The 55,812-nt window shown below is 30.3% G+C and carries 75 protein-coding genes and 1 riboswitch (1 of these 76 only partly in view); of the genes, 67 read left to right on the top strand and 8 right to left on the bottom strand.

Going from position 1 to position 55,812, the window contains the following annotated elements:
- The first annotated feature begins 23 nt into the window (after positions 1 to 23).
- The 60 genes from tuf (at position 24) to BUB33_RS12700 (ending at position 44,066) form a co-directional block, all read left to right on the top strand.
- On the top strand, positions 24 to 1,217 hold the full coding sequence (gene tuf, locus BUB33_RS12405) for an elongation factor Tu (protein ID WP_072976718.1): 1,194 nt from the start codon (positions 24 to 26) through the stop codon (positions 1,215 to 1,217).
- A 334-nt stretch (positions 1,218 to 1,551) separates the two neighbouring features.
- Positions 1,552 to 1,869, top strand: coding sequence for a 30S ribosomal protein S10 (gene rpsJ, locus BUB33_RS12410; protein ID WP_072976851.1), 318 nt, complete (start codon positions 1,552 to 1,554; stop codon positions 1,867 to 1,869).
- Positions 1,870 to 1,925: 56 nt separating this feature from the next.
- On the top strand, positions 1,926 to 2,552 hold the full coding sequence (rplC, locus tag BUB33_RS12415) for a 50S ribosomal protein L3 (protein ID WP_072976853.1): 627 nt from the start codon (positions 1,926 to 1,928) through the stop codon (positions 2,550 to 2,552).
- Between the two features lie 27 nt (positions 2,553 to 2,579).
- Complete coding sequence (gene rplD, locus BUB33_RS12420) at positions 2,580 to 3,203, top strand: 50S ribosomal protein L4 (protein WP_072976856.1); 624 nt, start codon at positions 2,580 to 2,582, stop codon at positions 3,201 to 3,203.
- Complete coding sequence (gene rplW / locus BUB33_RS12425; protein ID WP_072976858.1) at positions 3,203 to 3,496, top strand: 50S ribosomal protein L23; 294 nt, start codon at positions 3,203 to 3,205, stop codon at positions 3,494 to 3,496. Before rplD ends, rplW begins: the two co-directional genes overlap by 1 nt.
- A 25-nt stretch (positions 3,497 to 3,521) precedes the next feature.
- The gene (gene rplB, locus BUB33_RS12430; protein WP_072976860.1) at positions 3,522 to 4,352 is read left to right on the top strand and encodes a 50S ribosomal protein L2; all 831 of its coding nucleotides are present in this window, start codon (positions 3,522 to 3,524) and stop codon (positions 4,350 to 4,352) included.
- A 26-nt stretch (positions 4,353 to 4,378) separates the two neighbouring features.
- Positions 4,379 to 4,663: a 30S ribosomal protein S19 gene (gene rpsS / locus BUB33_RS12435; protein ID WP_072976863.1), complete on the top strand. Its 285-nt coding sequence runs from the start codon at positions 4,379 to 4,381 to the stop codon at positions 4,661 to 4,663.
- Between the two features lie 20 nt (positions 4,664 to 4,683).
- Positions 4,684 to 5,019: a 50S ribosomal protein L22 gene (rplV, locus tag BUB33_RS12440; RefSeq protein WP_072976865.1), complete on the top strand. Its 336-nt coding sequence runs from the start codon at positions 4,684 to 4,686 to the stop codon at positions 5,017 to 5,019.
- Positions 5,020 to 5,036: 17 nt separating this feature from the next.
- Positions 5,037 to 5,705, top strand: a complete 669-nt coding sequence (gene rpsC, locus BUB33_RS12445) for a 30S ribosomal protein S3 (RefSeq protein WP_072976867.1) — start codon at positions 5,037 to 5,039, stop codon at positions 5,703 to 5,705.
- A 30-nt stretch (positions 5,706 to 5,735) separates the two neighbouring features.
- A complete protein-coding gene (rplP, locus tag BUB33_RS12450) occupies positions 5,736 to 6,179 on the top strand; it encodes a 50S ribosomal protein L16 (protein WP_072976869.1) in 444 nt (147 codons plus the stop codon).
- On the top strand, positions 6,169 to 6,375 hold the full coding sequence (gene rpmC / locus BUB33_RS12455; protein ID WP_072976872.1) for a 50S ribosomal protein L29: 207 nt from the start codon (positions 6,169 to 6,171) through the stop codon (positions 6,373 to 6,375). Before rplP ends, rpmC begins: the two co-directional genes overlap by 11 nt.
- A 6-nt stretch (positions 6,376 to 6,381) precedes the next feature.
- Positions 6,382 to 6,636, top strand: a complete 255-nt coding sequence (gene rpsQ / locus BUB33_RS12460; protein WP_072976875.1) for a 30S ribosomal protein S17 — start codon at positions 6,382 to 6,384, stop codon at positions 6,634 to 6,636.
- 29 nt (positions 6,637 to 6,665) lie between these two features.
- The gene (gene rplN, locus BUB33_RS12465; protein ID WP_072976877.1) at positions 6,666 to 7,034 is read left to right on the top strand and encodes a 50S ribosomal protein L14; all 369 of its coding nucleotides are present in this window, start codon (positions 6,666 to 6,668) and stop codon (positions 7,032 to 7,034) included.
- Positions 7,035 to 7,049: 15 nt separating this feature from the next.
- Complete coding sequence (gene rplX, locus BUB33_RS12470) at positions 7,050 to 7,364, top strand: 50S ribosomal protein L24 (protein WP_072976879.1); 315 nt, start codon at positions 7,050 to 7,052, stop codon at positions 7,362 to 7,364.
- 26 nt (positions 7,365 to 7,390) lie between these two features.
- Positions 7,391 to 7,933, top strand: a complete 543-nt coding sequence (gene rplE / locus BUB33_RS12475) for a 50S ribosomal protein L5 (protein WP_072976892.1) — start codon at positions 7,391 to 7,393, stop codon at positions 7,931 to 7,933.
- Between the two features lie 18 nt (positions 7,934 to 7,951).
- Entirely contained in the window at positions 7,952 to 8,137 is a 186-nt protein-coding gene (locus tag BUB33_RS12480; protein ID WP_072976894.1) for a type Z 30S ribosomal protein S14, read from the top strand.
- A 31-nt stretch (positions 8,138 to 8,168) separates the two neighbouring features.
- Complete coding sequence (rpsH, locus tag BUB33_RS12485; RefSeq protein WP_072976896.1) at positions 8,169 to 8,564, top strand: 30S ribosomal protein S8; 396 nt, start codon at positions 8,169 to 8,171, stop codon at positions 8,562 to 8,564.
- Between the two features lie 33 nt (positions 8,565 to 8,597).
- On the top strand, positions 8,598 to 9,137 hold the full coding sequence (gene rplF, locus BUB33_RS12490; RefSeq protein ID WP_072976898.1) for a 50S ribosomal protein L6: 540 nt from the start codon (positions 8,598 to 8,600) through the stop codon (positions 9,135 to 9,137).
- A 16-nt stretch (positions 9,138 to 9,153) separates the two neighbouring features.
- Complete coding sequence (rplR, locus tag BUB33_RS12495; RefSeq protein ID WP_072976901.1) at positions 9,154 to 9,516, top strand: 50S ribosomal protein L18; 363 nt, start codon at positions 9,154 to 9,156, stop codon at positions 9,514 to 9,516.
- 17 nt (positions 9,517 to 9,533) lie between these two features.
- Positions 9,534 to 10,040, top strand: a complete 507-nt coding sequence (gene rpsE / locus BUB33_RS12500) for a 30S ribosomal protein S5 (protein ID WP_072976903.1) — start codon at positions 9,534 to 9,536, stop codon at positions 10,038 to 10,040.
- A gap of 13 nt (positions 10,041 to 10,053) precedes the next feature.
- Positions 10,054 to 10,230, top strand: a complete 177-nt coding sequence (gene rpmD, locus BUB33_RS12505) for a 50S ribosomal protein L30 (RefSeq protein ID WP_072976906.1) — start codon at positions 10,054 to 10,056, stop codon at positions 10,228 to 10,230.
- 18 nt (positions 10,231 to 10,248) lie between these two features.
- Positions 10,249 to 10,698 (top strand): 50S ribosomal protein L15, encoded by a 450-nt coding sequence (gene rplO / locus BUB33_RS12510; RefSeq protein WP_072976908.1) that lies wholly within the window; start codon positions 10,249 to 10,251, stop codon positions 10,696 to 10,698.
- Positions 10,699 to 11,973: a preprotein translocase subunit SecY gene (gene secY / locus BUB33_RS12515; RefSeq protein ID WP_072976910.1), complete on the top strand. Its 1,275-nt coding sequence runs from the start codon at positions 10,699 to 10,701 to the stop codon at positions 11,971 to 11,973. It abuts the gene before it with no gap.
- Positions 11,974 to 11,992: 19 nt separating this feature from the next.
- The gene (locus BUB33_RS12520) at positions 11,993 to 12,640 is read left to right on the top strand and encodes an adenylate kinase (RefSeq protein WP_072976912.1); all 648 of its coding nucleotides are present in this window, start codon (positions 11,993 to 11,995) and stop codon (positions 12,638 to 12,640) included.
- Between the two features lie 70 nt (positions 12,641 to 12,710).
- Entirely contained in the window at positions 12,711 to 12,992 is a 282-nt protein-coding gene (locus tag BUB33_RS12525) for a KOW domain-containing RNA-binding protein (RefSeq protein ID WP_072976914.1), read from the top strand.
- 30 nt (positions 12,993 to 13,022) lie between these two features.
- Complete coding sequence (gene infA / locus BUB33_RS12530; protein WP_072976916.1) at positions 13,023 to 13,241, top strand: translation initiation factor IF-1; 219 nt, start codon at positions 13,023 to 13,025, stop codon at positions 13,239 to 13,241.
- Between the two features lie 16 nt (positions 13,242 to 13,257).
- Positions 13,258 to 13,371 carry a 50S ribosomal protein L36 gene (rpmJ, locus tag BUB33_RS12535; RefSeq protein WP_072976919.1) on the top strand — a complete coding sequence of 38 codons (114 nt, stop codon included), beginning with the start codon at positions 13,258 to 13,260 and terminating at the stop codon, positions 13,369 to 13,371.
- Between the two features lie 52 nt (positions 13,372 to 13,423).
- Positions 13,424 to 13,786, top strand: coding sequence for a 30S ribosomal protein S13 (rpsM, locus tag BUB33_RS12540; protein WP_072976922.1), 363 nt, complete (start codon positions 13,424 to 13,426; stop codon positions 13,784 to 13,786).
- A gap of 18 nt (positions 13,787 to 13,804) precedes the next feature.
- On the top strand, positions 13,805 to 14,203 hold the full coding sequence (gene rpsK / locus BUB33_RS12545) for a 30S ribosomal protein S11 (protein WP_072976924.1): 399 nt from the start codon (positions 13,805 to 13,807) through the stop codon (positions 14,201 to 14,203).
- 15 nt (positions 14,204 to 14,218) lie between these two features.
- The gene (rpsD, locus tag BUB33_RS12550) at positions 14,219 to 14,842 is read left to right on the top strand and encodes a 30S ribosomal protein S4 (protein ID WP_072976926.1); all 624 of its coding nucleotides are present in this window, start codon (positions 14,219 to 14,221) and stop codon (positions 14,840 to 14,842) included.
- 68 nt (positions 14,843 to 14,910) lie between these two features.
- Entirely contained in the window at positions 14,911 to 15,858 is a 948-nt protein-coding gene (locus BUB33_RS12555; RefSeq protein WP_072977047.1) for a DNA-directed RNA polymerase subunit alpha, read from the top strand.
- Positions 15,859 to 15,881: 23 nt separating this feature from the next.
- Positions 15,882 to 16,223, top strand: coding sequence for a 50S ribosomal protein L17 (gene rplQ, locus BUB33_RS12560; protein ID WP_072976928.1), 342 nt, complete (start codon positions 15,882 to 15,884; stop codon positions 16,221 to 16,223).
- Positions 16,224 to 16,492: 269 nt separating this feature from the next.
- Positions 16,493 to 17,314, top strand: a complete 822-nt coding sequence (locus BUB33_RS12565; protein ID WP_200778219.1) for an energy-coupling factor transporter ATPase — start codon at positions 16,493 to 16,495, stop codon at positions 17,312 to 17,314.
- Positions 17,311 to 18,174: an energy-coupling factor transporter ATPase gene (locus BUB33_RS12570; protein WP_072976933.1), complete on the top strand. Its 864-nt coding sequence runs from the start codon at positions 17,311 to 17,313 to the stop codon at positions 18,172 to 18,174. The genes BUB33_RS12565 and BUB33_RS12570 overlap by 4 nt, the downstream gene beginning before the upstream one ends.
- Entirely contained in the window at positions 18,167 to 18,964 is a 798-nt protein-coding gene (locus tag BUB33_RS12575) for an energy-coupling factor transporter transmembrane component T family protein (protein ID WP_072976935.1), read from the top strand. The genes BUB33_RS12570 and BUB33_RS12575 overlap by 8 nt, the downstream gene beginning before the upstream one ends.
- An 8-nt stretch (positions 18,965 to 18,972) precedes the next feature.
- A complete protein-coding gene (gene truA, locus BUB33_RS12580; RefSeq protein ID WP_072976937.1) occupies positions 18,973 to 19,710 on the top strand; it encodes a tRNA pseudouridine(38-40) synthase TruA in 738 nt (245 codons plus the stop codon).
- Positions 19,711 to 19,823: 113 nt separating this feature from the next.
- Positions 19,824 to 20,252 carry a 50S ribosomal protein L13 gene (rplM, locus tag BUB33_RS12585; RefSeq protein ID WP_072976939.1) on the top strand — a complete coding sequence of 143 codons (429 nt, stop codon included), beginning with the start codon at positions 19,824 to 19,826 and terminating at the stop codon, positions 20,250 to 20,252.
- Between the two features lie 25 nt (positions 20,253 to 20,277).
- Positions 20,278 to 20,670 carry a 30S ribosomal protein S9 gene (gene rpsI, locus BUB33_RS12590; RefSeq protein WP_072976942.1) on the top strand — a complete coding sequence of 131 codons (393 nt, stop codon included), beginning with the start codon at positions 20,278 to 20,280 and terminating at the stop codon, positions 20,668 to 20,670.
- 172 nt (positions 20,671 to 20,842) lie between these two features.
- Entirely contained in the window at positions 20,843 to 21,577 is a 735-nt protein-coding gene (gene cwlD, locus BUB33_RS12595) for an N-acetylmuramoyl-L-alanine amidase CwlD (RefSeq protein WP_072976944.1), read from the top strand.
- 401 nt (positions 21,578 to 21,978) lie between these two features.
- Positions 21,979 to 23,076, top strand: a complete 1,098-nt coding sequence (gcvT, locus tag BUB33_RS12600; RefSeq protein WP_072976947.1) for a glycine cleavage system aminomethyltransferase GcvT — start codon at positions 21,979 to 21,981, stop codon at positions 23,074 to 23,076.
- Between the two features lie 31 nt (positions 23,077 to 23,107).
- Positions 23,108 to 23,491: a glycine cleavage system protein GcvH gene (gene gcvH, locus BUB33_RS12605; RefSeq protein WP_072976949.1), complete on the top strand. Its 384-nt coding sequence runs from the start codon at positions 23,108 to 23,110 to the stop codon at positions 23,489 to 23,491.
- Between the two features lie 3 nt (positions 23,492 to 23,494).
- Positions 23,495 to 24,841, top strand: a complete 1,347-nt coding sequence (gene gcvPA, locus BUB33_RS12610; protein WP_072976951.1) for an aminomethyl-transferring glycine dehydrogenase subunit GcvPA — start codon at positions 23,495 to 23,497, stop codon at positions 24,839 to 24,841.
- A complete protein-coding gene (gene gcvPB, locus BUB33_RS12615; RefSeq protein ID WP_072976953.1) occupies positions 24,838 to 26,292 on the top strand; it encodes an aminomethyl-transferring glycine dehydrogenase subunit GcvPB in 1,455 nt (484 codons plus the stop codon). Before gcvPA ends, gcvPB begins: the two co-directional genes overlap by 4 nt.
- A gap of 9 nt (positions 26,293 to 26,301) precedes the next feature.
- Positions 26,302 to 27,711 (top strand): dihydrolipoyl dehydrogenase, encoded by a 1,410-nt coding sequence (gene lpdA / locus BUB33_RS12620; RefSeq protein ID WP_072976966.1) that lies wholly within the window; start codon positions 26,302 to 26,304, stop codon positions 27,709 to 27,711.
- 393 nt (positions 27,712 to 28,104) lie between these two features.
- A complete protein-coding gene (locus BUB33_RS12625; RefSeq protein ID WP_072976968.1) occupies positions 28,105 to 28,686 on the top strand; it encodes a sigma-70 family RNA polymerase sigma factor in 582 nt (193 codons plus the stop codon).
- Positions 28,661 to 29,638 (top strand): DUF4367 domain-containing protein, encoded by a 978-nt coding sequence (locus BUB33_RS12630; RefSeq protein WP_234950047.1) that lies wholly within the window; start codon positions 28,661 to 28,663, stop codon positions 29,636 to 29,638. The genes BUB33_RS12625 and BUB33_RS12630 overlap by 26 nt, the downstream gene beginning before the upstream one ends.
- A gap of 348 nt (positions 29,639 to 29,986) precedes the next feature.
- Positions 29,987 to 30,169, top strand: a riboswitch (cobalamin riboswitch).
- Between the two features lie 276 nt (positions 30,170 to 30,445).
- Positions 30,446 to 31,297: a YitT family protein gene (locus tag BUB33_RS12635; protein ID WP_234950048.1), complete on the top strand. Its 852-nt coding sequence runs from the start codon at positions 30,446 to 30,448 to the stop codon at positions 31,295 to 31,297.
- A gap of 111 nt (positions 31,298 to 31,408) precedes the next feature.
- Entirely contained in the window at positions 31,409 to 32,017 is a 609-nt protein-coding gene (locus BUB33_RS12640; RefSeq protein WP_072976976.1) for a phosphatase PAP2 family protein, read from the top strand.
- Positions 32,018 to 32,216: 199 nt separating this feature from the next.
- The gene (locus BUB33_RS12645; protein ID WP_084725441.1) at positions 32,217 to 33,245 is read left to right on the top strand and encodes a metal ABC transporter solute-binding protein, Zn/Mn family; all 1,029 of its coding nucleotides are present in this window, start codon (positions 32,217 to 32,219) and stop codon (positions 33,243 to 33,245) included.
- Positions 33,235 to 33,963, top strand: a complete 729-nt coding sequence (locus BUB33_RS12650; RefSeq protein WP_072976979.1) for a metal ABC transporter ATP-binding protein — start codon at positions 33,235 to 33,237, stop codon at positions 33,961 to 33,963. The genes BUB33_RS12645 and BUB33_RS12650 overlap by 11 nt, the downstream gene beginning before the upstream one ends.
- Positions 33,964 to 34,791 (top strand): metal ABC transporter permease, encoded by an 828-nt coding sequence (locus BUB33_RS12655; protein ID WP_084725443.1) that lies wholly within the window; start codon positions 33,964 to 33,966, stop codon positions 34,789 to 34,791. It begins immediately after the preceding gene.
- Between the two features lie 23 nt (positions 34,792 to 34,814).
- Entirely contained in the window at positions 34,815 to 35,264 is a 450-nt protein-coding gene (locus BUB33_RS12660) for a Fur family transcriptional regulator (protein ID WP_072976981.1), read from the top strand.
- Positions 35,261 to 36,211 carry a CobW family GTP-binding protein gene (locus tag BUB33_RS12665; protein WP_072976984.1) on the top strand — a complete coding sequence of 317 codons (951 nt, stop codon included), beginning with the start codon at positions 35,261 to 35,263 and terminating at the stop codon, positions 36,209 to 36,211. The genes BUB33_RS12660 and BUB33_RS12665 overlap by 4 nt, the downstream gene beginning before the upstream one ends.
- Before the next feature lie 13 nt (positions 36,212 to 36,224).
- Positions 36,225 to 37,823, top strand: a complete 1,599-nt coding sequence (locus tag BUB33_RS12670) for a permease (protein ID WP_072976986.1) — start codon at positions 36,225 to 36,227, stop codon at positions 37,821 to 37,823.
- A gap of 11 nt (positions 37,824 to 37,834) precedes the next feature.
- Entirely contained in the window at positions 37,835 to 38,644 is an 810-nt protein-coding gene (locus BUB33_RS12675; RefSeq protein ID WP_072976988.1) for a TIGR03943 family putative permease subunit, read from the top strand.
- A 94-nt stretch (positions 38,645 to 38,738) separates the two neighbouring features.
- Positions 38,739 to 39,734 carry a helix-turn-helix domain-containing protein gene (locus tag BUB33_RS12680; RefSeq protein WP_072976991.1) on the top strand — a complete coding sequence of 332 codons (996 nt, stop codon included), beginning with the start codon at positions 38,739 to 38,741 and terminating at the stop codon, positions 39,732 to 39,734.
- Between the two features lie 321 nt (positions 39,735 to 40,055).
- Positions 40,056 to 41,456 (top strand): hypothetical protein, encoded by a 1,401-nt coding sequence (locus tag BUB33_RS12685; protein WP_072976993.1) that lies wholly within the window; start codon positions 40,056 to 40,058, stop codon positions 41,454 to 41,456.
- A gap of 237 nt (positions 41,457 to 41,693) precedes the next feature.
- Positions 41,694 to 42,674: an ABC transporter substrate-binding protein gene (locus BUB33_RS12690; protein WP_072976996.1), complete on the top strand. Its 981-nt coding sequence runs from the start codon at positions 41,694 to 41,696 to the stop codon at positions 42,672 to 42,674.
- Positions 42,649 to 43,404, top strand: a complete 756-nt coding sequence (locus BUB33_RS12695; protein ID WP_072976999.1) for an ABC transporter permease — start codon at positions 42,649 to 42,651, stop codon at positions 43,402 to 43,404. Before BUB33_RS12690 ends, BUB33_RS12695 begins: the two co-directional genes overlap by 26 nt.
- Entirely contained in the window at positions 43,383 to 44,066 is a 684-nt protein-coding gene (locus tag BUB33_RS12700; RefSeq protein WP_072977001.1) for an ABC transporter ATP-binding protein, read from the top strand. Before BUB33_RS12695 ends, BUB33_RS12700 begins: the two co-directional genes overlap by 22 nt.
- Positions 44,067 to 44,130: 64 nt before the next feature.
- Here BUB33_RS12700 and BUB33_RS12705 read toward each other — a convergent pair whose 3' ends face one another.
- The 6 genes from BUB33_RS12705 to BUB33_RS12730 all read right to left on the bottom strand — a co-directional run bounded on the left by BUB33_RS12705 (position 44,131) and on the right by BUB33_RS12730 (position 50,455).
- Positions 44,131 to 45,948 (bottom strand): ABC transporter ATP-binding protein, encoded by a 1,818-nt coding sequence (locus BUB33_RS12705; protein WP_234950049.1) that lies wholly within the window; start codon positions 45,946 to 45,948, stop codon positions 44,131 to 44,133.
- 14 nt (positions 45,949 to 45,962) lie between these two features.
- Entirely contained in the window at positions 45,963 to 47,756 is a 1,794-nt protein-coding gene (locus BUB33_RS12710) for an ABC transporter ATP-binding protein (RefSeq protein ID WP_072977006.1), read from the bottom strand.
- 328 nt (positions 47,757 to 48,084) lie between these two features.
- The gene (locus BUB33_RS12715) at positions 48,085 to 48,354 is read right to left on the bottom strand and encodes a putative Se/S carrier protein (protein WP_072977008.1); all 270 of its coding nucleotides are present in this window, start codon (positions 48,352 to 48,354) and stop codon (positions 48,085 to 48,087) included.
- Positions 48,355 to 48,362: 8 nt separating this feature from the next.
- A complete protein-coding gene (locus tag BUB33_RS12720; RefSeq protein ID WP_072977011.1) occupies positions 48,363 to 48,575 on the bottom strand; it encodes a sulfurtransferase TusA family protein in 213 nt (70 codons plus the stop codon).
- Positions 48,568 to 49,662 (bottom strand): YedE family putative selenium transporter, encoded by a 1,095-nt coding sequence (gene yedE / locus BUB33_RS12725; RefSeq protein ID WP_072977013.1) that lies wholly within the window; start codon positions 49,660 to 49,662, stop codon positions 48,568 to 48,570. The genes BUB33_RS12720 and yedE overlap by 8 nt, the downstream gene beginning before the upstream one ends.
- 112 nt (positions 49,663 to 49,774) lie before the next feature.
- A complete protein-coding gene (locus BUB33_RS12730) occupies positions 49,775 to 50,455 on the bottom strand; it encodes a Crp/Fnr family transcriptional regulator (protein WP_072977015.1) in 681 nt (226 codons plus the stop codon).
- Positions 50,456 to 50,765: 310 nt separating this feature from the next.
- Here BUB33_RS12730 and BUB33_RS12735 point away from each other — a divergent pair, with 310 nt between their 5' ends.
- The 4 genes from BUB33_RS12735 to BUB33_RS12750 all read left to right on the top strand — a co-directional run bounded on the left by BUB33_RS12735 (position 50,766) and on the right by BUB33_RS12750 (position 53,113).
- Positions 50,766 to 51,050, top strand: coding sequence for a hypothetical protein (locus BUB33_RS12735; protein ID WP_072977017.1), 285 nt, complete (start codon positions 50,766 to 50,768; stop codon positions 51,048 to 51,050).
- Positions 51,051 to 51,094: 44 nt separating this feature from the next.
- Entirely contained in the window at positions 51,095 to 51,688 is a 594-nt protein-coding gene (locus BUB33_RS12740; RefSeq protein WP_072977020.1) for a DUF4230 domain-containing protein, read from the top strand.
- 107 nt (positions 51,689 to 51,795) lie between these two features.
- Positions 51,796 to 52,515 (top strand): L,D-transpeptidase family protein, encoded by a 720-nt coding sequence (locus tag BUB33_RS12745; protein ID WP_072977022.1) that lies wholly within the window; start codon positions 51,796 to 51,798, stop codon positions 52,513 to 52,515.
- 109 nt (positions 52,516 to 52,624) lie between these two features.
- A complete protein-coding gene (locus BUB33_RS12750; protein ID WP_072977025.1) occupies positions 52,625 to 53,113 on the top strand; it encodes a ferritin in 489 nt (162 codons plus the stop codon).
- A gap of 51 nt (positions 53,114 to 53,164) precedes the next feature.
- Here BUB33_RS12750 and BUB33_RS12755 read toward each other — a convergent pair whose 3' ends face one another.
- Entirely contained in the window at positions 53,165 to 53,380 is a 216-nt protein-coding gene (locus BUB33_RS12755) for an alpha/beta-type small acid-soluble spore protein (RefSeq protein WP_072977027.1), read from the bottom strand.
- Between the two features lie 287 nt (positions 53,381 to 53,667).
- Here BUB33_RS12755 and BUB33_RS12760 point away from each other — a divergent pair, with 287 nt between their 5' ends.
- The 3 genes from BUB33_RS12760 to BUB33_RS12770 are packed head-to-tail and all read left to right on the top strand — an operon-like array spanning position 53,668 to position 54,346.
- The gene (locus tag BUB33_RS12760; RefSeq protein ID WP_072977029.1) at positions 53,668 to 53,862 is read left to right on the top strand and encodes a spore coat associated protein CotJA; all 195 of its coding nucleotides are present in this window, start codon (positions 53,668 to 53,670) and stop codon (positions 53,860 to 53,862) included.
- A complete protein-coding gene (locus BUB33_RS12765; protein WP_072977031.1) occupies positions 53,855 to 54,115 on the top strand; it encodes a spore coat protein CotJB in 261 nt (86 codons plus the stop codon). The genes BUB33_RS12760 and BUB33_RS12765 overlap by 8 nt, the downstream gene beginning before the upstream one ends.
- A gap of 12 nt (positions 54,116 to 54,127) precedes the next feature.
- Entirely contained in the window at positions 54,128 to 54,346 is a 219-nt protein-coding gene (locus BUB33_RS12770) for a manganese catalase family protein (protein WP_072977033.1), read from the top strand.
- A 10-nt stretch (positions 54,347 to 54,356) separates the two neighbouring features.
- Here BUB33_RS12770 and BUB33_RS12775 read toward each other — a convergent pair whose 3' ends face one another.
- Positions 54,357 to 55,812 carry the 3' portion of a recombinase family protein gene (locus BUB33_RS12775; RefSeq protein ID WP_234950050.1) on the bottom strand. Its footprint extends 92 nt past the window's final position, so the window shows 1,456 of its 1,548 coding nt (coding positions 93-1,548); its start codon lies beyond the right edge, outside the window — the gene reads right to left on this strand; its stop codon occupies positions 54,357 to 54,359.

Here is a 55,812-nt window from a genome sequence, read left to right on the forward strand (position 1 = left end):
TATAATTAAGGAGGAAAATTGAAATGGCAAAAGCAAAATTTGAAAGAACTAAACCCCACGTAAACATAGGGACCATAGGACACGTAGACCATGGAAAAACAACATTAACAGCAGCAATTACAATGGTATTAAACAAAAGATTTGGCTCAGGAACAGTAATGAGCTATGACAACATAGATAAAGCACCAGAGGAGAGAGAAAGAGGAATAACAATCTCAACATCACACGTAGAATATGAAACAGCAAACCGTCACTATGCACACGTAGACTGCCCAGGTCACGCTGACTATGTAAAGAACATGATAACAGGAGCAGCACAAATGGACGGAGCAATCTTAGTAGTATCAGCAGCAGACGGTCCAATGCCACAAACAAGAGAACATATCTTATTATCAAGACAAGTAGGAGTACCAAAGATAGTAGTATTCTTAAACAAACAAGATATGGTAGATGACGAAGAACTAATTGAATTAGTAGAAATGGAAGTAAGAGAATTACTATCCGAATATGAATTTGATGGAGATAATACACCAATAACAGTAGGTTCAGCATTAAGAGCAATAGAAGAACCAGATGGACCATGGGGAGATAAAATAGTAGCTCTAATGGAAACAGTAGATGAATACATTCCACAACCAGAAAGAGATACAGACAAACCATTCCTAATGCCAGTAGAAGACGTATTCTCAATTACAGGAAGAGGAACAGTAGCAACAGGAAGAGTAGAAAGAGGAGTAGTAAAAACAGGAGACAACGTAGAAATCGTTGGTCTATCAGAAGAAGCAAGAACAGTAGTAGTAACAGGAGTAGAAATGTTTAGAAAACTACTAGACGAAGCACAAGCAGGAGATAATATAGGAGCACTTCTAAGAGGAGTACAAAGGAACGAAATTGAAAGAGGTCAAGTATTAGCAAAACCAAAATCAATAAAACCTCATACAAAATTCGAATCAGAAGTATATGTACTATCAAAAGAAGAGGGTGGAAGACATACACCATTCTTTAATGGATATAGACCACAATTCTACTTTAGAACAACAGACGTAACAGGAGATATAAAACTAGAAGAAGGCGTAGAAATGGTAATGCCAGGAGATAACGCAAGATTTAGTATAGAATTAATCACACCAATAGCAATGGAAGAAGGACTAAGATTTGCTATACGTGAAGGTGGAAGAACAGTAGGAGCAGGAGTTGTAACTAAAGTTCTTGAATAATTTTTAAGTTTAGATATAAAGCGGGGACCCGAAAATTAGTGGGCCCCTGCTAATGTCTAAAGATGTATAAAAAAACTTGAGTTTATTTAAAAAAAAGCTTGAGTTTTCACTTGGTTTATTATAAAATGTAGTAGTGTTCAATTTTAGACATTGCGATGATGCAAAAGGTGGCTGTTAAAAACAGGGAATTTTTGCTGAGAATGTCCGGTTATAAATCGGGCGACTGGGATTGCCGTTGTTTTTATTTAAAAAAATAACAACACACCTGGAGGTGTGTATCGGCAACGCCAAGTCGCATGTAACAAAACAGCATGCGATAGAAGGAGGGAATTAAATGTCAAACAATGGTAAACAAAAAATAAGAATTAGGTTAAAGGCTTATGATCATGAGCTTCTAGATGCATCAGCTCAAAGAATAGTTGAAACTGCTAAGAGAACAGGTGCAACTGTTTCAGGTCCGGTACCATTACCAACTGAAAAAGAAATAATAACAATATTAAGAGCTGTTCATAAGTACAAAGATTCTAGAGAGCAATTCGAGCAAAGAACTCATAAGAGATTAATCGATATCTTAAACCCAAATCAAAAGACTGTAGATTCACTTATGAAATTGAATTTACCTGCGGGAGTAGATATTGAAATTAGATCATAAGGATATTTATATGATTACTTAAAGTAATCCGCTGTAAGATAATAGGAGGTGTAGTAATGAAAAACATAATGGGAAGAAAAATTGGAATGACTCAAATTTTCAAAGAAGATGGATCTGTAGTTCCAGTAACAGTTGTTGAAGCTGGTCCTTTAGTTGTTGTTCAAAAGAAAACTGTTGAGATAGATGGATATAATGCAATCCAAGTGGGATTTCAAGATATAAAAGAACAAAGAATAAACAAGCCTATGAAAGGTCATTTTAATAAAGGAAATGTAGCATATAAGAAATACTTAAAAGAATTTAAAGTAGAAAACCCAGACGAATATGAAATAGGACAGGAAATAAAAGCAGACGTATTTGCAGAAGGGGATTTAGTTGATGTTATTGGTGTTTCTAAAGGTAAAGGAACCCAAGGTGTTATAAAGAGACATGGCTTTGGTAGAGGAAGAGAATCTCATGGTTCTAAATTCCATAGAGCACCAGGTGGTATGTCAGCAGGTACTTACCCAGGAAGAGTATTTAAAGGTCATAGAATGATGGGTAGAATGGGAAATGAAAGAGTAACTGTACAAAATCTTGAAGTAGTTAGAGTAGATGTTGATAAAAATCTAATCCTTATAAAAGGTGCAATTCCAGGACCTAAGAAGGGAATAGTAACTATAAAAGAAACGGTTAAAAAGTAATAATTAAGGCGGAAAGGAGGATGCAAAATGCCTAAGGTAAATGTTTATAACATGTTAGGAGAACAAGTAGGAGAAATTGAGTTAGATGAAAATATATTTGGTGTTGAAGTAAACCAACATGTAGTTTATGAAGTTGTAAAAAACCAACTTGCTAATAAAAGACAAGGAACACAATCTGCTAAAACTAGAGCAGAAGTAAGAGGCGGTGGTAGAAAGCCTTGGAGACAAAAAGGTACAGGTAGAGCTCGTCAAGGAAGTATCAGAGCACCACATTTCACAGGTGGTGGAGTTACATTTGCACCAAAACCAAGAGACTACAGTTATAGTGTACCTAAGAAAGTTAGAAGACTTGCAATGAAATCTGCATTAACTTCAAAGGTTTTAAATAATGAAATAATAGTAATAGATGAAATAAACTTTGATGCTCCAAAGACTAAGGATATGGCTAATTTCTTAACTAAAATAAATGCAGATAAAAAGGCTTTAATAGTTATGGGAGATAAGAATGAAAATGTTATAAGATCAGCAAATAACATTCCGAATGTACAAACTGCTCTTGTTAATACATTAAATGTTTATGATATATTAAAATATAATTCATTTATTATAACTAAAGATGCAGTAAGAAAAGTGGAGGAGGTGTATGCATAATGCGTAATCCACACGATATTATCATCAGACCAATAATAACTGAGAGAAGTATGGATGATATGGCATATGGTAAATATACTTTTGTTGTTGATAAAAGAACAAACAAGGCGGAAGTAAAAAAAGCTATAGAAACTATATTTGATGTAAAAGTTGAGAAGGTTAGTGTAATGAATATGCTTGGTAAAGTTAAAAGACAAGGAATTCATTCAGGTAAAAGACCAGATTGGAAAAAAGCTATAGTAAAATTAACGGAAGATTCTAAGAGAATAGAATTCTTCGAAGGAATGGAATAGAAATTTCATAGAAGGAGGGAAAACGATGAGCGTTAGAAAATTTAAAGCAACTTCCCCTGCACTTAGACAGATGACAGTTTCTACATTTGAAGAGATAACAAAAAAAGAGCCAGAAAAATCACTACTTATTAACTTAAATAGAAGTGGTGGAAGAAACTCACAAGGTAGAATCACTATTCGCCATAGGGGTGGTGGAGCTAAGAGAAAATATAGAATAATAGATTTTAAAAGAGATAAAGATGGTATACCGGGTCGTGTTGCTGCTATTGAATATGATCCAAATAGAACAGCTAATATAGCGCTTATTAATTATGTTGATGGTGAAAAAAGATATATTTTAGCACCACATAATTTAAAAGTTGGAGATTTAATAGAATCTGGCGAAAATGCAGATATTAAAATAGGTAATGCATTGGAGTTAAAAGATATTCCAGTAGGTACAAATGTCCATAACGTAGAATTACAACCAGGAAAAGGTGGTCAACTTGTTAGATCAGCAGGTGCATCAGCTCAACTAATGGCAAAAGAAGGAGAGTTTGCACAACTTAGATTACCTTCAGGAGAATTTAGATTAGTTAGACTTAACTGCCGTGCAACAATTGGTCAAGTAGGAAATATATCTCACGAGCTTATTACAATAGGTAAGGCTGGTAGAACTAGACATATGGGTATCAGACCAACAGTTAGAGGTAGTGCAATGAACCCTGTAGACCATCCACATGGTGGTGGAGAAGGTAGAGCTCCAATAGGTATGCCTGCACCATTGACTCCATGGGGTAAACCTGCAATGGGATTAAAAACTAGGAAGAAAAATAAAAAATCAGACAAATATATCGTGAGAAGAAGAACTAAGTAGTTAAATATCTGAAAGGAGGAGTAATCATGGGTAGATCTCTTAAAAAAGGACCCTTTTGTGATGACCATCTTCTTAAAAAAGTAGAAGAGTTAAATAAAAATAATGATAAAAAAGTTATTAAAACATGGTCACGCCGTTCAACTATATTTCCAGAAATGGTTGGTCATACAATAGCAGTACATGATGGAAGAAAACACGTGCCTATATATATTACAGAAGATATGGTAGGTCACAAACTAGGTGAGTTTGTTCCAACGAGAACATTTAGATCTCATGTTGATAAAAACGAAAGGTCATCTGGTGTAAGATAAAGAAGAAGGAGGGAAATATAGTGGAAGCTAGAGCTATAGCCAAATATGTACGAATTTCACCACTAAAGGTAAATTTCATATGTAAAGAAATTAGAGGCAAACAAGTGGATGAAGCTTTATCAATTTTAAGATTTACACCTAAACAAGGTGCGAGAGTTCTTGAAAAAGTTTTAACATCTGCAATTGCTAATGCTGAAAATAACTTCAATATGGATAGAGATAATCTTTTTGTAGCTGATGCCTATGCAAATGATGGCCCACATATGAAAAGATTTAGACCTAAAGCAAGAGGTATGGCTTATCCAATATTAAAGAGAAGTAGTCATATAGGAGTAGTTGTAAAAGAAAGAGATTAGAAAAGGAGGGATAGTTAATGGGTCAAAAGGTTAACCCACATGGTTTAAGGGTCGGAATAATTAAAGATTGGGATTCAAAATGGTATGCTGATAAAAAGACTTTTAATGAATATTTAGTGGAAGACAATAAAATACGTGAATTTGTTAAGAAAAAACTATTCATCTCTGGTGTTTCTAAAATTGAAATTGAAAGAGCTGCGAATAGAATTAAACTTACAGTATATACAGCTAAGCCAGGGATGGTTATAGGAAAAGGTGGTTCTGGAGTAGAAGAACTAAGATTAGATATTGAAAAAATGACTAAAAAGTCTGTAGTTGTAAATGTTGAAGAAATTAAAATCCCAGAGCTAGATGCTCAATTAGTTGCTGAAAACATTGCTTCACAACTTGAAAGAAGAGTTTCATTTAGAAGAGCAATGAAACAAGCAATCCAAAGAACTATGAGATCTGGAGGAAAAGGAATTAAAACTTCAGTATCAGGAAGACTTGGTGGAGCAGATATGGCCAGAACTGAAGGGTATAGTGAAGGAACAATACCTCTACAAACATTAAGAGCTGACATAGATTATGGTTTTGCTGAAGCAGATACTACTTATGGTAAGCTTGGAGTAAAAGTATGGTTATATAAAGGTGAAGTTCTTCCTACTAAAAAGGTAGAAAAAGTAGAGAAAACTGTAGAAGAATAGAAAAAATTCCGTAGGAAGGAGGAAAATAAGATGTTAATGCCTAAAAGAGTAAAATATCGTAGAGTTCATAGAGGAAGAATGAAGGGAAAGGCTACTCGTGGAAATACGATTACTTATGGAGAATTTGGTTTGCAAGCATTAGAGCCAACTTGGATTACTTCTAATCAAATAGAGGCTGCAAGACGTGCTATGACAAGATATGTTAAGAGAGGCGGTAATGTTTGGATTAAAGTATTTCCAGATAAGCCAGTAACAGAAAAACCTGCTGAAACACGTATGGGTTCTGGAAAAGGTTCACCTGAGTATTGGGTAGCAGTAGTTAAACCAGGTAGAATCTTATTTGAAATGGGCGGAGTATCAGAAGAAGATGCTAGAGAAGCAATGAGACTAGCTGCACATAAATTGTCAATAAAGACAAAGTTTGTTACTCGCGAGGAAACGCAAGAAAAGGGTGGTGAAGCTAATGAAGATTAAGGAAGTACGCCAATTATCAGAAGTAGAATTAAATAATAAGCTAACAGAGTTAAAAGCTGAATTATTCAACTTAAGATTTCAATTGGCTACTGGTCAATTAGATAATCCATTAAGAATAAAAGCAGTTAGAAAAGATATAGCTCGTGTTAAAACAATAGTGAGAGAACGAGAATTAGGTATAGGAAAGGAGGTTTAATCTTAGATGGAAAGAGGAAATCGTAAGGTTAGAATAGGCAATGTTGTAAGCGACAAAATGGATAAAACTGTAGTTGTTGCTGTTGAAACTTTCGTAACACATCCTTTATATAAGAAGCAAATAAGAAAAACCACTAAGTTTAAAGCTCATGATGAAAATAATGAGTGTGGAGTTGGCGATATCGTTAAAATAATGGAAACCAGACCACTTAGTAAGGATAAAAGATGGAGAGTAGTAAATATAGTAGAGAAGGCTAAATAGTCCTTTTAACTTGGAAGGGAGGTATTCGGATGATTCAAACGGAAAGCCGTATGAGAATAGCTGATAATTCAGGTGCTAAAGAAGTATTAGTTATTAGAGTATTAGGTGGAACAAATAAAAAATATGCTAGAGTTGGAGATATAGTAATTTGTACTGTTAAAACAGCAACACCAGGTGGAGTTGTTAAAAAAGGTGAGGTAGTAAAAGCTGTTGTTGTAAGAACTAAGCATGGAGTTAGAAGAAATGATGGCTCTTATATTAAATTCGATGATAATGCAGCTGTTATTATAAAAGATGATAAGAACCCAGTAGGTACTCGTATATTCGGACCTGTTACTAGGGAGCTTAGAAGAGGAAACTTTATGAAAATAATATCCTTGGCACCGGAAGTACTATAGGAGGAGGTGTAAAGCATGCATGTAAAGAGTGGAGACACAGTAGTTGTTATTGCTGGAAAAGATAAAGGAAAAAAAGGGAAAGTGCTAAGAGTATTTCCTAATGAAAATAGAGTAATAGTTGAAGGCGTAAACATGCTTACAAAACATAAAAAAGCACAAGGTCCAACAATCCCAGGCGGAATAGTTAAAATGGAAGGTGCGATAAATGCATCAAATGTGATGTATTTTTGTGAAAAAGATAAAACTGGAGTAAGAGTTGGTCATAACTTACTAGCTGATGGAAGCAAGGTAAGAGTGTGTAAAAAATGTGGAGAAGTTCTAGATAAATAGTCTAATGTGGAAAGGAGGTAATAGGAATGGCTTCCAGATTAAAAGAAAAATATACAAATGAAGTAGTAAATGCATTAATGGAAAAATTTCAATATGGAAACATAATGGAAGTACCAAGACTTGAAAAAGTAGTAATCAATATGGGTATTGGAGAGGCTAGAGATAATCCAAAACTACTTGAATCAGCAGTAAAAGAATTAGAAATGATTGCAGGACAAAAACCTGTTATAACTAAGGCTAAAAAATCAATAGCGAATTTTAAGCTACGTGAAGGCATGAATATAGGTACTAAGGTTACTCTTAGAGGAGATAAAATGTACCACTTTTTAGATAAATTAATGAATATTGCATTACCAAGAGTTAGGGACTTTAGAGGAGTAAGTGATACTTCTTTTGATGGTAGAGGAAACTATGCATTAGGAATTAAAGAACAGTTAATATTCCCTGAAATTGAATATGATAAGGTTGAATCTATTAGAGGATTAGATATCATAATCGTAACTACAGCAAAAACTGACGAAGAGGCAAAGGCGTTTTTAGGACTAATGGGTATGCCCTTTAAAAAGTAGAGAAGGAGGGAATTTTTTTTGGCAAAGAAATCTATGGTTGTTAAACAACAAAGAAAACAAAAGTTCAGTAGTAGAGAATATAATAGATGTAAAATATGCGGAAGGCCTCATGCTTATTTAAGAAAATATGGAGTATGCCGTATTTGTTTTAGAGAATTAGCATACAAAGGTCAAATACCTGGAGTTAGAAAAGCAAGCTGGTAGCAACAAGCTTATGAAAGGAGGTAACTAAATTATGATGACAGACCCAATTGCAGATATGTTAACGAGAATAAGAAATGGAAACAATGCGAAGCATGATTCTGTTGATATTCCTGCTTCAAACATAAAAAAACAATTAGCTCAAATCCTACTAGATGAAGGGTTTATAAAGGGCTTCGATGTAATAGATGATGGGAAACAAGGGATTATAAGAGTAGATTTAAAATATGGTAAACATAATGAAAAGGTTATATCTGGAATTAAAAGAATTTCTAAACCAGGCCTTAGAGTATATGTAAAATCTGATGAAGTTCCAAGAGTATTAGGTGGTCTTGGAATAGCAATACTTTCCACTTCTAGTGGTATTATGACTGATAAAGTTGCTAGAAAAGAAGGAGTAGGCGGAGAAGTTATTTGTTATGTTTGGTAATAAATAGCTAAATTACGTGAAGGAGGTGCACTCATGTCAAGAATAGGATTAAAGCCAATTACTATCCCAAGTGGCGTGGAGATTAAAATAAATGATAATAATTTAGTTGAGGTAAAAGGTCCTAAAGGACAATTATCTGAGAATATAAATCCTGATATGGAAATAAAGATAGAAGATGGTGTGCTAACAGTTGGTAGACCAACTGAAAATAAAAAGCATAAATCTTTACATGGTTTATCAAGAACTTTGATTTCAAACATGATAATAGGAGTTACAGAAGGATATTCAAAAACTCTAGAAATAGAAGGTACTGGATATAGAGCTGCAAAACAAGGAAAAAAACTAGTGTTAACTTTAGGATATTCACATCCAGTAGAGTTAGAAGATCCTGCAGGAATCGAAATAGAAGTACCAGCAGCAAACAAAATTATTGTTAAGGGTATAGATAAACAACTTGTAGGAAACTACGCAGCAAATATAAGAGCATTTAGAAAACCAGAACCTTATAAGGGTAAAGGTATCAAATATGCTGGTGAAATAATAAGACGTAAGGTTGGTAAGACTGGTAAGTAGAAGGGAGTGAAAAACATTGTTTAAAAAAATAAATAAAAATGAAAATAGAAAAGCAAGACATTCAAGAGTAAGAAAGAAAATCAATGGAACTCCTGATAGACCAAGACTTAATATCTATAGGAGTGGAAATCATATATATGCTCAAATAATTGATGATTCAGTAGGTCATACATTAGTTTCAGCTTCCACACTAGATAAATCTCTTAACCTTACTTCTACTAGCAATAAAGAAGCTGCAAAACATGTTGGAGAAACTGTTGCCAAAAAGGCATTAGAAAAAGGGATAAAAGAAGTAGTGTTTGATAGAGGCGGATATATTTATCATGGAAGAATAAAGGAACTTGCTGAAGCTGCGAGAGAAGCTGGACTTAAGTTCTAATAGAAGGAGGGGAATTAATGGAACGTTCATATAAAGACGGAAGTGAATTAGAATTAAAAGAAAGAGTTGTTAGCATCAACCGTGTTACTAAAGTTGTAAAAGGTGGTAGAAACTTTAGATTTAGTGCTTTAGTTGTAGTAGGAGATGGAAACGGAAATGTTGGAGTAGGAATGGCTAAGGCATTAGAAGTACCTGAAGCTATTAGAAAAGCTATTCAAGATGCTAAAAAACATATAATATCAGTTCCTCTTGTTGGAACTACAATACCACATGAAGTTATTGGAGAATTTGGAGCAGGAAGAGTATTACTAAAACCATCTAAAGAAGGTACAGGAGTTATTGCTGGTGGAGCAGTTCGTGCTGTATGTGAATTAGCTGGTATAAGAGATATAAGAACAAAATGCTTAGGAACAAATAACCCAAGAAATGTTGTTAATGCTACAGTAGAAGCTCTAAGAGGACTAAAAAGAGCAGAAGATGTTGCAAAATTAAGAGGAAAAACTGTAGAAGAAATATTAGGCTAGGGGGGATTTTAGGATGGCTATGATCAAAATTAAGTTGGTTAAAAGCCCTATTGGAAAACCAGAAGCTCATAGGAAAACAGTAGAGGCTCTTGGATTCAAAAAGATTGGTCAAGTAGTGGAAAAGAATGATACCCCTCAAATTAGAGGTATGATACATCAAGTAAACTACATGGTTGAAGTACTAGATTAGATTTAAGGAGGTGTAACTATGAAACTAAATGATTTAAGACCAAATGTTGGCGGAGGAACTAAGGCTAAAAAAAGACTAGGAAGAGGTATTGGTTCTGGTCTTGGAAAGACATCTGGTAAAGGTCATAAAGGTCAAAACTCAAGATCAGGCGGTGGAGTTAGACCAGGGTTTGAAGGTGGCCAAATGCCATTATTTAGAAGAATGCCAAAACGTGGCTTTACTAATATATTTGCAAAAGAATATGCCATAGTAAATATTGAAGAATTAAATAGATTCCCAGAAAACACAGTTGTTACTCCAGAGCTTTTATTCAATGAAGGAATAGTAAAAAAGGGAAAAGCAAAAGATGGAGTTAAGATACTTGGAGATGGAGAAATTAACATCAAGCTTACTGTACAGGCACAAAAATTTAGTAAAACTGCCGCTGAAAAGATCGAGGCTGCAGGAGGAAAGGTAGAGGTGATATAAATGCTTTCGACCTTAAGGAATGCCTGGAGGATACCCGAGATTAGAAAGAAAATTATATTCACGTTATTAATGCTATTGGTTTTTAGATTAGGCTCAAGCATACCTGTTCCATATATGAATAAGGAAATTATAGCTGATATATTCGAAAAAACTAAGGGTGGAATATTGCAATTCCTTGATTTAATGGGCGGTGGAACCTTAAGTAGCTTTAGCATATTTGCTACTAATATATATCCATATATTACAGCATCAATAGTAATTCAACTTCTTACTATAGCTATTCCTAGATTGGAAGAATTAGCTAAAGAGGGAGAAGAAGGAAAGAAGAAAATAACAAAATATACTAGATATACAGCTATGGGATTAGCATTAATTCAAGCCATAGGATATACTTTTGGATTTTTTAGTTCAGCATTAGAGACTATTAATGCTTTGCAAACTACAATAGTTATAATTACTATGGTAGCAGGTACTGCATTTTTAATGTGGATAGGAGATATGATAACTGAAAAAGGAATCGGTAATGGTATATCACTTATAATATTTATAGGGATTATATCTAGATTACCTAAAGATTTAATAAATACATTTAACCTAATAAGTATAGGTGAATTAAGTGTAATAAAGGTAGTTATTTTTGCTATAGTATTTTTAGTTATCATTGCATTTGTAGTTGCGTTACAAGAGGGAGAAAGAAGAATTCCAGTACAATATGCTAAGAGAGTAGTTGGAAGAAAAATGTATGGCGGACAGTCCACACATATACCTGTAAAGGTGTCAATGGCAGGAGTAATGCCTGTAATTTTTGCATCATCTTTACTTGCCTTTCCACAAACAATTGCATTATTTACTAAAGGTTCTCCTTCAGCATGGATAACTAAATATCTAACACCACAAGGTAATGTAGGTGTTTGGATATATTCTATATTAAATATTCTATTGATTATGTTCTTTACCTATTTTTATACAGCTATTCAATTTAATACTGTAGAATATGCAAAGAATTTACAGCAAAATGGTGGTTTTATTCCAGGTATTAGACCAGGAAGACCAACATCTGAACATTTAAATAGAGTTGTAACTAGAATTACATTTGTTGGCGGATTGTCTTTAGCAGTTTTAGCATCTTTACCAATTATTTTATCTAAGATATTTCATATGCATGTTAGTTTTGGAGGAACAAGTATAATAATAGTTGTAGGTGTTGCATTGGAAACTGTTAAACAAATGGAAGCACAAATGTTAATGAGACATTATAAAGGATTTTTAAATTAAGCTATAGGAGATGAGTATTTTGAGACTAATCTTATTAGGGCCACCTGGTGTAGGTAAAGGAACTCAAGCATCAGCTATAGTAAAAAAATACAATGTACCACATATTTCAACTGGAGATATATTCAGAGCCAATATCAAAGATGGAACTGAATTAGGAAAAAAGGCCAAAGAATATATGGATAAAGGTCTTTTAGTACCAGATGAGCTTGTGGTTTCAATTGTGAAGGATAGATTGACTAAAGAAGATTGCGTCCATGGTTTTCTTTTAGATGGATTTCCAAGAACTATAAATCAAGCAGAGGCTTTAGACAAGGAACTTACAAAAATGGGTATAAAACTTGATAAAGTTGTTAATATTGATGCAGACAAGGAAATTTTAATTGAAAGAGCTGTTGGTAGAAGAATTTGTAAAACATGTGGTTCATCTTATCATGTTAAATTTAATCCACCTAAGGTAGAAAATTTATGTGACATAGATAATGGAGAATTATTTCAAAGAGATGATGATACTCATGAAACAGTGGCTACTAGGATAGAAGTATATCTTAATCAAACACAGCCATTAATTGATTATTATCAAGAAAAAGGGATAATACTTAATATAGATGGAACTAAACCAATAGACGAAGTCTTTGAAACTATAGTGAAAGCTTTAGGAGATAATTAATGAGGAAGGTAATACCTTTCGTGAAAGAACCAGCGTTTTTAATAAGCTATTATAAAGAGGTGAATTTATAATGGATTTAAGTGACGACATAGCCATCGGGCAGGTGGTTAAGTCGAGAGCTGGAAGGGATAAAGGAAAAGTTTTCTTAGTACTGGACATCATAGACAGTCAAAATGTGTTGATTGTAGATGGCAGTTTAAGAAAACTTGACAATCCAAAACAGAAAAAGTTAAAGCATTTGATTGTTTATAATACTGTTTTATCTGAATTACAGTATAAGTTAGATAATAAAATTAAAATTAATAATGCGTATATAAGAAAATTATTAGAACCTTTCAATAAGAGTTTCTAAATTTGTTTGAACAGGAGGTTCGAAAACCTAATGTCTAAATCTGATGTTATTGAAGTTGAAGGTACGGTAGTAGATGCTTTACCTAATGCTATTTTTAAAGTAAAGCTAGAAAATGGTCATGAAATATTAGCCCATATTTCTGGAAAATTGAGAATGAATTATATAAGGATACTTCCTGGAGATAAGGTAACAGTTGAACTGTCACCCTATGATTTGACTAGAGGCAGAATAACCTGGCGAAACAAGTAGCATAGGAGGGATTTAAATGAAAGTAAGACCATCAGTTAAGAAAATATGTGAAAAATGTAAAATAATCAAAAGACACGGAAAGGTCATGGTTATTTGTGAAAATCCAAGACATAAGCAAAAACAAGGTTAATAGAGAGGTCACTATTTTGCGAATGTATTTATTTTAGGAGGTGTAAACATTAATGGCAAGAATAGCAGGTGTTGACTTACCAAGAGACAAGAGAGTTGAAGTTGGTTTAACATATATATTTGGTATTGGTAGACCAAGAGCAAATGAGATATTGGCGAAGGCTGGTGTAAATCCAGATACTAGGGTAAAAGATTTAACAGAGTCTGAAGTAGCAAGCCTTAGAGCTGTTATAGATGGTTATCATGTAGAAGGTGACTTGAGAAGAGAAGTTGCACTAAATATAAAAAGACTTAGAGAAATTAACTGTTATAGAGGCATGAGACATAAAAGAGGACTTCCAGTAAGAGGCCAAAGAACTAAGACTAATGCTAGAACAAGAAAAGGTCCAAAGAGATTGGTATCTAAGAAGAAGTAGGTAAAGGAGGGAAATTAAGTGGCAGCTAAAAAAGGCAAAGTAACTCGTGTTAGAAGAAGAGAACGTAAGAATATAGAGAGAGGTCAAGCACATATCTCATCAACATTCAATAATACTATGGTTACCCTAACAGACTTACAAGGTAATGTATTATCATGGGCTAGTGCTGGACAATTAGGTTTTAGAGGTTCTAGGAAATCTACTCCTTATGCAGCACAGCAAGCAGCAGAGGAAGCAGCTAAAAAGGCTATGGAACACGGATTAAAGAGTGTAGAAGTATACGTTAAGGGGCCTGGTTCAGGAAGAGAAGCAGCAATTAGGTCATTACAAGCAACGGGATTAGAAGTAAATATGATCAAGGATGTTACTCCTATTCCTCATAATGGATGTAGACCACCAAAACGTAGAAGAGTTTAATAGGAGGTGTAGTAGATGGCAAGATATACAGGTCCAGTTTGTAGACTGTGTCGTAGAGAAGGTATGAAACTATTTCTTAAGGGAGATAGATGTTATACAGACCAATGTGCAATAAACAAGAGAAATTATGCACCAGGACAACACGGACAATCAAGAAAGAAAGTAACAGAATATGGAATGCAGCTTAGAGAAAAACAAAAGGTTCGTAGATTCTACGGAATTTCTGAGTCTCAAATGGTTAAATATTTCATTATGGCAGATAAAATGAGAGGAATAACAGGTGAAAATCTACTTAAAATACTTGAACTAAGATTAGATAATGTTGTATATAGAATGGGTTTTGCATCATCAAGAGCAGAAGCAAGACAATTAGTTACACATGGTCATTTCTTAGTTAATGGTTCTAAGGTAGATATACCATCTGTAATTCTTTCTGTTGGAGATGTTGTTGAGATAAAGGAAAGAACTAGAGGCAGCGAAAAAATTAAAAGTTTAGTAGAAAATCATAATGGCAACACTGTTAAATGGATAAATGTGGATATTGATCAATTAAAGGGTAGCATAGTAGCTGAACCAACTAGAGAGGATATAGATATACCAGTAGAAGAACACTTAATCGTTGAGTTATATTCTAAATAATAGTATTCATAACAAAATCAGTTGCCCTCGTACTTTAACAAACCAAATTTTAAGGAGGGTTAATGTTAATGATAGAAATTGAAAAACCAAGAATTGAAATTCTAGAGTTGAGTGATGATGAGAGTTATGGAAAGTTTATGGTAGAGCCACTAGAGAGAGGCTATGGTACAACCTTAGGAAATTCATTGAGAAGAGTGTTATTATCTTCATTACCAGGTGCAGCGGTATCTTCAATAAAAATTCAAGGAGTGCTACATGAATTTTCAACTATACCAGGTGTACTGGAAGATGTGCCAGAAATAATATTAAATATAAAGGGTCTTGCAGCTAAAATATATACTGATGAACCTGTAACCTTGAGAATTGAGGCACAAGGTTCTCAGATTGTAACTGCAGGAGATATTATTACAGGTCCAGATGTGGAGATCATAAATAAGGATCATCATATTGCTACCGTAAATGAAGATGGTAATCTATACATGGAACTCGAATTAGTAAAGGGTAGAGGTTATGTAGTAGCCGAGAGAAATAAAAAAGAAGGTCAACCAGTAGGCGTTATACCCGTTGACTCTGCATTTACTCCAGTAAAAAAGGTAAACTTTGCAGTAGAAAATACAAGAGTAGGTCAGATTACTGACTATGATAGATTGATTCTAGAAGTATGGACAAATGGAACTATGAATCCTGATGAAGCCACTTCTTTAGGAGCAAAAATACTTACAGAACACTTAAATCTTTTTATTGGGCTAACTGAACATGTTAGTGAAGTTGAAATAATGGTGGAAAAAGAAGAGGACAAGAAAGAGAAAGTTCTTGAAATGACTGTAGAAGAGTTGGATCTTTCAGTACGTAGTTATAATTGTTTAAAGAGAGCAGCTATAAATACAGTGGAAGAATTAACACAAAAAACAGAGGAAGACATGATGAAAGTAAGAAATCTTGGTAAGAAATCCCTTGAGGAAGTACAAAGAAAACTTGCTGAATTAGGATTGAGTCTAAAGAAATCTGATGAGTAACAAGGCATGAAGGAGGGATAAATGTGACAACGTTAAGAAAACTTGGTCGCCCTACAGATCAAAGAAAAGCAATGCTTAGAAATCTAGTAACATCCTTGTTGAGAACCGGAAAAATAGAAACAACAGTTACTAGGGCTAAGGAAACAAAAAGAATGGCAGATAAAATGATTACCTTAGCAAAAAGAGGAGATTTACATGCTAGACGTCAAGTATTAGCTTATGTATATGATGAAGATGTAGTAAAAAAGCTATTTGATGAAATAGGACCAAAATATCAAGATAGAAACGGTGGATATACAAGAGTATTAAAAGTTGGACCTCGCCGTGGAGACGGAGCAGAAATGGCTATATTAGAATTAGTATAAAGGGTAGGGGATTAAGTTAAAGCTTAGTCCCTTTTTTATGACCTAACACAGCGAACGCCAGTGAGCTTTAGTAGGTCAAAAGCAATGAGCACTAAATTTATATGAATGTAGTGAGTAAATAGATTTGATTTTCCAGAGTGTGAAATATTAAGTAAGTTTAAGCCATAAAACTGTAACATTGTGAATTGTAGATTGAATTAAGGGTATCCTTATGTTATATTAGAGTATGGAAATAATAAATAATTAGAGGTAGAATTATGAATAATACAATGATAAAAATTGAAGAGGTTACCTATGAATATAAATCATTAATAGATGATAGTATACAAAAGGCTGTAAAAGAACTTAATTTAGAGGTTAAGAATGGAGAGTTTTTAGTAATCTTAGGTCATAATGGCTCTGGTAAATCTACTTTAGCTAAGCTTATGAATGGACTTTTGATGCCTACAAATGGAAATGTTTATGTAATGGGTATGAATACTAAAGATACAGAAAAAATATGGGAAATAAGAGAAAAAGCAGGAATGGTATTTCAAAATCCAGATAACCAAATAGTTGCTACAATAGTAGAAGAAGATGTGGCTTTTGGACCAGAAAACTTAGGCATATCTCCATTGGAAATAAGAACCAGAGTAGATGAAGCTTTGGAAGTAGTTGAAATGACAGAGTATAAAAAACATGCACCTCATCTTCTATCAGGTGGGCAAAAACAAAGAATTGCCATTGCTGGAATCTTGGCTATGAAGCCAGATTGTATTATTTTAGATGAACCAACAGCTATGTTAGATCCTATAGGTAGAATAGAAGTAATGAATACTATAAAGAAGTTAAATAGGGATGAGAAAAAGACGATAGTTTTAATCACTCACTATATGGATGAAGCTGTAGAGGCTGATAGAATCCTTGTAATGGAGCAAGGAGAAATAGTTATGGAAGGAACACCAAAAGAGGTGTTTAAACAAGTAGATAAAGTTAAGGAATTAGGCTTAGATGTACCACAAGTAACTGAATTAGTATATGAATTAAGAAAAGAAGGATTAGATATAAAAGAAGACATACTATCTATAGAAGAATTGGTGGAATTATTATGATAATGAAAATAAATAATTTAAATTATATATATAATCCAAATACTCCCTTTGAAAAAAAAGCCCTTGATAACATAAGTTTAGAAATAGATGAAGGAGAATTTATAGGATTAATAGGTCATACAGGTTCTGGAAAATCTACATTTGTACAACATTTGAATGGATTAATAAAACCTACCTCAGGTAATATCATAATAGATAATATAAATATAGTTACAAAGGATGCTAATCTAAAGGAAGTTAGGCAAAAAGTAGGCCTCGTATTTCAATATCCTGAACATCAATTATTTGAAGAAAATATTTATAAAGATATTGCCTTTGGTCCTAGGAATTTAGGACTTAATGAAGAAGAAATCCATAGTAGGGTAAAAGAGTCTATGGAATTAGTAGGTTTGAATTTTCATGAGCTAAAAGATAGATCTCCCTTTGAATTAAGCGGAGGACAAAAGAGAAGAGTAGCAATAGCGGGAGTAATAGCTATGAAACCTAAGATATTAGTTTTAGATGAGCCAACAGCAGGATTAGATCCTAGAGGTAGAGATGAAATTTTAGGCGAAATTCAGAAACTTTACCAAAAAGGGGGCATTACAATAATATTAGTATCTCATAGTATGGAAGATGTGGCAAAATTAGTAGATAGGATACTTGTAATGCATAAGGGTAAATTACAAATGGATGGTAGTACTAGAGAAATTTTTAGAAAAGCAGAAGAATTAGAAAGCCTGGGCTTAGGAATTCCACAAATAACTAAGTTTATGAAAAAGTTTAAGGAAAAGGGCAATGATGTTAAGGATGATGTATTAACAGTAGATGAAGCTAAGGAAGAAATATTAAAGTTTTTAAGGAGAAAAGAAGATGCTTAAAGATATAACAATAGGTCAATATTTTCCTGGGAATACTATAATTCATAAATTAGACCCAAGAGTGAAGATAATTATAATTTCATTATTTATAGCATCTCTGTTTTTCATTAATACCTTTATTCCATATATATTTATATTAAGTTTTATCTTTACTGTAGTTAAAATATCAAAAGTACCTCTAAAGTTTATTTTAAAAGGAATAAAACCACTTTTATTTATAATACTAATAACCTTTTCTATAAATATTTTTATGACTAAAGGAGAAGTGTTATTTGAAATAGGACCTTTAACAGTAACAAAAGAAGGATTATATTTAGCTGTTTTTATGGCATTGAGATTAATCTTTTTAATTACGGGAACTTCCCTTCTTACCCTTACCACATCGCCCATAGCATTAACTGATGGAATAGAAAAACTACTATCGCCATTAAAGAGAATTGGCTTACCAGCCCATGAATTAGCTATGATGATGACCATAGCTTTGAGATTTATCCCTACCCTATTAGAGGAAACGGATAAAATAATGAAAGCTCAAATGGCAAGAGGTGCTGACTTTGAATCTGGTAATATATTGAGTCGAGCAAAAAATTTAGTGCCACTATTAGTGCCTTTATTTATAAATGCTTTTAGAAGAGCTGATGAACTGGCTACAGCAATGGAAGCAAGATGTTATAGAGGTGGAGATAATAGAACTAGGTTAAATGAGTTAAAACTAGAAAAAATAGATATAATAATATTAATGTCTATGATCATGTTTTTTGGATTTATTATAAGTATTAAATATATATAGGGGTAATTATGAAAAATATTAAACTTGTTATTGAATATGAAGGGACAAATTATTCTGGATGGCAAAAGCAAGAGAATGCTATAACAATACAGGAAAAATTAGAAGACGCCATAGAAAAATTATCAGGAGAAAAAATAAAACTTATTGGTTCAGGCAGGACTGATGGGAAGGTTCATGCCTTAGGACAGGTAGCAAATTTTTTAACTACATCAAGTATTCCAGGGAAGAAATATAAATATGCACTAAAATTTTTATTACCTGATGATATTACTATTATAGAATCAGAAGAAGTAGATTTAAAATTTCATTCGAGATTTGATGCTATAAAAAAGAGATATAAATATATAGTATATAATGGAGAATTACCAAGAGCCATATATAGAAATTTCTCCTATCATGTACCCTACAATATTGATATAAATAAAATGATAGAGGCATCACAGCATCTAATAGGAACCCATGATTTTTCCTCATTTATGGCTGCTAATTCTGAAGTTAATAGTACCGTTAGAACAATCTATGATATATCTATAAAAAAGAATAAAGAGTTAATAGAGTTTAATATAGAGGGAAATAGTTTTTTACGAAATATGGTAAGAATAATTGTGGGTACATTACTTTACATTGGATTTGGTAAAATTAATGGGGATAATTTGCCTAAGATAATTCTAGATAAGAAAAGGAAAGGAGCAGGACCTACTGCTCCACCACAAGGATTATTTTTAGAAAAAGTCTATTACTCTTAAAAAACGTCTTGACATAGATAATTACTTGTATTAGAATATATTAGAGTGTTTTAAAAAAGCCCCGGAACTTTTTTAATTTTGACTACTCAACGTCGGTATAAGGAGGGAAAATGATGAAAAGCTTTATGGCTAAAACAAACGAAGTTGATAGAAAATGGTATGTAATAGATGCAGAAGGCAAAGTATTAGGAAGATTAGCTACAGAGGTAGCTACAATATTGAGTGGAAAAAATAAGCCAATATATACTCCTCATGTAGACACTGGTGACTTTGTTATTATAATAAATGCAGATAAAATTAGATTAACTGGTAAAAAATTAGAACAAAAAAGTCATTTCTACCACACTGGATATCCAGGAGGCGGAAGAGAAATATCATATAAAAGAATGATGGAAGAGAAGCCAGAAATGGCTATTGAATTAGCAGTAAAAGGTATGCTTCCTAAAAGCAGTCTAGGAAGAAAGATGATTAAAAAGTTAAAAGTTTATAGTGGAGCAGAACATAATCACGAAGCTCAACAACCTGAGATATATGAATTTTAATGCTCACGAGAAAGGAGGACTGTAAGTGGCTAATATACAATTTTTGGGAACAGGAAGAAGAAAGACTTCTGTAGCAAGAGTTAGATTGGTACCAGGAAATGGTAATATTACTATAAATAAAAGAGATATAGATGAATATTTTGATTATGAAACTTTGAGAGTAATTGCAAAAGAACCACTTGTTATTACTGAAACTATGGACAAATATGATGTTTTAGTAAATGTTGAAGGCGGTGGATTTACAGGTCAAGCTGGTGCAATTAGACATGGTATAGCAAGAGCACTAATTGAATCAGATGAAGAATTAAGACCTATACTTAAAAAGGCAGGACATTTAACAAGAGATTCAAGAATGAAAGAAAGAAAGAAATACGGTCTTAAGAAAGCAAGAAGATCACCACAATTTAGTAAGAGATAGTTGTAAGCACTGGATACCCAGTGCTTTTTTTATGACCTAATTTAGCGAATGATAGTGAGCAAATAAATTTGAATTGGGAAACTGCGTAATATGATTAAATAATTTATCTATTTTTTCCTTGGAATATACTTTATATAATTACAATATATTTCTATAGGAGGGATAAGAAAAAATGAAATTACTTATTATCAAAAAAAAGCATATTAGAATATTGGCATTGGTATTATGTATAGCCTTAATCTTAATCTATAATTTATTAAAGCAATTTAGAACTATGCCAGTAAGTTATTTGCCAATATCAAATAAGATCATAGCCATAGATCCAGGTCATGGAGGTGTGGATCCAGGAGCAGTAAGTAAAAATGGGATTAAAGAAGATGAAATAAATTTAGCGATATCTTTAAAATTAAAACGACTGATTGAACAAAGTGGGGGAATAGTTTTTATGACTAGGACAACAGATAAGGCCCTATATACATCGGAATCTAAGACACTTAGACAAATGAAAACAGAAGATTTAAAAAAGAGAAAAGAAGTTATAGAGAATAGTGGTAGTGAAATACTTATATCCATACATCTAAACAGTTTCACTAAATCTTCTTACTATGGAGCTCAGACATTTTATAAAAGTGGTTCTTTAGAAGGAGAAAAATTAGCATCTATAATACAAGAAGAGTTGAGAAATGTATTGGATAAGAATAATAAAAGACAGCCACAAAAAAGAGATGATGTATATATATTAAATGAAGTTAGTATGCCTGCTGCCCTAGTTGAATGCGGTTTTTTATCAAATACAATAGAAGAAAAGTTATTAGTAGATGAATCATATCAGGAAAAAATAGCTTGGTCAATATATGTAGGGATAATGAATTATTTCAATAACACAAATATAAATCATGAGTTTTGAGATGTTGATAAAAATTGTGGATAAGCTAAATAATTGTGAATAATTGATAATAGACATTTATAAATATTAGAGAAATTAATACTTAGGAGAGAATAAGGAGTTTACATAAATTATCCACGGACAATTGTGGATAATGTGGATAAAGTGAATAAAAAATAAGTTGCTAAATTTTTGTCAAGGATATAAAAATGCTGTCTAACATTGTAAATATCTTATTTATAAGATTTTAATCAAGTAATTTCAACTTAATAACGGTATTGCATATTTTTAACTCCTCTTGTATAATTAAGGCATACTACAATATCATAACAACTACTTATCTATGAATAAAATCAGTTTAAATTTTAGATAATAGGGTAAGATATTTGTAGATATGAAAAAATAAGGGAAGGAGTGGTTAAATGGAAGCAAAGAAAACCCCATTATATGATGAACACGTAGGTTTAGGAGGAAAAGTTGTTGATTATGCAGGATGGTATCTTCCAGTACAATACGAGGGTTTAATTGCAGAACATGAAGCTGTTAGAAATGCTGTAGGTTTATTTGATGTATCCCATATGGGTGAAATCACTGTTAAAGGAAAGGACGCTTTAGCATTCGTGGATTATCTTATGACAAATGATATTTCTAAGGTTGTAGATAACCAAATAGTCTATACTTTTATGTGTGCACCTGATGGGGGAGTAGTAGATGACCTATTAGTATATAGATTAGCTCATGATGATTATTACCTAGTAGTAAATGCTTCAAATACGGCAAAGGATTACAAATGGATATTAGAGCAAAAAGGTAATTTTGACGTAGAAATCACTAATATTTCCGATACTGTTGGAGAAGTAGCAATACAAGGACCTTTAGCACAAAAGGTATTACAAAAATTAACAAAAACTGATTTAAATACAATTACGTTCTTTACATTAAATAGAAAAGTAGATATTAATGGAGTAGAGTGTATGGTTTCCAGAACTGGATATACTGGAGAAGATGGTTTTGAAGTTTATACAACTAATGAAGGTATAGTAAAGGTATGGAAAGATATACTTGAAGCAGGAAAAGAAGAAGGCATTAAACCTTGTGGGTTAGGATGTAGAGATACACTTAGATTTGAGGCTTCATTGCCATTATACGGGCATGAAATTTCAGCTGAAATAAATCCTTTAGAGGGTGGATTTAAATATTTTGTGAAGCTTGACAAAGCATCAGATTTTATAGGTAAGGAAGCTCTTAACAAGCAATGGAAAGAAGGACTTAAGAGAAAATTAGCAGGATTTGAAATGATTGATAGAGGAATTCCAAGAGAAGGATATGAAATACAAAAAGATGGCAAGGTAATAGGACATGTTACTACAGGATATATGTCACCAACTCTTAAGAAAAATATTGGTAATGCACTTATTTCACCTGAATATACAGAGTTAGGAACAGAAATTGATATCATGATTAGAAATAAGCCAGCTAAAGCAAAAATAATTAGCAAAAAATTCTTAAATAACAAATAATAAATTAATAATAAATTAGGAGGGTTAAAAGATGAAAGTTGTAAAAGGATTACATTATACTAAGGATCATGAATGGGTAAAATTAGAAGGGAATTTAGGAGTTATAGGTGTTGCAGACTATGCACAACATCATCTAGGAGATATAGTATATGTAGAGCTTCCAGAAGTTGATGATGAAATTGAAAAAGAAGAAGCTTTTTCAGCTGTAGAATCAGTTAAAGCAGCTGCGGATATTTATATGCCAGTAAGTGGAAAAGTAGTGGAAGTTAATGAAGAATTAATAGATGACCCTGCTCTTTTAAATGCTGATCCATATGAAAACTGGATGATTAAAGTAGAGATGACTAATAAAGATGAATTAGAAGAATTAATGACAAGTGAGGAATATGAAAAGTTTTTAGCTGAGGAGGAATAAAATATGTTTCCATATATAGCAACCACTCACGAAGACGAGCAGGAAATGCTAAAATCTATAGGACTTAATTCTTTAAGAGATTTATTTAGCGATATTCCTGAGGATATGAGATTAAATAGAGAATTAAACTTGCCTAAGGCAAAGAGTGAACTGGAAGTTAGTTCATATTTGAGTTCATTAGCAAAAAAGAACTGTTCAACTAGTGAAATGCCTTGTTTCCTTGGTGCAGGAGCATATGATCATTATATTCCTTCAATAATAAATCATATTATTTCAAGGTCAGAATTCTATACATCATATACTCCATACCAACCAGAAATAAGTCAAGGGACATTACAGTATATATTTGAATTCCAGACACTTATATGTAATTTAACTGGGATGGATGTTGCCAATGCTTCATTATATGATAGTGGAACTGCTATTACTGAAGCTGCTTTAATGGCGGCAGCAACTTCAAGAAAAGACGAGATTATAATATCTAAGACAGTAAGACCAGAGTCCATACAGGTTCTAAAAACTTATGCACATGTACAGGGACTAAAGGTTATAGAAGTTGATATGAAAGATGGAGTTACTGATTTAGAAGAATTAGAAAGCAAATTAAATGATAATACTGCAGCAGTTATAGTTCAAAGTCCAAACTTCTTCGGTATAATCGAGGATTTAAAGGCAACAGGAGAAATTACACATAAGGCTAAGAAAGCTAGCTTTATAGCATCTGTTGACCCAATATCTCTTGCTATCTTAAAAAAACCAGGTGAACTAGGTGTTGATGTAGTAGTAGGAGAAGCTCAAGGTATGGGTATACCTTTATCATTTGGTGGACCATATTTAGGATTTATAGCTACTAAATCTGAATATATGAGAAAGTTACCTGGTAGAATCGTTGGACAGACAGAAGATAAAGATGGTAAAAGATCTTTTGTTTTAACACTTACAGCTAGAGAACAACATATAAGAAGAGAAAAAGCTACTTCTAATATATGCTCAAATCAGGGCTTAAATGTATTGGCAGCAACTATCTATATGGTAACTCTAGGAAAAGAAGGGTTAAAAGAAGTTGCTCTTCAAAGTACAAAGAAAGCTCATTATGCTTTTGAAAAACTTACTAAATCTGGCAAATATAAACCACTTTTTGATAAACCGTTCTTTAAAGAATTTGCTATTACATCTGATATAGATGCTGATAATATAAATCAAGAATTAATAAAGGAAAAAATAATAGGTGGATATCACCTAGGTAAAGATTATCCCCAATTTAAAAATGCTGTCCTATATGCAGTAACAGAAAAGAGGACAAAAGAGGAAATAGATAGATTAAGTAGTGTATTGGAGGGGATAAAATGAGAAAGTATGATAAACTAATATTTGAATTATCTAAACCAGGAAGAAAGGCATATAATCTTCCAGCACTAGATGTAGAAGATAAAGACATAAATGATTTTATTCCACAAGAATTTTTATCTGAGACTGAACTTAACTTTCCAGAGTTGTCTGAGGTTGATGTAATTAGACACTATACAAATTTATCAAATAAAAATTATGGTGTAGATACTGGCTTTTATCCATTAGGCTCATGTACCATGAAATATAATCCGAAAATTAATGAGGATACATGTAGGTATGATGGATTTGCAAATCTTCATCCATATCAATCAGAATGTTGTACTCAAGGTGCGTTACAATTAATGTACGAATTAGATAAATCCTTATCTGAAATAGCTGGTATGGATAAAATGAGTTTACAACCAGCAGCTGGTGCTCATGGTGAGTTAACTGGTATCATGGTTATTAAAGCATATCATGAAAAAAATGGAGATTTCAAGAGAAACAAAATCATAGTTCCAGACTCAGCTCATGGTACAAACCCAGCTACAGCAGCAATGGCTGGATATAAAATAGTAGAAGTTAAGTCAACTAAAGATGGATTGGTAGACTTAGAAGCACTTAAAGCTGTAGTAGGAGATGATACAGCAGGATTAATGCTTACAAACCCAAATACTCTTGGTATATTTGATAAGCATATTAAGGAAATCGCTAAAATTGTTCATGATGCTGGAGGACAATTATACTATGATGGAGCAAATGCAAATGCTATCTTAGGTCATGCAAGACCAGGAGATATGGGATTTGATGTAGTTCACTTTAACATTCATAAAACCTTCTCAACACCTCATGGTGGTGGCGGGCCAGGTTCAGGACCAATAGGAGTTAAAAAGCATCTTGAAGAATTTTTACCAGTTCCAGTGGTACAAAAAGATGGAGATAGATATTATCTAGATTATAATGTACCACATACCATAGGCAAGGTTAAAGATTTCTTTGGACATTTTGGTATATTAGTTAGGGCATACACTTATATCCTAATAATGGGTAGTGACGGATTGAAGAAAGCTAGTGAAATAGCTGTATTAAATGCTAATTACATGGCTAATAAGTTAAAAGATCATTACTATTTACCAATAGATACTTTATTCAAGCATGAATTTGTATTGGGCGGATTAAAGGACACATTGTCTGAAGTAACTACATTGGATATAGCTAAGAGATTACTTGATAAAGGCTATCATCCACCAACAGTATACTTCCCATTAATCATTAACCAAGCAATTATGATTGAACCAACAGAAACTGAATCTAAAGAAACACTTGATGAATTTATAGATGCTATGATTGAGATTTCTAAAGAGGCAAGTGAAAATCCACAATTATTGAAGGATGCGCCTCTTAATACTATTGTAAGTAGACCAGATGAAACAAAAGCAGCAAGAAATCCTGTGCTTAAATACGAAGGGTAGGTGTACTATTTGACTAAAACTATTGCCGTTATAGGAGCAGGTCCAGGAGGCTATGTAGCAGCAATAAGAGGAGCTCAACTTGGTGCTGATATAATCTTAATAGAGAATAGAGAAGTAGGGGGTACATGCCTTAATCGAGGCTGTATCCCTACTAAAACTTATTTTAGAAATGCAGAGATTATGTCCAATTTTAGAAGAGCTGCTGAATTTGGAATTACAGCAGGTGAATTTAAAATGGATGGAAAAGCACTACAAGAGAGAAAAAATAAAGTTGTAAATACTTTAGTAGGAGGTATTGAACAACTTATATCCTCTTATAAAAACATAGAATTTTTACGTGGGACAGCTAATATAAAAGATAAAAATAATATTTCTGTAGCTTTAAAGGATGGAAGTACAAAGGAAATAACAGTAGATAATATAGTTATTGCTACAGGCTCTAAACCTCAAATGACTGAAACAAAAGGAGTAGATTTAGAAGGTGTAATTACATCAGATGAACTTCTAGAGATGGAAGAAATTCCAGAAACTCTAATTGTAGTAGGTGGTGGAGTAATAGGGTTAGAATTTGCAAGTATTTATCAGGAATTAGGTTCAAAAGTAATTCTCTTAGCGTCCAGGATTTTAAAGGATGCAGACAAGGAGATTTCAAGAAGACTTGTACCAATGTTAAAGAAACAAGGAATTGAAACCTATGTTGATATTAGAGCTAAGGAAATTACAAAAGAAGGGGACAAACTTAGAGTATTAGCAAAATATAAAGAAAAAGATGAAGAAATAGAGGTAATAGGTGATAAGGTGCTTATTGCATCAGGAAGAGGTCCTGTAATGGAAGGATTAAATCTTGATGTATTAGGAATTAAATATGATGATAAAGGTGTTTTTGTAAATAATGAGTTTGAGACCAATATAGAAGGTATATATGCTATAGGAGATGTAAATAGAGGAGTTCAATTAGCTCATGTAGCATCCGCTCAAGGTGTATATGTAATGGAAAAGATAATGGGTCATACACCAGATATCAATCTAGATATCTATCCAAACTGTGTATTTACAATGAATGAAGTAGCCCATGTAGGTTATACGGAAGAAGAACTTAAAGAAAAAGGAATACCTTATAAGGCAAGTAAGTTTATGTTTGCAGCCAACGGAAAAGCTTTATCCTTAGGAGAAGGAGAAGGTATAATAAAAATACTTGCTGGGGAAGAAGATAAAAAGGTTCTAGGAGTTCATATACTTGGACCTCATGCAAATGATTTAATTGCAGAGGGAGCATTAGCAATAGCTAATGACTTAGATATCTATAGTATAATGAGAACAATTCATGCCCATCCAACTCTTTCAGAAACATTTTATGAAGCGACATTAGGATTAGAAAATCAAGCGATTCATATAGCACCACCAAGAAAAAGAAGATAGCATATGCTATCTTCTTTTTCTATCTAATGATTTAGTTAAAAATAAATATTATATATTAAAATTATCATTGGATTTATTTATACCTATTAAAAAGTTTTATTTAAGAATTAAAAGATTTAAAATGTATTAGGAAAATTTAATATTACAAAGACTCTAGTGAGATAAATTGCCTTATTCATTATAAGGGGAGCATTATTACCATACTAGGGTCTTTTGCTTTTCTATAATAAGATTTGAAATAAAAGGTAATTGGATATTTGTAATACTATAAATAAATTTTTCCATCTTTTTATGATAAAATTTAAAATAATATGTAATGGAATCGAAAAGTTACCGTATTAACATATGAGATTAGTTTTACTTAGCTAAGTGAAGAAAGGAGGTTTTAAAAAATTGCAACAAGTTGCATTAATAGATATTTTAGATAAAAAACAATCAGAAAAACATCTTTATAGGGAAAGAGATTTTGGTTATATTTTTGAAACATATTATAAAAGAGTATATAACTATGTATATTATCGCATCAATGCTTATCATGCAGCAGAAGATTTAACAAGTCAGGTTTTTGAGAAGGCAATGGTCAAGATAGATACTTACTCCGAAGAAAAGGCACAATTTGAGGTATGGTTATTTGCCATAGCTAGAAATGTGGTAAATGATTATTTTAGAGAGTTAAAAAAATGCAAATTATTTTCAATTGATAAAATTAAAGACTTAATATCTAATATAGGAACACCAGAAAACATAATTGAGATAGAAGAAACAAATAATGAACTTTTAGAAGCATTAAAAATTTTAGATGAAAGAGAAAGAAATATTGTAGCACTTAAATTTGGTGCAAATTTAAAAAATGTAGAAATTGCAGAAGTATTGGATATAACTGAAAGTAATGTTGGTGTAATTCTCTATCGTACAATGAAAAAGTTAAAAAGAAAATTGGAAAGAGGGGATGAATTTGAACAAAAAGAACATTGAAGATAGATTTTCCATAGATATAGATGATTATCTCAATGGTAAAGAACCTCCAAACTATTTTGAAGAGGAATATAAAGAACTTTTGCAATTGGGAAAATTATTATCTCATAAGGACTTTAGTAAGAATAGTAACAAAGAGGAAATATTTAATAAGACTTTAAAAAATATTAATGAATATGGAGGAAAAGATAATATGAAAAAATCAAGTAAATTTAAACATCCAATGGTGAAGGTGGCTTCAGTTGCTTTAGTATGTATACTAGGTGTTTCTACTATGAGAACATCCTTTGCACAAGAATTAGTAGATAAAGTAGTACGAACTATAACTCTTGGACATGTAACAGTAATAGAGGAAGAATCTGTAGAATCCCTTCCAGTTCCAGAGGAACTTAAAGGCAAAATCTTTGATAAACATGGGAAACCAATAGAAGTATTTTTAGGAGATAAAACTCAAAAAATGTATACAGCTGATGGAGAAGAGATTGGCGGCTTTAGTGCTGATGAGAGTGGTAATATAGAGATAGTAACAGCTGATGAAAAAGAAAAGAGAAGAGAAATAAAAGACTTAATAGTTAAAAATCCCAGTGAATTAAATAATCATACTTGTTTCGATGTTAAACTTCCTAGCTATTTGCCAAATGGATATAAATTTGATAGAGCTGAATTTTTTAGAGAAAATGAGAATGATATCGTCGAGAATAGTAAATATATTGCTTTGTTCTTTACTAATGATAAAACTGGAGAATATATATATATGCAGCAAAGATTTGCTGATGAAGAAACTGCATATGAAACTGGAGCAAAAAAGGTTGAAAAGATAAATATTAATGGTGTAGATGCTTTACTATATGATAATAATCTTGACTGGGAAGATAATGGTGTTATTTATATGTTAAATGGAAGAGGTATTGCGAAAGATGAATTAATAAAGATGGGAGAATCCTTTAAATAGTTATACAAAAACTCTCTATAGACATGGTTCTATGGGGAGTTTTATATTAATATAAAAGGATTTTTTTATATTATAATATCAAATAAAATCCAAATATTTATTATATATACTAAAGTAAATTAAAAGTCTTAGAGATATTGATAGATTATTATTTAACTATATGTTTATAATGGTAAATAATATTATATAAGTTTTCTCAGAAAGGAATAAGGATAAATTATGAATAAGAAAAAACTTATATTGAAAGATATAATAATGAAAATAGATAAACTGTTAAAAAGATAGATAATATTAGAGATTGTGTCAATATTGACTATAGTGTAATTATATTATATACTTAGAATTATAATTAAATATTTATGTAAAGGTGTAGAAAAAAATTATCTACTTAAAAGGGAAATAGGTTAAAATCCTATACGGTCCCGCCGCTGTAATGGGGAGAGATTTAAAATTAATGTCACTGATTATTTGGGAAGACTTTAAATTTTTATGAACCAGAGTCAGAAGACCTGCCTTTACTTATGCACTAGGAAACTCTACGGTGAATAGGGGGTGTTAAAGCGGATTTTTAGTATATGACGAATTGTATTATGATCCGTCTATTTTTCGTGCCTCCCAAAATATTTTAGATTTGGGAGATTTTTTATAATGAATAGAAAGTTTTATTTTTATCTCTTTATTTTAAAACTTGATTTATATGGATCCTGACAGTCTGTGGGAAGCTTTGATTCCCTAAGATGTAGGTGAAAAACTAATTTTAATTCGGTGATGGATATTTTTTATATTATTAATAAGGGAGGAATATTTTTGAGAGAAAAATTAAAAGAGTATGTATTTATAACTATTGGAATGATAATGGTGGCTTTAGGACTATATTTCTTTCTTATGCCAGAAAAATTAGCCATAGGAGGTGCTAACGGACTTGCTATTGTGATTAATAATTGGATTCCAATCTTATCCATAGGAACTATTATGATAATAGTTAATATAATTTTATTTGCAATTGGTTTTCTAATTGTTGGAACTAGCTTTGGATTTAAGACTATTTATGCTAGTATAGGAACTTCTGTAATTGTTTCTTTCCTTGAGAAAACTATTCCTATTCGACAGCCTTTAGTAGAGGATATTATATTGCAGCTTATTTTTGGAGTTTTTATATCTGCTATAGGTATAGGGATTGTTTTTAATCAAAATGCATCTACAGGAGGAACCGATGTAATAGCTAAGATAATGAATAAATTTTTTGGAATAGAACTTGGTAAAGGAGTACTTATCTCAGACTTTGCAATAACAATAATGGCTGGATTTACATTTGGTCCTAAATTAGGAATGTATTCTCTATTGGGAGTTATATTAAATGGGATAGTAATAGATTGGACAATTGAAGGGATAAGTTTATGTAAGGAAGTAAATATAATAAGCGAATATAGTAATGATATTAAGGAATATATAATAAACAATTTAGAAAGAGGGGCAACTCTATATAGTGCTAAAGGAGCTTATACAGGCAATAAAAAGGATATAGTAGTTACAGTTGTAGACAGAAGGGATTTTATAAAACTAAAAAATTATATAAAGAGAATAGATAAGAATGCTTTTATTACAGTAAGTAATGTTTATGAAGTATTGGGAGACGGCTTTAAAAATATAGAAGAATAAATATAAGATTTAATTAGGTTGAAATTATATAAGGAAATCAACCTAATTATTTTATATTTTATAGGATATTTGATATAATTGATTTAATAAAATAAGAAATAGGGTGAATAGATGGCTAAGTATAAAAAAATAATGACTTTAAGCTTAATGATAATAATATTTTTTATTGTGGGGTTTATGGTAAAGGGAAGTAGTGAAGGTATCTTATTTGATGTGTGGATAATGGATTATATGCATACTAATATTAATCCATTATTATTATCTTTAATGAGGTTTATATCATTTATAGGTTCAAGTGGATTTTTACTCCCTATAATGGCTATGATAATATCATATACAATAATTAAGAGAAAATATTATGAATCTAAATTATTGTTAATATCGACTTTAGGCTCATATTTATTAAATCACTTATTAAAACAGTTATTTCAAAGAACAAGACCCTTAAAATATTTTCTAGTAGAACAAGGAGGTTTTAGTTTTCCAAGCGGACATTCTATGGTAACTATGACTCTTTACTCTACAATAGCTTTTTTATTAGCTAAAAATACATATAATCATAGGAAAAAGGCATGGATACATATTTTAGCCTTTATTATGATATTATTAATGGGGATAAGCAGAGTTTACTTAGGGGTTCATTGGCCAACAGATATTATAGGTGGTTACTTAGCAGGGTATATATTTTATTATCTAAGTATTAAATTGATTAAAGAATAAAAATAATATATAAAGTAATTTATTTAAAATTATCTTATATATTATTGACAAAGAATATATATCTATATATAATAAATGTAAATAAAATTACTCTTAGCTTTTAAGTTAAGAGGTTTTTTATACAAAAAAGTAAATGCAATTAGTTTGCATTAGCATATAAAATTAGATATAATAAGATTAAATTAAGGAGGAGTTAAAGATGATGAAAAGAAAAATTTGGAGGATAATGTTTGCTATTTTTGCAGTATTATTAATTTCAGGATGTAGTGAAAAACAAAATCATGACGAGGCAAATCATGGGAAACTAAAGATTATAACAACTCTATTTCCTCAATATGATTTTATTAGAGAAATTGGAAAAGATAAAGTAGATGTAAGTTTATTACTTCCACCAGGAGTAGAATCTCACTCTTATGAGCCTACTCCAAAGGATATAGCTAGAATAAAAAAATCAGATTTGTTTATTTATACTGGAGAGTATATGGAGCCTTGGGCAAAAAAGATTGCTGATAGTATTAATGGAAATAATTTAATAATAACTGATGTTAGTAAAGGAATAACTTTACTAGATCATGAAGATCATGAAGACCATGAAGACCATGAAGAACATGAAGAACATGAAGAACATGAAGAACATGAAGAACATGAAGAACATGAAGAACATGAAGAACATGAGGGACATTCTCATGGTAGTAAAGATCCTCATATTTGGTTAGATCCTATAAATGCAAAAAAAATGGTGGATAATATTGTAGAGGATATGATAAAAGCAGATGAAGAAAATAAAGATTTTTATATAACCAATGCAGAAGAATATAAAAAGCAATTAGACCTATTGGATCAAGAGATTATAAAAACTTTAAAAAACACTAAATCAAATAAGATTATTTATGGGGGACATTTTGCATTTGGCTATTTTGCAAGTAGATATAATTTAGAATATATTACACCATATAAAGGATTTTCTCCAGATGCAGAGCCTACACCTAAGATGATTATTGAGCTAATTAAAAATATAGAAGACGCAGGAGTAAAGGCAATATACTATGAAGAGTTAATTGATCCTAAGGTGACTAGAATATTGTCAAAAGAGACTGGAGCAAAAATGCTATTACTTCATGGTGCACATAACTTATCTAAGGAAGAAATGGAATCTAATATAAATTATATTGATATTATGAAGGGGAATTTGGAAAGATTAAAAGAAGGACTTGGATATGAAGAATAGAGTATTAACAGTGGAAAACTTAACATTTAAATACGGCAGAAATGATGCAATTAGAAATATTAGTTGTATCATAGAAAAGGGGGATTACTTAGGTATAATAGGACCTAATGGTTCAGGGAAAACAACGTTATTAAATGTAATATTAGGGTTATTAGAGCCTACAAAAGGGAGTATAAACTTTAATAAAGAAGCTCAAATAGGATATCTTCCTCAAAGAACTATTAAAACTGATAAGTTATTTCCTGCAAAGGTAAAAGAAATAGTTGCAACAGGATTATTATCTAATAAGGGGATGTTTAAATTTTATACAGAAGAAGATTATGAAAAAATAGATAATATTCTTAAAAGATTAAATATTTATGATTTAAAGTATAAAAAGATAGGAGAGTTATCTGGGGGGCAACAGCAAAGAGTATTTTTAGCACGTGCTATGGTTTCTTCTCCTAATGTAATATTATTGGATGAACCTACTAATTATTTGGATACCAGTACTAGAGAAGAACTATATAGGATTCTTAAGGAGTTAAATACAGAGGAGAAAGTAACAATAATAGTGGTGTCCCATGATTTAAAAACTATGGGAAAATATATAAATAAAGTATTATATCTAGAAACAGAACTTGTTTTTTATGGAGATTATAAATTATTCCTTCATTCAAAAGAAATAGGAAGATATCTAAATCCTATAGATATTGATGAGATAGATGGGGGGATATAATTGGAGAACATAATTTTTATAATTAAAGATGCGTTTCACTACGATTTTATGATAAAGGCAATAGTTGCAGGTATATTAATAGCAATTTCCTCATCTTTCTTGGGTATATTTATCGTCCTTAGAAAACATTCTATGATTGGAGATGGATTAGCCCATGTAAGTTTTGCAACAGTTGCAATTGCATTGCTGTTAAAACAATCACCAATATTGATATCCATACCAATAGTAGTACTGGCTTCAGTCCTTATACTAAAATTAAGTGAAATAGATAATTTAAACGGTGATGCTTCTATAGGTCTGATTTCATCTTTTTCCGTAGCAGTAGGAATATTGATTTCTTCATTATCTAAAGGATCTAATATTGATTTATTTAGTTATCTATTTGGAAGTATTTTAGTAATTAGTGATTTTGAATTAATACTTTCTGTAATATTATCTATAATTATTTTGTCTATAATTATATTATTTTATAATAGTCTATTTGCTATTACTTATGATGAAAGTTTTGCCACAACAATGGGAATAAATGTGAAGAAATTAAATTATTTAATATCAATATTAACAGGAATAACTGTAGTTCTTGGCATTAGAATAGTAGGTACAATGTTGATTTCTAGTATGATTATTTTTCCTACAGTAACAGCATTACAGATATCTACTAGTTTTAAGAATACTATAATTATATCTGAAATAATATCTATTTTATCAGTAATAGTAGGTTTGTTTATTTCATTTGTTTATGATCTTCCTACTGGTGCTACAATAGTCATTGTAAATGCTATCTGTTTTATGATATCTTTGTTTATAAAGAAGATAGATTTAAGTTAGGGTAATTAAAAGGAGATGGTGAAATGATAAAAATAGATAATAAAGAGATATTTAGTAAGTATAGAATAAAAAATACAAAACAGAGAAATGTAGTTTTAGATATATTGAAAAGTAGTGATGCACCTATGACCGCAGAAGAAATATTTATAGAAACCCAAGGTTCTAATATATCTATGAATTTTTCAACTGTATATAGAATACTAAATACATTTGTTTCAAAGGATATAGTTATAAAATCAAGTATTGGTGAAGAGGATAAAAATATGTATGAACTAAATAAGGAGGAACATAGTCACTATTTGATTTGTAATTCTTGTAAAAGGATGATAAAAATTGGACATTGTCCCTTAGAAGAGTATGAGAATCAAATACAAAAAAATACTAAATTTCATATAACAGGACATAAACTTGAGATATATGGTTATTGTCCTGAATGTGCAGAAAACAAAGATAGGGAAGGAGAATATCAATGAAAACCAAAGTTGATATTATAGCAGGATTCTTAGGTGCAGGTAAAACTACCTTGATAAAAGAAATGATAAGTCAAAGACTTTATAATGAAAAAGTCGTTATTATAGAAAATGAATTTGGAGAAGTAGGTATAGATGGTGAACTAATAAAAGAATCTGGATTAGAAGTTAAAGAGATAAATTCAGGATGTATATGTTGTTCCTTAACTGGAGATTTTCAAAAATCAATTGAGGAAATAATTGAAAAAATTAACCCAAGTAGAATTATAATAGAGCCTTCGGGAGTGGGGCAACTATCTGAAATAATTAAAGCATGTAAGACAGAAATTTTAAAAAATTTAACTCAAATTAACATGTTAATAACAGTGGTTGATGTAGAAAGATTTAGTCTATATATTTCAAATTTTGGGGAATTTTACAAAGATCAGATTAAAAATGCTAGAACTATTTTACTTAGTAGAACAGAAGGCATTAGCAGAGAAAATATAGAATTTGTAACAAAAGAAATACAAAAACTTAATATTAGATGCAATATAGTTTCAACTCCTTGGAAGGAACTTGATTTAAACTCAATAATTTCTTTAGCAGAAAAAAATAGTGTAAATCATATTAATAGAAGGATAAAGAGTGTTAAGGTAGTAAGAGAAAAGGTAAGAAAACTAAATTCCCATAAAGTATTTCAATCTTGGGGCATAGAAACTCCAAAGATATTTACAATAGATAAAATAAAAAATATCATAAAAGAGTTTGAGGATTCCCAAGAATATGGAAATGTTTTGAGGGCTAAGGGTGTTGTAGAGATTCAAGATAATAAATGGATTCAGTTTAATTATATCCCTGGAGATCTTCGAATATCAGAAGTATTACCAAATTATAACGGTAAGCTTTCTGTAATAGGAACCAATCTTAATAGGGAAGAATTAAATAAAATATTTTCTATTATAGAATAAGAGGACATGCTTTATGAGAACAAAAGTAGAAATAATTACTGGTTTTTTGAGTTCAGGAAAAACATCAATGATTAACTCTATTTTAAGAGGAGAAAAGGATGAAAATAAAAAAGTAGTTATAATTCAATGTGAATTAGGAGAAGAAAAAATAAAAGATGAGTATTTACATCAAAATATAATTAAAGAAAGCATTTCAAATCTCAGTCTTTTGAAATTCAATTATATAAAAGAGATAATTGAAAAATATTCTCCAGATAAGATAATTATTGAACAAAATGGAATGGACTCCCTTGAGGAATTATTAAATAATTTAGATAATAAAATTTCAAGAAAATATATAATGATTGAGAGGATTACAAACATAATTGATTGTAGGAATTTTAATATGCTCATGGGGCTATTAGGAAATAATCTCATTAATAAAATAGCATATAGTGATTTAATTATTCTAAACAATGTAGACAAGGTATCCCCTAATGAATTAGAAGATATAAATAAAAAGGTTAGAAGTAGAAATAAAACAGGAGCAATTATAGAGATTGATGAAGGAGAAGGTTTTTCCGATTATTTTCAATTTGAAAATGGAAATAAGAAATTGGAGGGAAAAATCTATGATAAATTAACCATATTATTTTTAATAACTGTAGCCATATATTTATCATTAAATATTTTTATGGCAATAGACTTTGGGAAGTTAAATATAGATTTTACTAAATTATATATTTTAAATACAATTTTTATAAGTATATTGATGGAATCTTTTCCATTTTTAATTCTTGGAGTGTTTATATCGTCTATTATTCAAGTGTTTATAACAAGAGATATGGTAGTTAAGTATTTTCCTCAAAACAAGATCATATCCTTTTTATTTGCCATAGTAGGAGGAATATTTTTCCCGGTTTGTGACTGTGCTATAGTTCCAGTTGTATCTAGGTTAGTGAAAAAGGGAGTTCCCCTATATGTTGCAGTAACTTTTATGTTATCAGCACCTATTGTAAATCCAATAGTGATAATTTCCACATACTATGCATTTCCTAACCAGCCTCAAATCATGATATTTAGAATAATAATAGGGATTATAGTTGCAATAATATCAGGTGTTTTATTTTTGATATTTCCAGAAAAAGAAATATCTATTAAAAACAATGAATTAGATGAGGTTTGCAATTGTATTTATTGTAACAATATAAAAGATATAGGTATAAAAGGTAAGATAAGTATGATATTTAAACATGCAGGTGAAGAATTTTTTGATGTTGGAAGATTTTTGATACTAGGTGCATTGTTAACAAGCTTCTTTCAAGTTATGATTTCTAAAGATTTACTTGTAAAACTAAGTGGAGATAATGTAATATCCATTTTAATTATGATGCTTATAGCATTTCTTTTTTCATTATGTTCATCATCAGATGCTTTTATTGCAAGAAGCTTTCTAAACCAATTTTCAATAGGCAGTATAATGAGTTTTATGGTCTTAGGACCTATGATAGATATGAAAAATTTAATTATGTTATCAGATAGCTTTAGTAAAAGATTCATCATAAAATTAACTTTTATTGTATTTAATATAACATTTTCAGTAATTTGCTTTTTCACCATATTAAATTTATAGGATGATTAGATATGAGGATTAAAATAAACCATAGAATAAATTTAGAAATTATTTTGAAGTTGGTGTTTTTATTTGGATTTACTGCATTTTATTTTATTACAATTAAAGAAAACACAGTAAGCAACTATGTTCACCCGAGAATAATACCATATATGTGCTTTGCTATAATTAGTTTTTTGTTTATTGCTTTATTTATGGTAAGTGAAATCTTTAGAATTAGAAAAAAGAATACTCAAATAGGCAGATATATTATTTTTTTATTACCAGTACTGACAGCATTTATATTACCACCTAAGTCTATAGTTTTTTCATCAGATAAATTAAGTAATATTAAGTCAGTAGATAGAAAGATTTCAAAAACATATGAAGAAAATGAAACTGATAAGAGTACATCTTCGGAAATATTTAGCATATATAGTGATATAATCGATGATAAAGAAAGTTCTATTTATTTAGAAGATGGAAAAATAATTCTTAATGAAGATAATTTTATAAATTGGATTGATGAGCTATATATAAATTCCGATAGGTATGAAGGGAACACAATTGAATTAATAGGGTTTGTATTAAAGAATAATGAATTTAAGCAAAATGAGTTTGTAATTGCCAGATCTATGATGGTATGCTGTGCTGCTGATACACAGGCCATAGGTTTTTTATGTAATTATGACAAGGCTTCTCAATTAGAAAAAGGCTCATGGATAAAAATTAATGGAGAAATAAATATCATAGATAATGATGATGATAGAATTCCTTTGATAGATATTCAGAGTATAAAAGGGGTAGATAAACCAGAGAATGAATTTATATATCCTTATTGATATATTATAAAAAATAAACATTAGAAGATTATGTTATTTAAGTTATAATTTGATATAATTATAGTGATAATGATTATCAATAAGGTGGGGTATTATGAGAAATGGAATTAATATAATAGATACATACTTTAAGCAGATGGAGAAAAAATGTGCATGTAAATTATCAGATGAATTGATTGGTACTAAATATAGTATATCTAAAAATATTGGGAAAGGTACAATAACAAGAATAATAATTGATGAAGGACTAGAAATTGCATATTGGGATAATAGTGCTACAATGGAATGGTCATTTAACAATGAAAAATATGGATCAAATATTATAGAAATCTCATATTGTTATAAAGGTAAAGTGGAAATTGAAACATTTCCCAATAAAAAGAAATACTTTTTAGAAAATGGAGATATGGCTTTTTATAGAATGCAAAATTATATAGAAAAATTTAAATTTTCTTATGAGGATTTTGGAGCTGTTTCTATGCATATAGATTTAAATAAAATAAAAGGCTCTCTAAATCCTATATGGGGAGCAAAAGTTATATTAGAGTGGGAAGAACTTATAGATAATATATATTCTAAGGATATCTTAAATATAGAGAAGGCACCTTATAATATAAAATTAGCTGCAAAAGAAATAAGAGATATGAAAATAGTTAATATGATGGATTATATAAAAATTAAATTTAAAGCATTGGAATTATTTATGCTGTGCTTACAATTTAAAGTAGGTAGAAATTATAATATTGATAATTTTACTAAAGAAGAAGTTGATATAATATATAGGGCGGAATCTATAATATTAGAAAACTTACAGGAACCTCCATCTTTACAAGGACTTTCTAAAGATTTAAATATTACAATTTATAAGTTACAAAAAGGATTTAAAGAAATAATGGGAAGCACTGTATATGAATACATTAGAAGAGCAAGGGTAGAAAGGAGCAAGATACTTTTAAAAGATACAGATAGCCCTATTATTTGTATTGCCAACAAAATAGGGTATGAAAACCCCAGTAAATTTTCCAATGCATTCAAAAATTATACTAATATGACTCCAACAGAATATAGAAATAAAAAATATAGAGAGTAAATAGTGAAAAATATTATAAAAAAATTAATATTTGAATATGTACTTTATAAAAAAGATTATTTTATTTAAAAATAATCTTTATACTTATATTAAAAAAAGAATTTATTAGTTTAAGACAAAGAAAAATAGCTTACTAAATAATAGAATGTGAGAAACTGAACCTAAGTAAATAAACTATTTATAATGATTATTTAGTTTTGATAGATATCAAAAAGTTGGGAAAAGGGAATAGATATATTTAAATAAATGTAAATAATGGGAACCATAGATACCCTTCTTTGCATATTCTAAAGTACCAAAGGAAATGTAGGGAGGGGTTTTATGGACATTCAGTTAAATGCTTTACATTATGTATACCTACTATTTACTCTTTTGATACTTGGAGTAATGCTTAGAAAGAGAGATACTTCCTTAGTTTGTATTTTGGGAATATTTATATTAGGGATTATGGCAACATCTTCATTATCTCAAGCCTTAATGGGAGTATTTAATTCTTTTATCTATGCAATAATTGAATTAATGGGAACAATTTTAATTATTTCAGTAATAGTAGGAATGAGTTCAATTCTAACTAAAACAGGAGTAAATGAGATAATGATTTCACCTTTTACTAAATTAATAAAAAGCCCAGCTCTAGCTTATTGGGTTATAGGAATACTTATGATGATAATATCTTGGTTTTTTTGGCCATCACCAGCAGTTGCCTTAATAGGTGCAGTTATGTTACCAATAGCAGTAAGTGTAGGGTTACCTGCAATAGGTGTAGCTATGGCAATGAACTTATTTGGTCATGGAATAGCATTATCAGGAGATTTCATCATTCAAGGAGCACCAAAACTTACGGCAGATGCAGCTGGCATTCCAGTTTCAGAAGTTATTTCTGCAAGTATTCCATTGGTGGCTGTAATGGGAATAGTTACAACTGTAATTGCATTTATAATATTGAAAAAGGATTTAAAAACTGGAAAACTTAAAGCTAATAATGAAAGGAAAAGCAAGAGATTAATGGAGGAAGATGAAAGTATAAAGAATATTTTAAGCCATAAGACTAAAAAAAATCTAGCATTATTTATTCCAGTGTTATTTGCCATAGATATTTTAATTATGTCTGTAGCAAAACTACAAGGAGGAGATGCTACGGCTTTAATAGGGGGAACTGCTATATTTATACTCATTATGGTTTCCTTATTGACTCATAAAGGAAAAGCTTTAGAAGAAATAACAAAATATCTAGTCTCAGGATTTAAATTTGGATTTGAAGTATTTGGACCAGTAATCCCGATAGCAGCCTTCTTCTATTTAGGAGATGATGGATTTTTGAAGGTTATTGGTGAATTTCTACCATATGGTTCTGAAGGGTTGGTAAATGATTTAGGTATTGCTTTAGCTAATACTGTACCATTAAATGCTGGAGTAGGAGCAGTTACATTGACAACAGTAGGAGCAATAACTGGATTAGACGGTTCAGGGTTTTCAGGCATATCTTTAGCTGGGTCTATAGCTAGATTATTTGGGGCAGCTATAGGTAAAGGTACAGCTACTCTTACTGCCTTAGGTCAAGTGGCTGGCATATGGGTAGGAGGAGGAACTTTAATACCCTGGGCAGTAATCCCAGCAGCGGCTATTTGTGGTGTAGACCCATTTGAACTAACAAGAAGAAATTTTAAACCTGTAGCTATAGGTTTAGTTGTAACTACAATAGTTGCAATTTTTATAATGTAACTAAAAGACTGGATTTTTATTTATTCCAAAAATCCAGTCTTTTTTATAATAAATAGAAAGCTTATATTTTAATGTCTTATAAAAAAAGAACTTTCCGCCAATGAGTTTCAAAAAAAGCTACCTTATAAAAATTTCGATATAAGCCTTTTTATATTTGAATATAAATGGGATATTCAATAATATGTTATATGGTATAATATATTATTGAACAAAATTAAAATTATAGGAGGTAGGACAGTGAAAAAGGTCTTTATATTATTTATAGTATTGACTATTGTATTATGTGGAACTACTGGATGTAACAAGAATAAGGATCAACAAAAGGAGTCCAAGACTATTAAGTTTTACTATCAAGATGGAACACCAGCTTTAACAGTTGCCAAGTTAGCTAAAGAAAATCCAATTATAGATGAAAATATAACAATTGAATATGAAATGCAAAATTCTCCAGATTTATTAGTTTCAAAGATATTAAAGGAGGAAGCAGATATTGCAATAGTTCCATCTAATTTAGCAGCTCAAGCCTTTAATAAAGATATTTCATATGAAATAGCAGGTACTTCTATATGGGGCTCACTTTATTTAGTAAGTACAGAGGATATAAAAGGATTTGCAGGATTAAAGGGGAAGGAAATATATACCTTTGGTAAAGGGCTTACTCCAGATTTAGTTCTTAATTTTATTTTATCAGAAAATGGCATTTATTTAGATAAAGATGTAAAGATTACATATTTAAATGCAGCATCAGAAGTTGGTTCAGCATTTATAGGAGGAAAAACCAATTTAGCAGTTTTAGCAGAACCTTTGTTAACTACAGCAATGATGAAAAAGTCAGATGCTAAGGTAATTTTGGACTTAAATGAAGAATGGAGCAAAGCAGCAGGAACTGAAAAGGGTTATCCTCAAGCAAGCTTAATAATCAAAAAAGATTTAATAGACAATAATAGAAAGTTTGTAGAGGAGTTCATTAAATCATATGAAGAAAGTAGAAAATGGGCATCTGAAAATCCAAAAGAGTTAGGTGAATACGCTGAAGTATTAGGGATTAGTGTGAAGAAAGAAATTTTAGAAAAAGGGATTACATGGATAAATATAGAATCTTTTAATGTTAAAGATAGTAAAGAAGAATACAAGGCATATTACAATGCTATATTAGATTTTGCACCAGATTTTATAGGAGGAAAAATACCTAATGAGGGAATATATTTTGAAAGATAGAAAACCATCTATTATTTCAAAAATTTTAATAATAATTATATGGATATTGTTATCCAAATTTATAGATAATGAAATAATACTCCCCACCATAAAGAGTACCTTTGTTAATTTTATACAGATAATTAAAAACCCAAATTTTATAACTATTATTAGCTATTCTGTACTCAGGAGTTTGATTGGATTTATAATTTCATTGTTTTTAGCAATTATAATAGGGATTTTTTCCAGTATTTCTAAGACTATATATTATTTAATGATTCCTATAATAAACTTTTTAAGTTCAGTACCAACTATGGCTATTATTATATTAGCCATTATATGGTTAAACAACGAGCTGGTACCAATATTTGTAGGGTTTATTATGGTATTCCCTATATTGTACGAAACTGTTTTAAAGGGGATATTAAATATAGATAAAGATATTATAGCTATGGCACAAATATACAAGGCAGATAAATTGACTATTATAAAGGATATCTATATACCAAGTATCTTTATAAATTTAAGTAATGTTTTTTCTTCTACATTAGGAATTAATTTAAAGATGGTAATTGCAGGAGAAGTTTTATCACAACCAAAATACGCTATAGGAAGTAATCTTCAATTACAAAAGATGTATCTAAATACTTCAGGAATTTTCGCTTGGATAATAATAATTCTTTTTATTGCTAAGGTATTTGAGTATATATTAGAAAGGGTAGAAATTTTATGTATCAAATCAAGGATATAAATAAAAAATTTAATGAGTTAAAAGTATTAGAAGACATTACCATTGATTTTCCTAAAAATAAAACAACATGTATTTTAGGACCTTCTGGTTGTGGAAAAACAACACTCTTAAATATAATAGCAGGTATAATAAAGAAAGATTCGGGAGAAATAATTGGATTTAATAAAGACATATCTTTTGTTTTTCAAGAGGATAGACTTATTGAGTGGAAGAATATAGAGGAAAATATATCCTTCGTTTTAAAAGGTAAAATGGATAAAGAGCAAATTAAAGCTACTATAGATAAATATTTAAAATTAGTAAAATTAGAGGAATATAAATACTATTATCCTAAAGAACTAAGTGGTGGAATGAGACAGAAGATAAGTATATTAAGAGCCTTTGCTTATCCATCAAAACTACTTATAATGGACGAGCCTTTTAAATCCTTAGATATTAATAGTAAGCAAATATTAATAGATTTCTTTAAGGAACTAAGGATAATTGAAAATAGAACATGTATTATAGTAACCCATGATATAGAAGAAGCTTTAACCTTAGGAGATAGAATTATAATCTTAACGGGAAAGCCTACTGCGGTAAAGAGGGTAATGGAGTTAAATGGAAATGAAGAAAATATGATTAAATTAAGGGAAGTAATAGAAAAGGAATTTATGATTTAATAGTTTGAAAGTAAAAGAGATGTTTCTAATGTTTATCAGACACCAGAAACATCTCTTTTTATTATTATCCTAATATATCCATACTTTTTTCTTCAATAAATTGATTAGTATATAGATTATAGTAATAACCCTTCTTTTTAATTAATTCCTTATGATTTCCTGATTCCTCAATTTTACCATCTTTTATAACTAAAATCCTATTTGCATTTCTTATGGTAGATAATCTATGGGCTATGACGAAGGAGGTTCTGCCATCTAGTACCTTGTGAATAGCGTCTTGAATAACCTTTTCCGTTTCTGTATCTATAGATGAAGTGGCTTCATCTAGTACAAATAGTTTTGGATTACGGACAACTGCCCTTGCAAAAGATATAAGTTGCTTTTGTCCAGTAGAAAGTAATCCTCCCCCTTCACCAACCTCTGTATCATATCCTTTTTCAGTATCCATAATGAAATTATGAGCATCGACTAATTTGCTTGCTGCTATGATTTCTTCATCTGTAGCCTCTAAATTACTATATCTAATATTTTCTTTTATGGTACCACTAAATAGATGAGGAGATTGTAGTACATATCCAAGATTTTCATGAATCCAGTTTTGAGGCATATTTTTATAATTTATGTCATCAATTAAAATTTCACCATCTGTTGGTTCATAGAATCTACAAAATAGATTTACAATAGTTGATTTTCCTGAGCCAGTTTCCCCAACTAAGGCTATGGTCTCACCAGGGTTAACCTTTAGGTTGAAATTATCTAGTATGGTTTCTCCGTCTTTATAAGAAAAGGATACATTCTTAAATTCTACAGCTCCTTTGATTTCAGGCCAAAGTTCTTTTTTAGGGTTCAATAAATCCCCATATTTAGCTACAACTTCCTTACTATCTACTATTTCAGGTATTTCATTTAATAGAGAAAAGACTCTTTCAGCTGAAGCTTGAGCTGCCAATAACTCTGCAAATATTACGGCTATTTGACGTACTGGCTCGTAGAACTGAGCAGTATATGATATAAATGCTACTAATGTTCCATAAGATATAGTACCTAATAATACTCCTTTCCCACCGTAATTTAATGCTAAGGCAGTACCTACACTAGCTAAGGTAAGTATAATAGGTAAGTAAACTGAAGAAATTATGGTTGCTCTTATGGATTTATCTTTCATGGATTTTGTTATTTCTGAGAATTCTTGAAGATTTATATCTTCTCTAACTAATGTTTTTGTGGTTTTGGCTCCTTGAATATCCTCATTATATGCAGCTGTAATCTTGGAGTTTATTTTTCTTACATCTCTTTGAGCTTTTAATATTCTATTTTGAAAATAAAAACTAACAAAAGCTAAAATAGGTATCACAGATAATGTGATTAAAGCTAGTTTAAAATTTAATTTAATCATTGCAATAGTTATAAAAAGCATCATAGAAAACCCCCATGCAAGGTCTACTAATGACCAAGATATTGTTTCAGATAGTCTGCTAATATCGGAAGTCATCCTTGCCATTAACCATCCTATAGCTTTATTATCATAATAGGATAGAGGTAATAATTGAAGTTTTTCAAACCCAATTTTTCTAATGTCATAGGCCATTTTTGTTTCTAGTTTTCCAGCTAAGGATATAAATAAATAGACTGTGAGAGCTAACATAATTACTGCAGAAAAATATACTATACCAAATTTTTCTATACCAACTAAAGTATTTTTTTCTATAAAGTTATCTATGGCATATTTTGTCATTAAGGGAAAAATGGAATCTAATATTCCTAGAAATATCATCATTATAGATAGGATAAAAAACTGATTTCTATATGGTTTTAGATATTTAAAAAAGTTTTTCCATGTACTGATTTCTATTTTATCTTGATTATTATTTGTTTTTATCAAATTAACACCTCCTATTATACATTTATTATTTCATCATCTAGAGAGTTTTGTAAGTTATATATTCTTTTATATAGTCCTTCTTTAGAGATTAGATTACTATGAGTACCTCTTTGTACAATTTTTCCCTTATCTATTACCAATATTAAGTCTGCCTCTGCTACAGTTGAAATTCTATGAGAAATAATAAATGTAGTAGATTTATTTTTTCTATTGTTAAGAGCCTTTCTAATTGAGATATCAGTTTCTGTATCTACGGCAGATAGAGAGTCATCAAATATAACGATAGGACAGTCATTAATAATGGTTCTTGCAATTGCCATCCTTTGTTTTTGTCCACCAGATAGGGAGACGCCACGTTCTCCTACAAGAGTTTCATATCCATTTTCAAAGGTTTTTATATCTTCATGAATTGAAGCGATCTTTGCAGCATTAAAAACCCTAGCATCTTTCATTGATGGATTAGCAAGTTTAATATTTTCTTTTATTGTTTTAGCATAGAGAAAAGGTTCTTGAAGCACTAATCCAACATTTTTTCTAATCCAAGATTTATCTATTTTATTTAATTCAACACCATCAATTTTAATAGAACCCTTATTATATTCATATAGTCTTGGTAACAAATGTACTAAGGAAGATTTACCAGAACCTGTAGGACCAATTAAGGCGATTGTTTCTCCAACTTTAACCTCAAATGAAAGGTCTGATAAAACAGGTTTATTTTCTTCATATTCAAAGTAAACCTTCTCAAATTTTATATTTCCTTTAATTTCAGGTTTATTATTATTTTCATCTAATAGTTCTATAGGTTCTTCAAATATTTTTTCTATTCTTTGTAAAGAAACAAAAGCTTTACCCATATCTGTCAAGGTTCTGCCCATTTGTCTAACTGGCCAGATTATCATATTAATATAGCTAATAAAAGCTACAAAAACTCCAAGGGATAATTCACCTTTATACGCAAGATAGCTGCCAATTATAACAACAAAAGCAACTTGACACATACTAAGAAAATCAGATATAGCCCAATAGGCGGATAAGTTTTTTATTAGTTTGTAAGTTAAGTTTTGATACTCTAAATTTTTTTTATCAAATTTATCAACTTCATATCTCTGTCTGGAAAAGGCCTTTACAACTCTTACTCCTGTTAAGTTTTCTTGGAGGGTAGTAGTCATTCTTGCTTCAGCTTCATCAGAGGATTCAAATGCTTTTTTAATTTTAGTAAAGAATATAAATGAGAATAAAAATGTTATGGGTAATATTATAATAGATACCATAGTCATTTTTATATTCATAGTAAACATTACATAAATTATGAATACCAACATAAATATTGAGCCGACAACTTCTACAAGTTGTATGGCCAAAAATCTTCTTATGGTGTCTACATCAGATGTACATTTTTGTATAAGTTCACCAGTTTCTGCTTTTACATGATATTCATAGGGAAGTCTTTGTATATGGTCATATAGTTTATCTCTTATTTTCTTTGTAGTATTTTCAGCAGATTTGCTAGATAAGGTGTTCTTTAGATATAAAAATAGACCTCTTAAAATAGCAATACAAACAAGTAAAAGTCCTATGAGCCATAGATGCTGTTTTAAAAATTCTTTACCTCCTAAGAAGTAAACAATTCTTTGAATAATTGAAGACTTTATTACTTCGTCACCAATTATACTATCAATAGTTGTTCTTAGTATTAGAGGAGTAACAGTAGTAAGTATTTGAGATATAAGAATTGATATCATTCCAAATAAATAAATAATTCTGTACCCTTCCATGAATTTTAGTAGTTTTTTAAAATCTTTCATTCTCTCCCTCCTTAATTAAAAAAACCATAGGCATATACCTATGGTTAATTATGTTCATATAGAGACACGGATATCCTAGTGAGGATTATAAAAATATAAAAAACCATAGGTGAACACACCTATGGTATAAAAATCAGTGGTAAAAAATTAGAATTTGTACCTAGGTCGTGTTACTAAAATTATTAAGTTTTCATTATTTTTAAGTACAAAGTTCATGTTCATCATCTTCACGACCTCCTTTCTTATATTTACCAATAATTCAATTATATATTAAAATTTTGAAAAATCAAGTTATTTTTGTAAAATAATAAACTTAAATATTGTTTTATTATTTATTAATATACTTAGAAAACCAATTATTTCCCTTTTTATTTTCAACCTTGTGAAAATCATCTATAGGTATATTTTCATCAATACACCATTTTTTTATATTATATTCTAACTCACAAGGTACCTTTGCTGCAGTTCCACAGCTTGAACTAACTTGTCTTGGAACAGGCATTAGTTTTACGGGAATACCTTTATTATTCATAAACTTTTCAAAAATTAATGCATGTTGGGTAACATGAAATGTAACTACACAGTAAAAGTTTTCCATTAAATCACCTATTTTTTAATATTAATTTTATATTCTCCGTTACTTTCTTCTACATTTACATTATACCCTTTTCCAGTTACAAATCTAGTAATATTTTCAACTGCAACATGAGTATCAACTAAAACCTGTAAATCTTTATTAGAATTTTTATCAATTTCATTTTTTGTCATAATAACAGGTTCAGGACAAGATCTACCTCGAGCATCAATAATGTTAGCCATTGATTTTTACCTCCTTAGATTGAGATTTGGATTCTTTATTATTTATTACGACACTGTAAGCTAAAAATAATACAAACAAAATACCAACGATAACAGCAATTTTACCATTAGAAGTAACACCTTTAGGACTAGATGCTAAACTAAAATTATGTGCAAATGCAGCACCAATTATAAGACCTAATACAGTAACTCCTGCATCACCATCTCCTTGACTTGCTAATACAGTTTGCCTAATAGGGCAGCCACCAAGTAAAACAGAGCAAAGTCCTACAAGGGTCATACCCAGGAAGTTCCAAATATGATTAGCATGAGCCACTGGTTGACCTTCAAAACCTAGTTTAAAAGTACTAAAATTTAATACAAGATTACCAATTAAATTAAATACAAAAATACCAATTAATCCCCATAAAAAATGATAATCCTTAATTAGGATAGCATCTCGAAATCCACCAGCAGTACATATTCTACTTCTTTGAAGAGCAATTCCTACTACAGCACCTGCTACTAATGCTACAATAATAGGTGCTGCCATAGAGCCAGGACCTTCTGTGCTAAACAGTATAAATGCAGGCTTAACAACTAAGAAAATAAGTAAAATAAGAGCTATAATGGGGAAAATAAATCCTACAAATTTAGGTTGATCTATATTTCTGCCAAGTGTATAACCTTTTTTGAGGAATTGTACACCAATATAGATTCCTACCACATATCCAATTAATCCTATTATGGCATTTAGATCGCCGTTTCCTAATCTTAGAAGCATTCTAAGGGGACAACCTAAAAATACAAGAGCACCAATCATTAAGAAGAAACCTAAAACAAATCTTATTAAAGGGGAAGAACCACCTTTTACTTTAAAGTCTCCAGTCATATAGGAAACAATAAAAGAACCAAATATAATACCAATTATTTCTGGTCGTATATATTGTACTACTTCTGCCCTATGAAGTCCTAAGGCACCTGCAATATCTCTCCAGAAACATGCAATGCATATTCCCATATTGCCAGGATTTCCAAGTTTCATAAGAATAGCACCTATAAGACCAATAACACCACCATAGATAAACATTTTACGTTTACTACCCATTTATAAAACCTCCCTTGAAAAATAATTATCAATCTAAAATAGATTATATATAATTATTCTTAGATAGAAAAATAATAAATATCTATAACCAAAATTTGGTTATAGATATTTATTATTTCAATAGACATTCTTCTAATAAATCAATATCAATAATTTTTAGTTTATTTTTATGATAATCAATAATACCATCTTCTTTCATTTTAATTAACTCTCTAGATAAAGATGGCCGTGGAATATTTAGGAGTTCTGCCATTTTTTTTCTGCATACTGGTAGAGTTATCATTTTGGTTTTTTGCTTACTATATTCAACTAAAATAATATTAGCTATTTTCTTTCTTACAGTATCATAAGAGAGATTGGTTATTCTATCATTTAACATTAATATTCTATTTGATAATACAGATACAAAATTATTTAGTACCCTATCATCAGAACTCATTAGTCTAATAATATCTTCTTTTTTTATATACATTATTTCTGAATCACTAGAAGAAATTATTGTAGCAGGATACTTATGTCTGCCAGAAAAAATAAGGGCTTCACCAAAGACGTTTCCAGCCTCGAAATTATTTATTGTAACAATTTTTCCAGATGGAAAGGGTTTATGAATTTCAATAGTTCCATATAATATTATTCCTAAACTGCTGCAATCGTCTTCTTCTATTGCAATTACATCATCTTTTTTATAATTACTTATATTATAGGGAACTGTAGATATTAAGTGATTTATTTCATCTTTACTTAAATTTCTAAATAATATAGATTTATTTAAACTCTCTAGATATTTATTCATAAAAACATCCTTTCTAAGTCATTATAGATAAATTATTTAAGTTTTAGTTATATTATATACTAAAGAAAATGAAAAATAAAAACAAGGATGATTTCATTAAATTATATAAATAAAATAAATAATAAAAAATTAAAGATAAATGAATTTTTTATTAAAAAATGGGTAAATAGAATTAGGATAAAGTATTTATCTATTGTTATATACAGTATATAACAATAGAAGCCTTTAGGAGGTTTATTTATGACTTAGAGAAATTTTCCTGTTCTATATTTTACAATGTTTTTTATAAAATCAAAAAGGAGCTATTGTAATGAATAAGATTATGTTAATTAGTAAATTAAATCCTCAAGATTATACAGAGGAGAAGAAAAAAATATTTTTTTCATTAGGCGGAATGAACATACCTACTATTGAAAACAAGATTATTGATGTTTTACATAAATCGGGGCTAGTAGGATTAAATGATATAGTTTTAAAATATAACGGAATTGAATTAAATATTACAACACAGCAAATACCAAGTATAGTAAGGCTTTTGTGTAATGAGAATATTTCCATATATAGTATTTATCAATTTTACAATCCAGATTTATAGCATATTATCCTTCTAAGTTATGGAGGGACTAACGGGGTGATAGGATGAAACGTTTTGAACATATTAAATGGAAATTAATATTAATAGCAATAGTTATAGTAATGGTATTGGGAATAATTGGATATGCTAAAATTTCAACGACACGAAAGACAAATCTTCTATCAAATAAGGTTGAAGAAAATATTCTTAGATTAGTTGAATTATCAACTGTAAAATATAATTATACTAATATAGTTGAGTATGAAGATAAAATAGAATTAAGTGGTATAGGTATTCCTTTTACTAATAAAAAATTTATTTTAAAATATAGTGGTTATATTAAAGCAGGTATAGAATTAGATTCTATAGAGGTTAATTTAAAAGATAAAGAAACTATAGAGATAAAAATGGATAAAGCAAAGATATTTGAAAATGTAATTCCAGAAGAAGAAGTTTATTTTTATGATGAAAGAGACTCTGTATTTAATAAGCTAAGCTTTAAAGATCTTTATGTAGTTCTTATACAAGAAAAAGAAAAAATGAAAGATGAAGTAATAGATAAGGGAATTCTAAATGATGCAGAAAAAAACGGTAAGGAAATAATTACTTCTCTATTAGAAGGAATGGGATTTAAAAAAATTATAATTGTATTCAAATAGCTAATAAATTCCCCCCTAAAATTTTATTATAATTTTATTAGATTGAAATTAAGTTGTAAGTTTAATTTGTAAAATTATAGCATATTAATGTTAGAAGGGGGGATACGATGAATAAAGATCTTGAAATGTTTATTTTAATAATTTTATTATTAACTATTTTTTTAATTTTAGGAAATCATATACACAGATATTCAACTGTTAAGAAGTTTAATTTAGAGGATGTATATTTGAAGGATAAAACTCAAAATTATACTATATTAGTTGAAGTAGATAAAAAACAACTTAAATTAATAGATATTGAAAATGAAAGTATAATAAAGATTTATCCAATAGCAACTGGAAGACCAAATTCACCAACTCCTCTGGGTACATTTGAAATAATAGAGAAAGCACAATGGGGTGAGGGATTTGGTACTAGGTGGATGGGACTTAATGTACCCTGGGGGAAATATGGAATTCATGGTACAAATAAACCAGGCTCTATTGGTGGGAATTTATCTGCAGGATGCATTCGTATGAGAAATAGTGATGTAGAAGAACTTTATTCAATGGTAAAACATAATACAAAGGTAACTATAACTAATGGTATATATGGACCTTTTGGGCAAGGATTTAGAGAAATAAGACCTGGTGATAGAGGTGCAGATGTTTTAGAAGTCCAAAAGAGATTAGCACAGAAAGGCTATTATGAAGGCAGCTTAGATGGAATTTATGGAGAAGGAATGAAAGCATCATTGATAAGATACTTAAAGGACAATGATATTGTTCTTACTGACAAAATAGATTACAAAATATATAATATTTTAGATATTATTTTAATGGAATAACATATTTGTGATTAAATGGAAAAGCTTTGGGTATCATAACATTGTAATGAAGTTAAATAAAAAATAAATAAATATAAAAATTAAATAGTAAAATTATAGGAGGTTTATTATGGCATCAGAAAAATTATTAAAAGAACTAAATGATCAGTTTAATTTTGAAATATCATCAGCATATTATTACATGGGAATGGCAGCATATTGCTCTGATAAAAACATGAATGGCTTTGCTAATTTTTTTGTAGCACAAGCTAAAGAAGAATATTCACATGCTATGAAGTTCTATGAATTTATATATGATATGGATGGAAGAGTTAGAACTCAAGCTATAGCTGAACCTAAAAATGATTATAACTCATTCTTAGAAGTATTTGAAGAAGCTTTAAAACATGAAAAGTTAGTTACTTCAAAAATCCATAAATTATTAGAAATAGCAGAAGAAGAAAAATCATATCCAACTATTCAGTTCTTACAATGGTTTGTTGAAGAGCAATTAGAAGAAGAAAATAGCATGAAGGATATAATATTTAACTTAGAAGGAATTAAAGATAATTTCCAAGGACTATATCTATTAGATAAAGAGTTAGGAGCAAGACAGTAACATGAATATAAAAAAGATAGGTCAATATTGACCTATCTTTTTTAAAACTTATTATTTTCCACTTAAATTTTGTTGAGCCATTTCAACTAATTTCTTAGTCATATATCCACCAACATAACCATTTTGTCTTGATGGTAGATTACCTTTATCTAGAGAATCATAGTTTGCCATACCTAGTTCAGAAGCAATTTCTAATTTCATTTGGTCAAGAGCTTGACGTGCTCCTGGAACAACTATTTTGTTACTGCTGTTATTATTTGTAGTCATTTTTTTATCTCCTTTCAATCTTGATTTTGTAAAACTTTGGTGTAGTAGTATTATGTGTAGAAAATAATTTAATAATCATGTAATATTATGTATTATTGAATTTAGCTTCCAATTCTACCATAAACATCAAATTTTTTTAAAATGGCTTATCCTCCTTTTCCAATAGATATAAAAGAAAATCCCAGAAGTTTAGGGGATTTTCTTTTTGTATTAATATAGGTCACTTGTCACCATATTTTCTTTTCCACGTAATATATAATGAACAGTTCTTTTAGGAGGTAGATAAGATGTATAAAGAGTATAATATAGAAGAAAGACCATGTTGTCCTGGTGCATTGGCGAGGGCTTGTGTACCTTTTCAAATTATGAATCAAGTATTCAGTCCTAGAGAAGCACTACAGAAGGGAACATTGTTTCCAGAGTTATATCAACCATATGTAATAAAGGATGATAGAGAAGGTGGGTGTAGATATTATGGATAGGACACAAATGGATTTTCTTGTAGAATTAATGGAAGTATCTTTTGTTTTAGTAGAAACAGCTCTATATTTAGATACTCATCCAAATGATGAAAAGGCTTTGAGACTTCATAATAACGCATCTCAAAGATATAATGAATTAGAAATTATGTATCAATCAAAATATGGTCCTCTAAAAAATACAGGTATGAGCAAATATCCTTGGGGTTATATTGATGGACCTTGGCCTTGGGAAATAAATTTTACTAATTTTTAAAGGAGGATAACTATGTGGGTATATGAAAAAAAATTACAATATCCAGTAAGGGTGGATACAACTAACCCAGCATTGGCTGCAATGATATTAGAACAGTTTGGAGGACCAGATGGTGAATTATCAGCAGGAATAAGATATTTAACACAAAGATGGACTATGCCAACGAATGAAGGAAAGGCAATATTAACAGACATAGGTACAGAAGAATATGTACCCATATCTTATCAATAATAAAAGAAAACTACCTAGGTAGTTTTAGGTAGATTTCTAATTCAAATTCATCAGGATTATTATGCCATCTTCCATTTACGGTTTTACAGTATACGGCTTTTTCTAGAATTTCTTTAAGTAAATTATTTTTATCTGCAGGTTCATCTAATGTCCAATAAACCTTTATAATGTTTTCTATTTTGGGAATTAATATTTCTTTATGTAATTCACTATATTCTTCTGAATTTATTTTATTTAATAAGTAATTTTTATCTTTTTTTAATGAATCTATTTCTTCACATATTAATTTAGATCTATTTATAAATAATTGGTTAGAGTATATACCTTGCTCTAATAAATCATACATATTATTTAGCTGCTTATTTAAAGTATCTAACTTAATATCTAGTTTAGAAATAGATTTGTTTATTATATCTATTTCTAGATTATATTTTTTATTTTCTTGTTTTTTATATTTTAATTTATGCTCTTGAAGCCATATTTCTAAAGAATCAAGTAATCGTTTCTCTACTAAATTAAGATATGAACTTACATTTGTACAAGTTGGACCATCACATATAAGTGTTGCGGGATAATTTTTATAGGGTCGCCTTTTTAATTTTCTGTTACAGATTTTACATACAATTAATCCAGCCAGAGGATTCATTATTTTATATCTAGTTGGAACTGGTACTGTTGGATTTTTTTCAAGATATTTTTGAGCTAAGTTAAATATATATTCGTCTATAATAGGATTATGTAGTCCCTTTACTAAAATCCAATCTTTTTTATCAGCACGAGGCCTCTCTTTTATTATCTTGCCCTCTATCATTTTTTTAACTTCTGGTCTGCTGTTCCACCTTATTTTCCCTATGTATACAGGATTAGATAGTATTCCTCTAATGGTAGATGTTGTCCAGTCACCGCCTTTAACAGTGGGTATTTTTATTTCATTTAATTTATTTGCTATAAGAGATATACCAATCCTATTATCATCAGTATACAATTTGTAAATTAATTTAACAATTTTAGCTTCATTGGGGTTAATTTCTAATGTATATCCTTTTTGGTTTTTTAATTTTACCCTTTTATAGCCATATGGAGCCATAGTACCTAAATATTTACCTTCTTGGATTGATTGTATTCTTCCTCTTTGCAAACGTCTATTAATGGCTTTATATTCTCTTCTAGACATAAATAATCCAAATTCAAAATATTCTTCATCAAATTCATTTAAAGGATCGTATATTTTCATAGGAGAAATAATTTTAGTATTAGAGTATTTGAAAGTCTGAGCTACAAGTCCCTGATCCATAGTGTCACCACGAGCTAATCTTTCTACTTCTATTACAAATACACCTTTCCAAACTCCTTGTTCTACATCAGAGAGCAATCGTTGCATTTCTGGTCTAGATGCAATTGTTTCTCCAGATACTACCTCTCTATAAATAGCATCCTTATTAATAGATATATTCATTTTAGTAGCT

Origin of the sequence: Tissierella praeacuta DSM 18095, from assembly GCF_900128955.1 — a bacterium.
Lineage (GTDB): Bacteria > Bacillota > Clostridia > Tissierellales > Tissierellaceae > Tissierella > Tissierella praeacuta.

What these genes read in the sequence shown, in the direction of transcription:
- tuf (WP_072976718.1), top strand. Translation starts at nt 24, where the DNA reads ATGGCAAAAGCAAAATTTGAAAGAACTAAACCCCACGTAAACATAGGG.
- rpsJ (WP_072976851.1), top strand. Translation starts at nt 1,552, where the DNA reads ATGTCAAACAATGGTAAACAAAAAATAAGAATTAGGTTAAAGGCTTAT.
- rplC (WP_072976853.1), top strand. Translation starts at nt 1,926, where the DNA reads ATGAAAAACATAATGGGAAGAAAAATTGGAATGACTCAAATTTTCAAA.
- rplD (WP_072976856.1), top strand. Translation starts at nt 2,580, where the DNA reads ATGCCTAAGGTAAATGTTTATAACATGTTAGGAGAACAAGTAGGAGAA.
- rplW (WP_072976858.1), top strand. Translation starts at nt 3,203, where the DNA reads ATGCGTAATCCACACGATATTATCATCAGACCAATAATAACTGAGAGA.
- rplB (WP_072976860.1), top strand. Translation starts at nt 3,522, where the DNA reads ATGAGCGTTAGAAAATTTAAAGCAACTTCCCCTGCACTTAGACAGATG.
- rpsS (WP_072976863.1), top strand. Translation starts at nt 4,379, where the DNA reads ATGGGTAGATCTCTTAAAAAAGGACCCTTTTGTGATGACCATCTTCTT.
- rpsC (WP_072976867.1), top strand. Translation starts at nt 5,037, where the DNA reads ATGGGTCAAAAGGTTAACCCACATGGTTTAAGGGTCGGAATAATTAAA.
- rplP (WP_072976869.1), top strand. Translation starts at nt 5,736, where the DNA reads ATGTTAATGCCTAAAAGAGTAAAATATCGTAGAGTTCATAGAGGAAGA.
- rpmC (WP_072976872.1), top strand. Translation starts at nt 6,169, where the DNA reads ATGAAGATTAAGGAAGTACGCCAATTATCAGAAGTAGAATTAAATAAT.
- rpsQ (WP_072976875.1), top strand. Translation starts at nt 6,382, where the DNA reads ATGGAAAGAGGAAATCGTAAGGTTAGAATAGGCAATGTTGTAAGCGAC.
- rplN (WP_072976877.1), top strand. Translation starts at nt 6,666, where the DNA reads ATGATTCAAACGGAAAGCCGTATGAGAATAGCTGATAATTCAGGTGCT.
- rplX (WP_072976879.1), top strand. Translation starts at nt 7,050, where the DNA reads ATGCATGTAAAGAGTGGAGACACAGTAGTTGTTATTGCTGGAAAAGAT.
- rplE (WP_072976892.1), top strand. Translation starts at nt 7,391, where the DNA reads ATGGCTTCCAGATTAAAAGAAAAATATACAAATGAAGTAGTAAATGCA.
- rpsH (WP_072976896.1), top strand. Translation starts at nt 8,169, where the DNA reads ATGATGACAGACCCAATTGCAGATATGTTAACGAGAATAAGAAATGGA.
- rplF (WP_072976898.1), top strand. Translation starts at nt 8,598, where the DNA reads ATGTCAAGAATAGGATTAAAGCCAATTACTATCCCAAGTGGCGTGGAG.
- rpsE (WP_072976903.1), top strand. Translation starts at nt 9,534, where the DNA reads ATGGAACGTTCATATAAAGACGGAAGTGAATTAGAATTAAAAGAAAGA.
- rpmD (WP_072976906.1), top strand. Translation starts at nt 10,054, where the DNA reads ATGGCTATGATCAAAATTAAGTTGGTTAAAAGCCCTATTGGAAAACCA.
- rplO (WP_072976908.1), top strand. Translation starts at nt 10,249, where the DNA reads ATGAAACTAAATGATTTAAGACCAAATGTTGGCGGAGGAACTAAGGCT.
- secY (WP_072976910.1), top strand. Translation starts at nt 10,699, where the DNA reads ATGCTTTCGACCTTAAGGAATGCCTGGAGGATACCCGAGATTAGAAAG.
- BUB33_RS12525 (WP_072976914.1), top strand. Translation starts at nt 12,711, where the DNA reads ATGGATTTAAGTGACGACATAGCCATCGGGCAGGTGGTTAAGTCGAGA.
- infA (WP_072976916.1), top strand. Translation starts at nt 13,023, where the DNA reads ATGTCTAAATCTGATGTTATTGAAGTTGAAGGTACGGTAGTAGATGCT.
- rpmJ (WP_072976919.1), top strand. Translation starts at nt 13,258, where the DNA reads ATGAAAGTAAGACCATCAGTTAAGAAAATATGTGAAAAATGTAAAATA.
- rpsM (WP_072976922.1), top strand. Translation starts at nt 13,424, where the DNA reads ATGGCAAGAATAGCAGGTGTTGACTTACCAAGAGACAAGAGAGTTGAA.
- rpsD (WP_072976926.1), top strand. Translation starts at nt 14,219, where the DNA reads ATGGCAAGATATACAGGTCCAGTTTGTAGACTGTGTCGTAGAGAAGGT.
- BUB33_RS12555 (WP_072977047.1), top strand. Translation starts at nt 14,911, where the DNA reads ATGATAGAAATTGAAAAACCAAGAATTGAAATTCTAGAGTTGAGTGAT.
- BUB33_RS12565 (WP_200778219.1), top strand. Translation starts at nt 16,493, where the DNA reads ATGATAAAAATTGAAGAGGTTACCTATGAATATAAATCATTAATAGAT.
- BUB33_RS12570 (WP_072976933.1), top strand. Translation starts at nt 17,311, where the DNA reads ATGATAATGAAAATAAATAATTTAAATTATATATATAATCCAAATACT.
- BUB33_RS12575 (WP_072976935.1), top strand. Translation starts at nt 18,167, where the DNA reads ATGCTTAAAGATATAACAATAGGTCAATATTTTCCTGGGAATACTATA.
- truA (WP_072976937.1), top strand. Translation starts at nt 18,973, where the DNA reads ATGAAAAATATTAAACTTGTTATTGAATATGAAGGGACAAATTATTCT.
- rplM (WP_072976939.1), top strand. Translation starts at nt 19,824, where the DNA reads ATGAAAAGCTTTATGGCTAAAACAAACGAAGTTGATAGAAAATGGTAT.
- cwlD (WP_072976944.1), top strand. Translation starts at nt 20,843, where the DNA reads ATGAAATTACTTATTATCAAAAAAAAGCATATTAGAATATTGGCATTG.
- gcvT (WP_072976947.1), top strand. Translation starts at nt 21,979, where the DNA reads ATGGAAGCAAAGAAAACCCCATTATATGATGAACACGTAGGTTTAGGA.
- gcvH (WP_072976949.1), top strand. Translation starts at nt 23,108, where the DNA reads ATGAAAGTTGTAAAAGGATTACATTATACTAAGGATCATGAATGGGTA.
- gcvPA (WP_072976951.1), top strand. Translation starts at nt 23,495, where the DNA reads ATGTTTCCATATATAGCAACCACTCACGAAGACGAGCAGGAAATGCTA.
- gcvPB (WP_072976953.1), top strand. Translation starts at nt 24,838, where the DNA reads ATGAGAAAGTATGATAAACTAATATTTGAATTATCTAAACCAGGAAGA.
- BUB33_RS12630 (WP_234950047.1), top strand. Translation starts at nt 28,661, where the DNA reads ATGAATTTGAACAAAAAGAACATTGAAGATAGATTTTCCATAGATATA.
- BUB33_RS12640 (WP_072976976.1), top strand. Translation starts at nt 31,409, where the DNA reads ATGGCTAAGTATAAAAAAATAATGACTTTAAGCTTAATGATAATAATA.
- BUB33_RS12645 (WP_084725441.1), top strand. Translation starts at nt 32,217, where the DNA reads ATGATGAAAAGAAAAATTTGGAGGATAATGTTTGCTATTTTTGCAGTA.
- BUB33_RS12650 (WP_072976979.1), top strand. Translation starts at nt 33,235, where the DNA reads ATGAAGAATAGAGTATTAACAGTGGAAAACTTAACATTTAAATACGGC.
- BUB33_RS12660 (WP_072976981.1), top strand. Translation starts at nt 34,815, where the DNA reads ATGATAAAAATAGATAATAAAGAGATATTTAGTAAGTATAGAATAAAA.
- BUB33_RS12665 (WP_072976984.1), top strand. Translation starts at nt 35,261, where the DNA reads ATGAAAACCAAAGTTGATATTATAGCAGGATTCTTAGGTGCAGGTAAA.
- BUB33_RS12670 (WP_072976986.1), top strand. Translation starts at nt 36,225, where the DNA reads ATGAGAACAAAAGTAGAAATAATTACTGGTTTTTTGAGTTCAGGAAAA.
- BUB33_RS12675 (WP_072976988.1), top strand. Translation starts at nt 37,835, where the DNA reads ATGAGGATTAAAATAAACCATAGAATAAATTTAGAAATTATTTTGAAG.
- BUB33_RS12680 (WP_072976991.1), top strand. Translation starts at nt 38,739, where the DNA reads ATGAGAAATGGAATTAATATAATAGATACATACTTTAAGCAGATGGAG.
- BUB33_RS12685 (WP_072976993.1), top strand. Translation starts at nt 40,056, where the DNA reads ATGGACATTCAGTTAAATGCTTTACATTATGTATACCTACTATTTACT.
- BUB33_RS12695 (WP_072976999.1), top strand. Translation starts at nt 42,649, where the DNA reads ATGAGGGAATATATTTTGAAAGATAGAAAACCATCTATTATTTCAAAA.
- BUB33_RS12700 (WP_072977001.1), top strand. Translation starts at nt 43,383, where the DNA reads ATGTATCAAATCAAGGATATAAATAAAAAATTTAATGAGTTAAAAGTA.
- BUB33_RS12710 (WP_072977006.1), bottom strand. Translation starts at nt 47,756, where the DNA reads ATGAAAGATTTTAAAAAACTACTAAAATTCATGGAAGGGTACAGAATT.
- BUB33_RS12715 (WP_072977008.1), bottom strand. Translation starts at nt 48,354, where the DNA reads ATGGAAAACTTTTACTGTGTAGTTACATTTCATGTTACCCAACATGCA.
- BUB33_RS12720 (WP_072977011.1), bottom strand. Translation starts at nt 48,575, where the DNA reads ATGGCTAACATTATTGATGCTCGAGGTAGATCTTGTCCTGAACCTGTT.
- yedE (WP_072977013.1), bottom strand. Translation starts at nt 49,662, where the DNA reads ATGGGTAGTAAACGTAAAATGTTTATCTATGGTGGTGTTATTGGTCTT.
- BUB33_RS12730 (WP_072977015.1), bottom strand. Translation starts at nt 50,455, where the DNA reads ATGAATAAATATCTAGAGAGTTTAAATAAATCTATATTATTTAGAAAT.
- BUB33_RS12735 (WP_072977017.1), top strand. Translation starts at nt 50,766, where the DNA reads ATGAATAAGATTATGTTAATTAGTAAATTAAATCCTCAAGATTATACA.
- BUB33_RS12740 (WP_072977020.1), top strand. Translation starts at nt 51,095, where the DNA reads ATGAAACGTTTTGAACATATTAAATGGAAATTAATATTAATAGCAATA.
- BUB33_RS12745 (WP_072977022.1), top strand. Translation starts at nt 51,796, where the DNA reads ATGAATAAAGATCTTGAAATGTTTATTTTAATAATTTTATTATTAACT.
- BUB33_RS12750 (WP_072977025.1), top strand. Translation starts at nt 52,625, where the DNA reads ATGGCATCAGAAAAATTATTAAAAGAACTAAATGATCAGTTTAATTTT.
- BUB33_RS12755 (WP_072977027.1), bottom strand. Translation starts at nt 53,380, where the DNA reads ATGACTACAAATAATAACAGCAGTAACAAAATAGTTGTTCCAGGAGCA.
- BUB33_RS12760 (WP_072977029.1), top strand. Translation starts at nt 53,668, where the DNA reads ATGTATAAAGAGTATAATATAGAAGAAAGACCATGTTGTCCTGGTGCA.
- BUB33_RS12765 (WP_072977031.1), top strand. Translation starts at nt 53,855, where the DNA reads ATGGATAGGACACAAATGGATTTTCTTGTAGAATTAATGGAAGTATCT.
- BUB33_RS12770 (WP_072977033.1), top strand. Translation starts at nt 54,128, where the DNA reads ATGTGGGTATATGAAAAAAAATTACAATATCCAGTAAGGGTGGATACA.